At 60.1% G+C, this 56,893-nt stretch carries 54 protein-coding genes (1 of these 54 running past the window's edge); 25 read left to right on the forward strand and 29 right to left on the reverse strand.

The features are described 5' to 3' along the window. The first annotated feature begins 68 nt into the window (after positions 1-68). Complete coding sequence (speF, locus tag ACUTQY_RS18485; protein ID WP_033644924.1) at positions 69-2,234, forward strand: ornithine decarboxylase SpeF; 2,166 nt, start codon at positions 69-71, stop codon at positions 2,232-2,234. Positions 2,235-2,282: 48 nt separating this feature from the next. Here speF and mltC read toward each other — a convergent pair whose 3' ends face one another. From mltC to mutY, 3 genes are all read right to left on the reverse strand, one after another. Continuing rightward, positions 2,283-3,359, reverse strand: a complete 1,077-nt coding sequence (gene mltC, locus ACUTQY_RS18490) for a membrane-bound lytic murein transglycosylase MltC (protein WP_033644661.1) — start codon at positions 3,357-3,359, stop codon at positions 2,283-2,285. A 63-nt stretch (positions 3,360-3,422) separates the two neighbouring features. After that, entirely contained in the window at positions 3,423-3,695 is a 273-nt protein-coding gene (locus ACUTQY_RS18495) for an oxidative damage protection protein (protein WP_004937404.1), read from the reverse strand. Beyond that, positions 3,692-4,792: an A/G-specific adenine glycosylase gene (gene mutY, locus ACUTQY_RS18500; RefSeq protein ID WP_004937408.1), complete on the reverse strand. Its 1,101-nt coding sequence runs from the start codon at positions 4,790-4,792 to the stop codon at positions 3,692-3,694. The genes ACUTQY_RS18495 and mutY overlap by 4 nt, the downstream gene beginning before the upstream one ends. Before the next feature lie 175 nt (positions 4,793-4,967). On the opposite strand from mutY, the gene trmB reads away from it, so the two are divergent. From trmB to ACUTQY_RS18525, 5 genes are all read left to right on the forward strand, one after another. Beyond that, a complete protein-coding gene (gene trmB, locus ACUTQY_RS18505; protein ID WP_280631214.1) occupies positions 4,968-5,687 on the forward strand; it encodes a tRNA (guanosine(46)-N7)-methyltransferase TrmB in 720 nt (239 codons plus the stop codon). Beyond that, positions 5,687-6,013, forward strand: coding sequence for a YggL family protein (locus ACUTQY_RS18510; RefSeq protein ID WP_004937412.1), 327 nt, complete (start codon positions 5,687-5,689; stop codon positions 6,011-6,013). Before trmB ends, ACUTQY_RS18510 begins: the two co-directional genes overlap by 1 nt. 215 nt (positions 6,014-6,228) lie before the next feature. Continuing rightward, the gene (gene glsB / locus ACUTQY_RS18515) at positions 6,229-7,152 is read left to right on the forward strand and encodes a glutaminase B (RefSeq protein WP_046688541.1); all 924 of its coding nucleotides are present in this window, start codon (positions 6,229-6,231) and stop codon (positions 7,150-7,152) included. Between the two features lie 30 nt (positions 7,153-7,182). Next, positions 7,183-7,905: a YggN family protein gene (locus ACUTQY_RS18520; protein WP_046687803.1), complete on the forward strand. Its 723-nt coding sequence runs from the start codon at positions 7,183-7,185 to the stop codon at positions 7,903-7,905. 100 nt (positions 7,906-8,005) lie between these two features. Next, positions 8,006-8,440, forward strand: a complete 435-nt coding sequence (locus ACUTQY_RS18525) for a DUF29 domain-containing protein (RefSeq protein ID WP_016930094.1) — start codon at positions 8,006-8,008, stop codon at positions 8,438-8,440. A 37-nt stretch (positions 8,441-8,477) separates the two neighbouring features. Here ACUTQY_RS18525 and hemW read toward each other — a convergent pair whose 3' ends face one another. The 6 genes from hemW to ACUTQY_RS18555 are packed head-to-tail and all read right to left on the reverse strand — an operon-like array spanning position 8,478 to position 12,645. Beyond that, positions 8,478-9,620 carry a radical SAM family heme chaperone HemW gene (gene hemW / locus ACUTQY_RS18530; protein ID WP_033644669.1) on the reverse strand — a complete coding sequence of 381 codons (1,143 nt, stop codon included), beginning with the start codon at positions 9,618-9,620 and terminating at the stop codon, positions 8,478-8,480. Next, complete coding sequence (locus tag ACUTQY_RS18535) at positions 9,613-10,206, reverse strand: XTP/dITP diphosphatase (protein WP_042785371.1); 594 nt, start codon at positions 10,204-10,206, stop codon at positions 9,613-9,615. The genes hemW and ACUTQY_RS18535 overlap by 8 nt, the downstream gene beginning before the upstream one ends. A 17-nt stretch (positions 10,207-10,223) precedes the next feature. Next, positions 10,224-10,514: a DUF167 family protein YggU gene (yggU, locus tag ACUTQY_RS18540; protein WP_004948014.1), complete on the reverse strand. Its 291-nt coding sequence runs from the start codon at positions 10,512-10,514 to the stop codon at positions 10,224-10,226. After that, the gene (locus ACUTQY_RS18545) at positions 10,511-11,065 is read right to left on the reverse strand and encodes a YggT family protein (protein WP_042785370.1); all 555 of its coding nucleotides are present in this window, start codon (positions 11,063-11,065) and stop codon (positions 10,511-10,513) included. The genes yggU and ACUTQY_RS18545 overlap by 4 nt, the downstream gene beginning before the upstream one ends. 31 nt (positions 11,066-11,096) lie before the next feature. After that, positions 11,097-11,918, reverse strand: coding sequence for a pyrroline-5-carboxylate reductase (gene proC, locus ACUTQY_RS18550; protein WP_046687802.1), 822 nt, complete (start codon positions 11,916-11,918; stop codon positions 11,097-11,099). A gap of 19 nt (positions 11,919-11,937) precedes the next feature. Continuing rightward, positions 11,938-12,645 carry a YggS family pyridoxal phosphate-dependent enzyme gene (locus ACUTQY_RS18555; RefSeq protein ID WP_033644673.1) on the reverse strand — a complete coding sequence of 236 codons (708 nt, stop codon included), beginning with the start codon at positions 12,643-12,645 and terminating at the stop codon, positions 11,938-11,940. A gap of 20 nt (positions 12,646-12,665) precedes the next feature. Between ACUTQY_RS18555 and ACUTQY_RS18560 the strand changes: the two genes are divergently transcribed. After that, entirely contained in the window at positions 12,666-13,688 is a 1,023-nt protein-coding gene (locus ACUTQY_RS18560) for a type IV pilus twitching motility protein PilT (RefSeq protein ID WP_046687801.1), read from the forward strand. Here the strand turns inward: ACUTQY_RS18560 and ruvX are convergent. The 6 genes from ruvX to ACUTQY_RS18590 all read right to left on the reverse strand — a co-directional run bounded on the left by ruvX (position 13,685) and on the right by ACUTQY_RS18590 (position 17,889). Beyond that, the gene (gene ruvX, locus ACUTQY_RS18565; RefSeq protein WP_015379046.1) at positions 13,685-14,107 is read right to left on the reverse strand and encodes a Holliday junction resolvase RuvX; all 423 of its coding nucleotides are present in this window, start codon (positions 14,105-14,107) and stop codon (positions 13,685-13,687) included. The two genes, ACUTQY_RS18560 and ruvX, sit on opposite strands and share 4 nt — an antisense overlap. After that, positions 14,107-14,670, reverse strand: a complete 564-nt coding sequence (locus ACUTQY_RS18570; protein ID WP_004937452.1) for a YqgE/AlgH family protein — start codon at positions 14,668-14,670, stop codon at positions 14,107-14,109. Before ACUTQY_RS18570 ends, ruvX begins: the two co-directional genes overlap by 1 nt. A 147-nt stretch (positions 14,671-14,817) precedes the next feature. Beyond that, positions 14,818-15,768 (reverse strand): glutathione synthase, encoded by a 951-nt coding sequence (gshB, locus tag ACUTQY_RS18575; protein WP_033651325.1) that lies wholly within the window; start codon positions 15,766-15,768, stop codon positions 14,818-14,820. Positions 15,769-15,778: 10 nt separating this feature from the next. Further along, positions 15,779-16,510, reverse strand: a complete 732-nt coding sequence (gene rsmE, locus ACUTQY_RS18580; protein ID WP_046687800.1) for a 16S rRNA (uracil(1498)-N(3))-methyltransferase — start codon at positions 16,508-16,510, stop codon at positions 15,779-15,781. A 69-nt stretch (positions 16,511-16,579) separates the two neighbouring features. After that, positions 16,580-17,275, reverse strand: coding sequence for a deoxyribonuclease I (gene endA, locus ACUTQY_RS18585; RefSeq protein WP_033644681.1), 696 nt, complete (start codon positions 17,273-17,275; stop codon positions 16,580-16,582). 101 nt (positions 17,276-17,376) lie between these two features. Further along, positions 17,377-17,889, reverse strand: coding sequence for a SprT family zinc-dependent metalloprotease (locus ACUTQY_RS18590; RefSeq protein WP_033644682.1), 513 nt, complete (start codon positions 17,887-17,889; stop codon positions 17,377-17,379). Between the two features lie 349 nt (positions 17,890-18,238). On the opposite strand from ACUTQY_RS18590, the gene fumA reads away from it, so the two are divergent. Next, entirely contained in the window at positions 18,239-19,885 is a 1,647-nt protein-coding gene (fumA, locus tag ACUTQY_RS18595; protein ID WP_033644683.1) for a class I fumarate hydratase FumA, read from the forward strand. A 151-nt stretch (positions 19,886-20,036) separates the two neighbouring features. Then, complete coding sequence (locus ACUTQY_RS18600) at positions 20,037-20,903, forward strand: helix-turn-helix domain-containing protein (RefSeq protein WP_060660249.1); 867 nt, start codon at positions 20,037-20,039, stop codon at positions 20,901-20,903. Here ACUTQY_RS18600 and ACUTQY_RS18605 read toward each other — a convergent pair. Both ACUTQY_RS18605 and ACUTQY_RS18610 read right to left on the reverse strand, forming a co-directional pair. After that, positions 20,827-21,879 carry an XdhC family protein gene (locus ACUTQY_RS18605; RefSeq protein WP_046687799.1) on the reverse strand — a complete coding sequence of 351 codons (1,053 nt, stop codon included), beginning with the start codon at positions 21,877-21,879 and terminating at the stop codon, positions 20,827-20,829. The genes ACUTQY_RS18600 and ACUTQY_RS18605 overlap by 77 nt on opposite strands. 8 nt (positions 21,880-21,887) lie before the next feature. Beyond that, complete coding sequence (locus ACUTQY_RS18610; protein WP_046687798.1) at positions 21,888-22,472, reverse strand: nucleotidyltransferase family protein; 585 nt, start codon at positions 22,470-22,472, stop codon at positions 21,888-21,890. Between the two features lie 208 nt (positions 22,473-22,680). On the opposite strand from ACUTQY_RS18610, the gene ACUTQY_RS18615 reads away from it, so the two are divergent. The 3 genes from ACUTQY_RS18615 to ACUTQY_RS18625 are packed head-to-tail and all read left to right on the forward strand — an operon-like array spanning position 22,681 to position 27,253. Next, positions 22,681-25,470, forward strand: a complete 2,790-nt coding sequence (locus ACUTQY_RS18615) for a xanthine dehydrogenase family protein molybdopterin-binding subunit (protein ID WP_342186870.1) — start codon at positions 22,681-22,683, stop codon at positions 25,468-25,470. Further along, a complete protein-coding gene (locus tag ACUTQY_RS18620) occupies positions 25,467-26,021 on the forward strand; it encodes a (2Fe-2S)-binding protein (RefSeq protein WP_015379038.1) in 555 nt (184 codons plus the stop codon). Before ACUTQY_RS18615 ends, ACUTQY_RS18620 begins: the two co-directional genes overlap by 4 nt. Further along, a complete protein-coding gene (locus tag ACUTQY_RS18625) occupies positions 26,018-27,253 on the forward strand; it encodes a cytochrome c (RefSeq protein ID WP_046687796.1) in 1,236 nt (411 codons plus the stop codon). Before ACUTQY_RS18620 ends, ACUTQY_RS18625 begins: the two co-directional genes overlap by 4 nt. A 63-nt stretch (positions 27,254-27,316) precedes the next feature. On the opposite strand, the gene ACUTQY_RS18630 is transcribed toward ACUTQY_RS18625, so the two are convergent. Next, entirely contained in the window at positions 27,317-28,693 is a 1,377-nt protein-coding gene (locus tag ACUTQY_RS18630) for an amino acid permease (protein ID WP_042785360.1), read from the reverse strand. A 631-nt stretch (positions 28,694-29,324) separates the two neighbouring features. On the opposite strand from ACUTQY_RS18630, the gene pdhR reads away from it, so the two are divergent. The 6 genes from pdhR to yacL all read left to right on the forward strand — a co-directional run bounded on the left by pdhR (position 29,325) and on the right by yacL (position 40,085). After that, the gene (gene pdhR / locus ACUTQY_RS18635; RefSeq protein WP_004937490.1) at positions 29,325-30,089 is read left to right on the forward strand and encodes a pyruvate dehydrogenase complex transcriptional repressor PdhR; all 765 of its coding nucleotides are present in this window, start codon (positions 29,325-29,327) and stop codon (positions 30,087-30,089) included. A gap of 165 nt (positions 30,090-30,254) precedes the next feature. Next, on the forward strand, positions 30,255-32,918 hold the full coding sequence (gene aceE / locus ACUTQY_RS18640; protein ID WP_046687795.1) for a pyruvate dehydrogenase (acetyl-transferring), homodimeric type: 2,664 nt from the start codon (positions 30,255-30,257) through the stop codon (positions 32,916-32,918). A 13-nt stretch (positions 32,919-32,931) separates the two neighbouring features. Further along, positions 32,932-34,812 carry a pyruvate dehydrogenase complex dihydrolipoyllysine-residue acetyltransferase gene (aceF, locus tag ACUTQY_RS18645; protein ID WP_033644691.1) on the forward strand — a complete coding sequence of 627 codons (1,881 nt, stop codon included), beginning with the start codon at positions 32,932-32,934 and terminating at the stop codon, positions 34,810-34,812. A gap of 233 nt (positions 34,813-35,045) precedes the next feature. Beyond that, the gene (gene lpdA / locus ACUTQY_RS18650) at positions 35,046-36,470 is read left to right on the forward strand and encodes a dihydrolipoyl dehydrogenase (RefSeq protein ID WP_033644926.1); all 1,425 of its coding nucleotides are present in this window, start codon (positions 35,046-35,048) and stop codon (positions 36,468-36,470) included. A 515-nt stretch (positions 36,471-36,985) separates the two neighbouring features. Continuing rightward, entirely contained in the window at positions 36,986-39,583 is a 2,598-nt protein-coding gene (acnB, locus tag ACUTQY_RS18655; protein WP_033644692.1) for a bifunctional aconitate hydratase 2/2-methylisocitrate dehydratase, read from the forward strand. A gap of 139 nt (positions 39,584-39,722) precedes the next feature. After that, a complete protein-coding gene (gene yacL / locus ACUTQY_RS18660; protein WP_004937507.1) occupies positions 39,723-40,085 on the forward strand; it encodes a protein YacL in 363 nt (120 codons plus the stop codon). 32 nt (positions 40,086-40,117) lie between these two features. Here yacL and speD read toward each other — a convergent pair whose 3' ends face one another. The 3 genes from speD to ACUTQY_RS18675 all read right to left on the reverse strand — a co-directional run bounded on the left by speD (position 40,118) and on the right by ACUTQY_RS18675 (position 42,274). Next, positions 40,118-40,912, reverse strand: coding sequence for an adenosylmethionine decarboxylase (gene speD / locus ACUTQY_RS18665; protein WP_004937510.1), 795 nt, complete (start codon positions 40,910-40,912; stop codon positions 40,118-40,120). A 27-nt stretch (positions 40,913-40,939) separates the two neighbouring features. Further along, entirely contained in the window at positions 40,940-41,803 is an 864-nt protein-coding gene (gene speE, locus ACUTQY_RS18670; protein WP_046687793.1) for a polyamine aminopropyltransferase, read from the reverse strand. 123 nt (positions 41,804-41,926) lie between these two features. Next, a complete protein-coding gene (locus ACUTQY_RS18675) occupies positions 41,927-42,274 on the reverse strand; it encodes a YacC family pilotin-like protein (RefSeq protein ID WP_033644927.1) in 348 nt (115 codons plus the stop codon). A 219-nt stretch (positions 42,275-42,493) separates the two neighbouring features. Here ACUTQY_RS18675 and cueO point away from each other — a divergent pair, with 219 nt between their 5' ends. Then, a complete protein-coding gene (cueO, locus tag ACUTQY_RS18680) occupies positions 42,494-44,170 on the forward strand; it encodes a multicopper oxidase CueO (protein ID WP_046687792.1) in 1,677 nt (558 codons plus the stop codon). A gap of 98 nt (positions 44,171-44,268) precedes the next feature. Then, positions 44,269-44,805 (forward strand): hypoxanthine phosphoribosyltransferase, encoded by a 537-nt coding sequence (gene hpt / locus ACUTQY_RS18685; RefSeq protein ID WP_048234659.1) that lies wholly within the window; start codon positions 44,269-44,271, stop codon positions 44,803-44,805. Positions 44,806-44,842: 37 nt separating this feature from the next. On the opposite strand, the gene can is transcribed toward hpt, so the two are convergent. Continuing rightward, positions 44,843-45,499, reverse strand: coding sequence for a carbonate dehydratase (gene can, locus ACUTQY_RS18690; RefSeq protein WP_015379031.1), 657 nt, complete (start codon positions 45,497-45,499; stop codon positions 44,843-44,845). A gap of 211 nt (positions 45,500-45,710) precedes the next feature. Between can and ACUTQY_RS18695 the strand changes: the two genes are divergently transcribed. The 3 genes from ACUTQY_RS18695 to ACUTQY_RS18705 all read left to right on the forward strand — a co-directional run bounded on the left by ACUTQY_RS18695 (position 45,711) and on the right by ACUTQY_RS18705 (position 48,856). Continuing rightward, positions 45,711-46,634 (forward strand): ABC transporter ATP-binding protein, encoded by a 924-nt coding sequence (locus ACUTQY_RS18695; RefSeq protein WP_033644695.1) that lies wholly within the window; start codon positions 45,711-45,713, stop codon positions 46,632-46,634. Beyond that, positions 46,631-47,401, forward strand: a complete 771-nt coding sequence (locus tag ACUTQY_RS18700) for an ABC transporter permease (RefSeq protein ID WP_004937535.1) — start codon at positions 46,631-46,633, stop codon at positions 47,399-47,401. The genes ACUTQY_RS18695 and ACUTQY_RS18700 overlap by 4 nt, the downstream gene beginning before the upstream one ends. Positions 47,402-47,578: 177 nt before the next feature. After that, complete coding sequence (locus ACUTQY_RS18705) at positions 47,579-48,856, forward strand: polysaccharide deacetylase family protein (RefSeq protein ID WP_046687791.1); 1,278 nt, start codon at positions 47,579-47,581, stop codon at positions 48,854-48,856. A 36-nt stretch (positions 48,857-48,892) separates the two neighbouring features. On the opposite strand, the gene panD is transcribed toward ACUTQY_RS18705, so the two are convergent. From panD to panB, 3 genes are all read right to left on the reverse strand, one after another. Next, the gene (panD, locus tag ACUTQY_RS18710) at positions 48,893-49,273 is read right to left on the reverse strand and encodes an aspartate 1-decarboxylase (protein ID WP_004937544.1); all 381 of its coding nucleotides are present in this window, start codon (positions 49,271-49,273) and stop codon (positions 48,893-48,895) included. Between the two features lie 145 nt (positions 49,274-49,418). Further along, the gene (gene panC, locus ACUTQY_RS18715; protein WP_046687790.1) at positions 49,419-50,273 is read right to left on the reverse strand and encodes a pantoate--beta-alanine ligase; all 855 of its coding nucleotides are present in this window, start codon (positions 50,271-50,273) and stop codon (positions 49,419-49,421) included. Positions 50,274-50,296: 23 nt separating this feature from the next. Continuing rightward, positions 50,297-51,091, reverse strand: coding sequence for a 3-methyl-2-oxobutanoate hydroxymethyltransferase (panB, locus tag ACUTQY_RS18720; RefSeq protein WP_004937548.1), 795 nt, complete (start codon positions 51,089-51,091; stop codon positions 50,297-50,299). Positions 51,092-51,257: 166 nt separating this feature from the next. Here panB and qseB point away from each other — a divergent pair, with 166 nt between their 5' ends. Next, on the forward strand, positions 51,258-51,920 hold the full coding sequence (gene qseB, locus ACUTQY_RS18725) for a quorum sensing response regulator transcription factor QseB (RefSeq protein ID WP_033651337.1): 663 nt from the start codon (positions 51,258-51,260) through the stop codon (positions 51,918-51,920). Then, positions 51,917-53,275 carry a quorum sensing histidine kinase QseC gene (gene qseC / locus ACUTQY_RS18730; RefSeq protein ID WP_046687789.1) on the forward strand — a complete coding sequence of 453 codons (1,359 nt, stop codon included), beginning with the start codon at positions 51,917-51,919 and terminating at the stop codon, positions 53,273-53,275. Before qseB ends, qseC begins: the two co-directional genes overlap by 4 nt. Before the next feature lie 5 nt (positions 53,276-53,280). Here qseC and folK read toward each other — a convergent pair whose 3' ends face one another. The 4 genes from folK to dksA form a co-directional block, all read right to left on the reverse strand. Continuing rightward, entirely contained in the window at positions 53,281-53,781 is a 501-nt protein-coding gene (folK, locus tag ACUTQY_RS18735) for a 2-amino-4-hydroxy-6-hydroxymethyldihydropteridine diphosphokinase (RefSeq protein ID WP_004937558.1), read from the reverse strand. Next, positions 53,781-55,328: a polynucleotide adenylyltransferase PcnB gene (gene pcnB, locus ACUTQY_RS18740; protein WP_071883579.1), complete on the reverse strand. Its 1,548-nt coding sequence runs from the start codon at positions 55,326-55,328 to the stop codon at positions 53,781-53,783. The genes folK and pcnB overlap by 1 nt, the downstream gene beginning before the upstream one ends. Before the next feature lie 61 nt (positions 55,329-55,389). After that, positions 55,390-56,301 carry a tRNA glutamyl-Q(34) synthetase GluQRS gene (gene gluQRS / locus ACUTQY_RS18745; protein WP_033644703.1) on the reverse strand — a complete coding sequence of 304 codons (912 nt, stop codon included), beginning with the start codon at positions 56,299-56,301 and terminating at the stop codon, positions 55,390-55,392. 195 nt (positions 56,302-56,496) lie between these two features. Beyond that, positions 56,497-56,893, reverse strand: the 3' portion of a protein-coding gene (gene dksA, locus ACUTQY_RS18750; RefSeq protein ID WP_004937569.1) for an RNA polymerase-binding protein DksA. Its footprint extends 59 nt past the window's final position; only the last 397 of its 456 coding nucleotides appear in the window; the start codon falls outside the window, past its right edge — the gene reads right to left on this strand; the stop codon is at positions 56,497-56,499.

Raw genomic sequence — 56,893 nt, forward strand, 5'->3', positions numbered from 1 at the left:
ATAACCGCGTTATCTCATTACCGTGCCGGTGGCACACCCTCATCCTTCACCGTTTGAGAGTCAGCATGATGAAAGAATTGAAAATCGCAACCAGCGCCAGCCTGGTCGCCACCATTGAGACGCTGCGCCAGATCGTGCGCGTAGAGCAGACGGACTACACCGACGTGGCGGCAGTGGTGGTGTCGGTCGCCGACGTGGATGCCGGCATTCTGGCGCGCTTGCAGGCGACGGGGTTCGATATTCCGACCTTCGTGGCGGTGGAAGGGGACGAGCATCTTTCCCCGGATTATCTGCCGTTTGTCAGCGGGGTCTTTGCGCTGCTGGCCGGCGCCAGCAAGCCATTCTACATGGCGCAGCTGGAGGCCGCTGCCGACGCCTACGAGCAGGCGCTGCTGCCGCCGTTCTTCAAAACGCTGAAGACCTACGTCGAGATGGAGAATTCGACCTTTGCGTGTCCAGGACATCAGGGCGGCGAGTTCTTCCGCAAGCACCCGGCCGGCCGGCAGTTTTTCGATTTCTACGGTGAAACCCTTTTCCGTTCCGACATGTGCAACGCCGACGTTAAGCTGGGCGATCTGCTGATCCACGAAGGCTCGGCCAAGGATGCGCAAAAGCATGCGGCGCGGGTGTTCAACGCTGATAAAACCTACTTCGTGCTCAACGGCACCTCGGCGGCCAACAAGGTGGTGACCAACGCGCTGCTGACCCGTGGCGATCTGGTGCTGTTCGATCGCAACAACCACAAATCCAATCACCACGGGGCGCTGATCCAGGCCGGCGCCACGCCGGTGTATCTGGAAACCGCCCGCAACCCGTTCGGCTTTATCGGCGGCATCGATGCGCGCTGCTTCGACGAGCGCTACCTGCGCGAGCAGATCCGCGAGGTGGCGCCGGAGAAGGCCACGGCGGCGCGGCCGTTCCGGCTGGCGATCATTCAGCTTGGCACCTACGACGGCACGATTTACAACGCTCGCCAGGTGATCGACACCATCGGCCACCTGTGCGATTACATCCTGTTCGACTCCGCCTGGGTGGGCTACGAAGGTTTTATCCCGATGCTGAAAGAGTGTTCGCCGTTGCTGCTGGAGCTGGACGAACACGATCCGGGCATTTTCGTCACCCAGTCGGTGCATAAACAGCAGGCGGGGTTCTCGCAGACGTCGCAGATCCATAAGAAAGACGACCATATCAAAGGGCAAAAGCGCCACTGCAACCATAAGCATCTGAACAACGCATTCATGCTGCATGCGTCGACCAGCCCGTTCTATCCGCTGTTCGCCGCGCTGGACGTCAACGCCAAGATGCACGCCGGCCCCGCCGGGCGCCGCATGTGGATGGACTGCGTCAAGCTGGGCATCGAGACGCGCAAACAGCTGCTCACGCGCTGCTCGCAGCTGAAGCCGTTTATTCCGCTGCAGGTGGCGGGCAAGGACTGGCAGGATTACGATACCGATCTGATCGCCAACGACGCGCGCTTCTTCACCTTCGTACCGGGGGAGACGTGGCACGGCTTCGAAGGTTACGCCCAGGATCAGTATTTGGTCGATCCGTGCAAGCTGCTGCTGACCACGCCGGGGATTGACGCCGCGACCGGCCAATACACCGAGTTCGGCGTGCCGGCCACCATTCTGGCCAACTTTCTGCGCGAGAACGGCATCGTGCCGGAGAAGTGCGATCTCAACTCGATCCTGTTCCTGCTTACCCCGGCGGAGAACCCGGCCAAGATGGAACAGCTGGTGGAGATGCTGGCGCAGTTCGAACGCTATGTCGAAGAGGATGCGCCGCTGAGCGTGGTGCTGCCGACGGTGTACCGCAAGAACGAGCAGCGTTACCGCGGCTACAGCATTCGCCGGCTGTGCCAGGAGATGCACGATCTGTACGTCAGCTTTGACGTTAAGCAGCTGCAAAAGGAGATGTTCCGTCAGGATCATTTCCCGCCGGTGGTGATGAACCCGCAGGACGCCAACGTGGAGTTTATCCGCGACAACGTCGAGCTGGTGCCGATCGGCCAGGCGGAAGGGCGCATCGCGGCGGAAGGGGCCCTGCCGTATCCGCCGGGCGTGCTGTGCGTGGTGCCGGGCGAAGTGTGGGGCGGCGCGGTGCAGCGCTACTTCCTGGCGCTCGAGGAGGGCATCAACCGCCTGCCGGGCTTCTCGCCGGAGCTGCAGGGGGTCTACATCGAGAAAAAAGATCACGGCTGGAAGCGCATCTTCGGCTATATGATCAAGCCATGAAAAAAGGGCCGGTTCGCACCGGCCCTTCTTCTATCCACGCGGGAAGCGCTACTTTCTGCGGTAGCTCTTCTGCGCGGTATTCACTTTCACCAGATAGCGGCGCGACTCGGCTGCCGGGTGCTTGGTGGTCAGCGTTTGGTACACGTCGCCCGGCTGCATGCCGTTGATGATGCCCACCGCGCGCGTTCTGTCGCTGGAGAACACCCGCAGCACGCTGCCGGCGCCGCCGTTGTAAGCGGTGATCACCGCATAGCGGCGCGAGGTCGGGTTCTGAATGCCGCCCAGGTAGTTGTTCTGCAGGATCGCCAGGTAGGCGGTGCCGGTATCGATGTTGTTCTCCGGATCGAACAGGTAGCTGCGGCTCGGGGTGCCCCATTTACCGCGCATCTGGAACACATCCTTACCGGCGGTGTGCTGCACCACCTGCATCAGGCCCAGCGCGTCCGAACCGCTCACCGCATACGGGTTGAAGCTCGATTCGGTCTGCATGATAGCCAGGATCAGCGACTCGTCCACGCCATATTTTTCCGACGCCTTGCGCACCATCGGCAGATATTTATGCGCACGTTTGTCCAGGTGGTTCGGCACCAGTTGGATGGTGACCGAGTAGATGACGTGCAGGCCGGAGGTGCGTTTTTGCAGCTTGGTCTGCAGCAGGTAATCGGCGAAGTGCGCCGCGCGCCATTCCCAGCGGATCGGCGCCCCTTTGTTATCCAGCACCTGGCCGTACAGGAACGGCTCTTTGCTGATCTGGATATCGTTGGCGTCGGAATAGAGGTCGATCGAACCCGGATCGTCACCCATCAGCAGCGTGCTGATGATCGCCTGGCGCAGGTGCGCGGCCGGATCGGTGGTGGCGATGGTCTCGACGGTGATGGCGCCGGTGTCGAAGTTGATGTGGCTGCGGGTTTGGTATTGGTCGGTGTACTTGACGTAGTCTTTCGGCCCGGCGATCAGAACTTCGTTCAGACCCCAGATGTTCTCGATGTTGTGAGCGAATTGGCCCATCAGAATGTCGAAGCCGTTGGTGTCTTTGATCCAGGCTTCGTTGATTTCTTCACTTTTTTTGCCGGAACAGGAGATCAGCAAAGGCGCTATTACGAGCAAAGCTAAAATTTTCTTCATCTTAAAGCCGTTTGGAAGAAGTATAAGAGGATTGAAGCGGGCCAGCGCCTGGCCCCAACAGCGTTATTCGCTCGGCGGCGTATAGCCTTCGATGTGCACGTCGTGCCCTTCGAACAGGAATTTGATCATTTCCTCTTCCAGCAGTTTGCGGTCATCCACGTTCATCATGTTCAGCTTCTTCTCGTTGATCAGCATGGTCTGCTTCTTCATCCACTCGCCCCAGGCTTCCTTGGAGATCTCGTTGTAGATGCGCTTGCCGACGTCGCCGGGATAAAGCTGGAAGTCCTGGCCTTCGGCGTCGCGTTGAAGGAAAGTACAAAAAATGGTGCGGCTCATGCTAATTCCTCATCGATGGCGCTATCGCCATATAAGTTTTGTTGGATCGGGGGCTGCTTCGCCAGCTGTTGCAACAGGCGGTCCACCGGCGCTGCCAGCCCGACCGACGGCGGCTGCGCTAAGTTATACCAGAGACCCGCGCCCTCATCCATGCCGCTGCCCGCCGCGTCGAGCGACAGCCACATCGGCACGATATCGAGATGGAAATGGCTGAACGTGTGGCGAAACGCGGTCAGCTGTTCCAGGCGCTTGCCTTTCAGACCACGCTGCTGCAGCCAGAGTTCCAAATCCACGCGCGCGCTGAACTGCGGGAAGCAGAACAGGCCGCCCCACAGGCCCACCGCCGGGCGCTGCTCCAGCCACACGCGGTCGCCGTGCTGCAGCAATAAGAAGTAGGCGGTTTTTTCCGGCAGGGTCTGCTTGGGCTTCTTGCCGGGGTAGTTGGCCCAGCTGTGGTTGGCGTAAGACAGGCAGCCGACGTTGAGCGGGCAGAGCTCACACTTGGGCTTGGAGCGGGTGCAGACCATGGCGCCCAGATCCATCATCGCCTGGTTGAACTGGCCGACGCCCTGGGCCGGGGTGACTTCTTCGCTGATTTTCCACAGCCGGTTTTCGACCTCTTTTTTGCCCGGCCAGCCTTCCACCGCGTAGCAGCGGGCCAGCACGCGCTTCACGTTGCCGTCGAGGATCGGATAGTGTTGGCCCAGCGCCAACGATAGCACCGCGCCGGCGGTGGAGCGGCCGACGCCCGGTAAATCGGCGATTTCTGCGAAGGTTGTCGGGAACTCGCCGCCGTGCTGTGCGACAATGGTCTGCGCCGCTTTGTGCAGGTTGCGGGCGCGGGCGTAATAGCCGAGGCCGGTCCACAGATGCAGCACTTCGTCCAGCGGGGCCTCCGCCAGCGCGCGCACGTTGGGAAAACGGGCCATAAAGCGCTGAAAATAAGGAATGACGGTGGCAACCTGGGTCTGTTGCAACATCACTTCGGAGAGCCATACTTGATAGGCGGTTTTCTCCAGCTGCCATGGCAGGGTTTTGCGGCCGTAGCGCTGGTACCAGTCAAGCACCACCTGTGCGAATTGTTGTGCTTGCATCATGAAGAGTCGTTATCCGGCAGAAAATGAAGCGAGATTGCAGCATAGAGTCATGATGCTGTAAACCGGAACTTTCCGACGCCGCACGGCGGGTACAGAAGATGAACACTTGCTAAACCAATGTATCTTTGCATAATGCGCGTTTCCCTAATTGGCAGCCAAACAGACAGAAAGCACTATGATTAATGACGTCATCTCCCCGGAATTTGATGAGAACGGCCGCGCGATGCGCCGTATCCGCAGTTTTGTCCGCCGCCAGGGGCGGCTGACCAAAGGCCAGCAGCACGCGCTGGAGAACTATTGGCCGGTGATGGGCGTGGAGTATCAGGCTGACGCTGTCGATCTCGCCGCGCTGTTCGGCCGCGAAGCGCCGACGGTGCTGGAGATCGGTTTTGGCATGGGCGCCTCGCTGGTGACCATGGCGGGCAACAACCCGCAGCAGAACTTTTTAGGGATCGAAGTACACTCGCCGGGCGTGGGCGCCTGCCTGGCCGACGCCCATGAGGCGAAGCTGAGCAACCTGCGCGTAATGTGCCACGATGCGGTTGAAGTGCTGGAAAACATGATCCCGGACGGCTCGCTGGACATGGTGCAGCTGTTCTTCCCCGATCCGTGGCACAAGGCGCGCCACAACAAGCGCCGCATCGTGCAAACGCCGTTTGTCGAACTGGTGCTGTGCAAGCTGAAGACCGGCGGCGTCTTCCACATGGCCACCGATTGGCAACCTTATGCGGAACATATGTTAGAGGTTATGAACGGGGTCGCAGGCTACCGTAATCTTTCCAGCGATAATGATTATGTGCCGCGTCCGGATTCGCGCCCACTGACGAAATTTGAATTACGCGGCCAGCGCCTGGGACATGGCGTTTGGGACTTGATGTTTGAGAGGAAAGAATAATGGCTAAGAACCGCAGTCGTCGTTTACGTAAAAAGTTGCACATTGAAGAATTTCAGGAGTTGGGTTTCTCCGTAGCCTGGCGCTTCGCCGAAGGCACGTCGGTGGAAGATATCGACAGCACGCTGGATACCTTCATCGATGAAGTGATCGAGCCGAACGGTCTGGCGTTTGACGGCAGCGGCTACCTGCAGTGGGAAGGTTTGATCTGCCTGCAGAAGATCGGCCACTGCACCGACGAGCATCGCGAACTGGTGAAAAACTGGCTGGAAGCGCGCAAACTGACCGACGTTAAGGTCAGCGATCTGTTCGATATCTGGTGGGATTGATCGCGCTTGCCCGATGAGCGCGGCTTCGCGCCGCTTATTTCCCCCTAAATAATTGGATTCGCATCACGGCGGCAAGAGGGTGAGTCCCCAGGAGCTTACTTCAGTAAGTGACTGGGGTGAGCGCTCGCAGCCAACACAGATGCGGATTCAAGTATGACGGGGATGGATTTAAGGTGCCTTAACGGCGCCTTTGTTTTGCCCGGAGTGTGACCGAGGTGGTAACAACATTGGATAACGCGTTGCTGGAAGAGATCCTGCAACAGGTGCGCCCGCTGATTGGCCAGGGAAAAGTGGCCGACTACATCCCGGCGTTGGCGGAAGTGCCCGCCGATCGGCTGGCGCTCGCCGTGTGTACGGTGGATGGCGAACTGTTCCAGGCCGGCGACGCCGCGGAGCGCTTCTCCATCCAGTCGATCTCCAAAGTGCTGAGTCTGACGCTGGCGCTGACGCGCTATCAGGAGCATGAGATCTGGCGGCGCGTCGGCAAAGAGCCTTCCGGCCTGCCGTTCAATTCGCTGCTGCAGCTGGAGATGGAGCAGGGCAAACCGCGCAATCCGTTTATCAACCCCGGCGCGCTGGTGGTGTGCGACATGCTGCAAACCCGGCTCAGCGCCCCCAAACAGCGCATGCTGGAGGTGGTGCGCCAGCTGGCCGGCGAAGACGACCTGGCCTATGACCTGCGGGTGGCGCGCTCCGAGTTCGAACACTCCGATCGCAATGCGGCCATCGCCTATCTGATGAAGTCGTTCGGCAACTTCGAGAACGACGTGATCACCGTGCTGCAAACCTATTTCCACTACTGTGCGCTGCGCATGAGCTGCGTGGAGCTGGCGCGCAGCTTCGTCTATCTGGCCAATCACGGCCGCGATCTCAACGGCGAGACGGTGATCAGCCCGCTGCAGGCCCGGCAGATCAACGCCCTGATGATGACCAGCGGCATGTACGACGGCGCCGGCGAATTCGCCTATCGGGTGGGGATGCCGGGCAAGTCCGGCGTGGGCGGCGGCATCGTGGCCATCGTGCCGGGCGAATTGTCGATCGTCGTCTGGTCGCCGGAGCTGGATGCTTCCGGCAACTCGCTGGCGGGAACTGCGGCGCTGGAACTGTTGTCTCAACGTATCGGTCGTTCGATTTTTTAATCCCAATCTGGATGGGAGTCAGGAGAAGCTATGTTGAAGAAAACCGGGTTAGCCTTACTGCTGCTGGCGGCGACTGCCGCGCAGGCCCACGCCGAGTACCAATGCAGCGTTAAACCCCAGGACGATGTGATCATCAGCCCGCAGAGCGTGCAGGTGAAAGGCGCCAGCGGCGACCTGCAAATTTCGCCGGATGGTGACGTGATCCGCAACGGTCAGGCGCTGAGCCTGAGCGACAGCCAGCGGCAGAAAGCCTTCAGTTACCAGAGCGCGCTGCGCAAGCAGCTGCCGTGGATCGACGACGGCGCGCAGAAACACCTGGAGAAAGCCCGCGCAGCGCTGGATAAGGTGATCGTCAAAGAGCTGGGCAGCAACAGCAACGTGCGCAACCGGCTGACCACCCTGAATGGCCAGCTGAAACAGCAGATGAACCGCATCATCGAGCACCGCAGCGACGGCCTGACCTTCCACCACAAGGCGATTGACCAAGTGGAACAGGATGGCCGCAACATCGTGCAGCAGAGCATGGGCGGCGTGCTGCAGGACAGCCTGAACGAGATGGGCGTCAAACAGGCCGCCAACAGCGGCGGCAACCCGCTGCAGGCGATCATGGGCAATTTGGGCGGCTTGCAGAAGGCGATCCAGAACGAATGGAACAACCAGGAACAGGACTTCCAGAACTTCGGTCATGACGTGTGCAACCGCGTCACCGCACTGGAAACCCAGCGCAAGGATCTGCTTAACGCGTTGAAGTGATTTAAGAATCTTCTTGGTAGACCGTTTTTTGACCTTCTGAAGCTTATCTGACAGACTGATCAAACTACGTACAGATTTATGGATGTTTACGGAGGACGCTATGAGCCATACACGTTACGAAACCGATGTTGTTGCCTGGGCAAATGAACAGGCCGCTCTTTTGCGCTCCGGAAAATTGTCTGAGATCGATATTGAAAAGATCGCCGAGGAGATTGAGGACGTGGGGAAGAGCGAGCAAAGGGAACTTGCTAGCCGGATGACGGTGCTGATTGCACATTTGCTTAAATGGAAATATCAGCCGGCCAGGCGCGGAACCAGCTGGGAAAGAACGATTAAAGCGCAGCGCAAAGAGGTGCTTTACAGCTTGAAAGAGTCGCCCAGCCTAAAAGGTAAACTGAGCGATGCCGATTGGCTGGATGTCGTCTGGTCGAAGGCCGTTGCGCTCGCCACGGCCGAAACCGGGCTGGATGTGTATCCGGAAAACGGCATCTGGGAAACTCAGCAGATTCTGTCTCAGACGTTTTACCCGGATTAACACCAATAAAAAAGCGCTGATCATTCAGCGCTTTTTTTTACTCGTCGTCCGCCAGGAACAGTTCCAGCAGCGAGTTGAGGAACAGTTTGCCCTTCTCGGTGATCTGCCAGTGCTCCGCGGTTTCTTCCAGATAGCCTTTGGCCAGCGCTTCGTCCAGCTGCGGGCGAATGACGCTTTCCGTCAGCCCGGTGTAGTTGGCGAAGTCGGCGCGCGGCGCGGCTTCCAGCAAGCGGAAGCGGTTCATGAAGAATTCGAACGGCCGATCCGCCGCCGCCACCTCATGCTGCTTGTCCATGTAGTCGCCGCGCATAAAGCCGCGCGGGTGCTTGGTCTTGGCGGTGCGCAGGATGCGTCCGTCGCTGAAGGTCACCTTGCCGTGCGCGCCGCAGCCGATCCCCAGATAGTCGCCGAAGCGCCAGTAGTTGAGATTGTGCTGGCATTGGTAGCCCGGCTTGGCGTAGGCCGAGGTTTCATACTGCTGATAGCCGGCGGCGCTCAGCAACTGGTGGCCGCGCTCGAAGATGTCCCACAGCGCATCGTCGTCCGGCAAAACCGGCGGGCGCGAGCTGAACAGGGTGTTCGGCTCGATGGTCAGCTGATACCACGACAGGTGCGGCGGATTGAGGGCGATAGCCTGGCGCAGATCGTCCAGCGCCTCTTCCAGCGACTGATCCGGGAGGCCGTGCATCAGATCGAGGTTGAAGCTGCGCAGGCCGAGGCCGGTCGCCAGCGTCGCCGCGCGTTTGGCTTCTTCCGGGCCGTGGATGCGCCCCAGACGGTTCAGCTTCTCGGCGCTGAAGCTTTGCACCCCGATGGAGATGCGGTTGACGCCGGCGCGCTGGTAGCCGCTGAAGCGATCGGCCTCCACGGTGCCGGGATTGGCTTCCATGGTGATTTCGGCGTCGTCGGCGACGCGAATGCGCGCCCGCACGCCGTCCAGCAAGGCTTGCATCGCCTCGGCGCTCAGCAGGCTGGGGGTGCCGCCGCCGATAAAGATAGTGCTGATTTCCCGGCCGCCGGCCAGCGGCAGGTCGGCATCCAGATCCGCCAACAGATGATCGACATACTCCTGATGCGGCACGTCACCCTTCAGCGCATGGGAGTTGAAGTCGCAGTACGGGCATTTCTGCACGCACCACGGGATGTGGATGTAGAGACTCAGCGGGGGCAGCTTAAGCATTGCGCATGGCTTCCAACATCAGCTTCAGCGCCTTGCCGCGGTGCGAAATCGCCCGCTTCTCGTCGCGGCTCAGCTCGGCGGCGGTGCGGCCCAGCTCCGGCACGTAAAAGATAGGATCGTAACCGAAACCGCCTTCACCGGCGGCCTGTTCGGTGATTTCACCGGCCCAGCTGCCGTGAAACACCAGCGGCGTCGGATCTTGCGCATGGCGCAGATAGACCAGCACGCAGTGAAATTGCGCGCCGCGCCGGCCCGGCGCCACGTCTTTCATCGCCGCCAGCAGCTTGTCGAGGTTCTGCCGATCGTCGGCGTCTTCACCGGCGTAGCGCGCGGAGTAGATGCCCGGCGCGCCGCCCAGCGCATCTACCGCCAGACCGGAGTCGTCGGCGATCGCCGGCAGGCCGGTGACCTGTGCTGCATGGCGCGCTTTCAGAATGGCGTTTTCGATAAACGTCAGGCCGGTTTCTTCGGCGGACTCCACGCCCAGATCGGTTTGCGCGACCACGTCCAGGCCGAAATCGGCCAACAGGTCGGCGAGTTCGCGCACTTTGCCCGGGTTACCGGTGGCAAGAACGACTTTTTGCATAATGACTACCTTGAAAATTATTCGATGAGCGCCGCGACCACGGCGGGGATCTGTTGCGGATTCACGATGCGTAACTGTTTATGCCGCCCCAGTTCGCCTTTCTCGATGGTGACGTTGCTTTTCGCCACTTTGAACTGCTTGGCGATAAACTTGATCAAATGGGCGTTGGCTTGGCCGTCGACCGGCGGGGCGGTGATGGCGACTTTCAGCTCGTCGCCATGCAAGCCGATAATTTGGTCGCGGCTGGCTTTCGGCTGAATATATAGCCTGATCGCCAGCCCGTCCAGCACGGGAGTGACTGCACTCACAGCAGGAACCAGATCTCGCCGAACACATCCATGCCCAGGTAGTTGATCAGATAGAGGATCAGGATCACTACCATGGCGGAAAAATCGATGCCGCCCATCGCCGGGATGATGCGACGGATCGGCGCCATCAACGGTTCGGTCAGTTGGTACATCACGTAGTCGATCGGGCTGCGGCCCTGGCTTACCCAGCTCATCAGCGCACGAATGATCATCACCCAGAAGATCAGGTAGCCGGCGGACTTAACCAGCGAGATCAGGCCGAACAGCAGGTTATACGGGCTGAGCGACAGCGCGTGGCTTTGTATCAGCAGCAGCAGCGGGTACTTGATGGTCATCAGCAGGAACGCCAGCAGCAGCGAAGCGCTGTCGATAGGCCCAAGCGATGGGATGATGCGGCGCAGCGGGCCGACCACCGGTTGGGTGATCTTCACCACAAACTGCGAGAACGGGTTGTAAAAATCGGTGCGCGTCCATTGCATCCAAATGCGCAGCAACAGCACCATCACGTACAGATCAATAACGGTCTTGACCAGGAAAGTCAGCGTTAGCATGAAGTGGTCCTTCTCCTTAACTCGGGGTTATTTAAAATAATTTTTCCATTTCTTGCGCACGGGAAACGGCGGCCTGCATCGCTTGCGCCACGGTTTCCGGCAGTTGGCGTTCGTTGAACACCCGCAGCGCTTCGGCGGTGGTGCCGCCTTTGGAGGTCACCTGCTCGCGCAGCGTGCCCAGCGGCGTATCCGGGTTGGCTTCAACCAGCGCGGCGGCGCCGGAAGCGGCTTGCTGCACCAGATCGCGCGCGGTCTGGCTGTCGAAGCCCATGCGTTCGGCCTCTTTTTGCATCGCTTCCATAAACAGGAAGAAATAAGCCGGGGCGCTGCCCGCGGCGGCGATCACGCCGTTGATGCCATTTTCGTCATCTACCCAGCAAACTTTACCGATCGAGGCCATTAAATCGCCGGTGTAGTCGCGATCCTGTTGGCTGACCTGCGCCGGCGCGTACAGCCCGCTCATGCCCTTGCCGACCAGCGACGGGGTGTTGGGCATGATGCGCACGATGTCCAGTTGGTCGCCGAGCAGCTGATAGAAACGGCTGACCTGAATACCGGCGGCGATCGACAGCACCAGTTTGCCGCCGAAATCGACCTGTTCGCGCAGCGGCTGACACACGTCGGCCATCATCTGCGGTTTGACCGCCAGCACCACGACGTCGGCTTCACGCGCGCAGGCGACGTTGTCGCCGCTGCTGACGATGCCGTAGTCCGCCGCCAGCGCGTCACGGTTTTTCGGCGAAGGGGCGCAGACGCTGATGGATTTGGCCGGATAGCCGCCCGCGACCAGGCCGGCGATGATTGCACGCGCCATGTTGCCGGCGCCGATAAAGGTAATCTTGCGATGTTGCATCAAATCCCTCGTCTGTTTGTCAGGCCTGCGAGTAGTCGCGGGCGCCAAAAATTGCGGTGCCGATGCGCACCAGGGTGCTGCCTGCGGCGATCGCCGCCGCCATATCGTCCGTCATGCCCATCGACAGCGTATCGGCCTGCGGATAACGCTGACGCAGGGCGAGAAATGCGTCGTTCATCCGGCTGAATACCGCCAACTGCCGCTGATAATCCGTTTCCGGCGCCGGGATGGCCATCAGGCCGCGCAGCGCCAGATTCGGCAGCGCCGCGATCGCGTCGGCCAACGCCGGCAGTTCGTTCAACGCGATGCCGGATTTGCTCTGCTCATCGCTGATGTTGATTTGAATCAGCACGTTGAGCGGCGGCATGTCGGCCGGGCGCTGATCGCTCAGGCGCTGGGCGATGCGCAGCCGATCCACGGTATGACACCAGGCGAAATGTTCCGCCACCAGCCGACTCTTATTGGATTGCAGCGGGCCGATAAAGTGCCACACCAACTCACCGCCCTGCGACGACTCGGCGAAATGCCGGATCTTGTCAACCCCTTCCTGCACGTAGTTCTCGCCGAAGGCGCGCTGGCCGGCGGCGATGGCTTCTTCGATCGCCGCCACAGGTTTGGTTTTGCTGACTGCAAGCAGAGCAACGTCTTCCGGCGCCCGTGCGCAGTTTTGCGCGGCGGCCGCGATGCGGTTTCTGACATCCTGCAGGTTCTGTTGGATAGTGCTCATTATTGACCCGGGAGAGTGATATGGATATCGATGAATTCGTGGCCCTTAGTGTAAAGCATAATGCTTCCGATCTGCACCTTTGTGCCGGTCATCCGCCGATGTTGCGCATCGACGGTGAACTGCAGCCGCTGGCGGCGGCGCCAACGCTGACGGCGCAAGGCGTGCAGGCCCTCTGCGATGGATTGCTGAATGCGCAGCAGCGCGAGAGCCTGCGGCGGCTGGGGCAGGTCGATCTGGCGTTGCACAGGCCGAGCGGGGAGCGGTTGCGCGCCAACGTTTTTCAACAAAGCGCGGGGATTTCTCTCGCGTTGCGGCGTATCGCCGGGCAATCGCCTTCGCTTGCCGAGCTGGCGGCGCCGGCCATCGTCCCGGCGCTGCTGCGGCGCGCCGACGGATTGATCCTGGTCACCGGCGCCACCGGCAGCGGCAAGTCCACCACGCTGGCGGCGATGATCGACGAGATCAACCGGCACCAGCAGCGGCATATTTTGACGCTGGAAGATCCGATCGAGTTCCTGCACCGCAGCCGGCGATCGCTGATCCAGCAGCGGGAGATCGGCCGCGACAGCCACAGCTTCGATGCGGCGTTGCGCGCCGCGCTGCGCGAAGATCCGGATGTGATCCTGCTGGGCGAGCTGCGCGATACCGCCACCATCCGGCTGGCGCTCACTGCGGCGGAGACCGGCCACCTGGTGCTGGCGACGCTGCATACCCGCAGCGCGCCGCAGGCGGTAGAACGGCTGGTGGACGTGTTTCCGGCGGAAGAGAAACCCTACGTGCGCGCCCAGCTGGCGGGCAGCCTGCAAGCGGTGATCGCGCAAAAGCTGATGAGGCGCCCCGGCGGCGGACGAGTGGCGATCTTTGAAGTGCTGACGGCGACGGCGGCGGTCAGCAACCTGATCCGTGAAGGGAAAACGCATCAGTTGGCGAGCGTGTTGCAAACCGGCGCGCAGTCCGGCATGCAAACCTTTGAGCAAGGTTTGCAGCAGCGGATCGACGCCGGTGTGTTGGGGGACTGCGCGGGGGAGGGAACGGGCGTTTAGCCCAGCTGCCGTTCGAACCAGCTTTCGAGGATAACCACCGCGGAGGCGGAATCCACGCTGCCTTTATCAAGCGCGCGGAAGCCGCCGCGATCGAACAGGTTGGCGCGCGCCTCCACGGTGCTCAGACGCTCGTCATGCAGATCGATCTGGATGCCGAAGCGGCCGTGCAGGCGGTTGGCGAACTTGCGCGCCTGGGCGGTAACGGGCTGTTCGGTGCCGTCCATGTTCAGCGGCAGGCCGACCACCACCAAATCCGGCTGCCACTCCTTCAGCAGTTTTTCGATTTTCAGCCAGTCCGGCGAACCGTCCTGCGCTTTGAAAGCCGGCAGGGCGCGGGCGCTGCCGGTCAACTCCTGGCCGACGGCCGCGCCGATGCTTTTGGTGCCAAAGTCGAAGGCGATAATGGTGCGGTTACTCATCAGGCGTGTCCTGCGTGGTTGGCGATGCTGCGAATGTCGATACCCAAAAGGTTCCCCGCCTCGCGCCAGCGGCTGGCGATCGGCGTGCGGAACAAAATGTCGGTGTTGGCTTCGATGGTCAGCCAGGCGTTTTCCAATACTTCCTGCTCCAACTGGCCCTTTTCCCAACCCGCATAACCCAGCGCCACCAGCACGTCGTCCGGTTGCTCCGGCGTGCCGAGCGTTTCCAGCACGTCTTTCGAGGTGGTGATCATGGTGTTGGGGGAAATTTGAATGCTGGCGCCAAAGCCGTGGCGCGGCGTATGCAGGATAAATCCGCGATCGTCCGCCAGGGGGCCGCCGGCGAACACCGGCTTGTCCAGGCTGATGGCCGGATCGCGCGCAGGCGGCATGATCTTCAGCTTGCTCAGCACCGTGGCTACCGTGAACTGCTCCACCGGTTTATTGATCACCAAACCCATGGCGCCTTCTTCATTGTGCTCGCAAATGTAAATCACCGAGCGCTTGAAGCGAGGATCCTGCAGCGTTGGCATGGCGATCAGAAAATGGTGCTGTAAATTCATGGCGTTAGTATAAGGTAATCAATGGGTGAGAAAATAAACAGCCGCCAGTATGCGGCTATACCCGCCGCCTTTCAAGCCGCTGCCGGAAAGGCGGGCTTTGGCGGGCGCGATACAGGATAGCGGGCGGCATGCCGCCCGCATGACGCATTACTTCGCCGCCAGGCGCTTTTCAATGGCGTCCATCAGCATGCCGGTAATCGAAATCGGGAATGCCGCCTCGATCTCGCGCGCGCAGGTTGGGCTGGTGACGTTGATTTCGGTCAGGCGATCGCCGATCACGTCCAGGCCGACGAAGATCAGCCCTTTCTCTTTCAGCGTCGGGGCGACGGCGCGGGCGATTTTCCAGTCGCTTTCGCTCAGCGGGCGCGCTTCGCCGCGGCCGCCGGCCGCCAGGTTACCGCGGGTCTCACCCTGCGCCGGAATGCGCGCCAGGCAGTAAGGCACCGGCTCGCCGTCCACCACCAGGATGCGCTTGTCGCCGTCCTTGATCGCCGGCAGGAAGTTCTGCGCCATGCAGAAACGGCTGCCGTGTTCGGTCAGGGTTTCGATGATCACCGACAGGTTAGGATCGTCCTGCTTCACGCGGAAGATAGACGCGCCGCCCATGCCGTCCAGCGGTTTCAGGATGATGTCGCCGTGCTGCTGGTGGAATTTGCGGATGTGCGCGGCGCTGCGGCTGACCAGCGTATCCGGCGTCAGTTCCGAGAACCAGGCGGTGAACAGCTTCTCGTTGCAGTCACGCAGGCTTTGCGGCTTGTTGACCACCAGCGTGCCTTTGACTTCGGCGCGTTCCAGAATGTAGGTCGCGTAGATGTATTCGGTATCGAACGGCGGATCCTTGCGCATCAGGATCACGTCCAGATCGTGCAGCGCCAGATCCTGCTCGGCGCCGAAGCTGAACCAGCTCTCCTTGTCTTCCTTCACGCTCAGCAGGCGGGTGCGGGCGCGCCCGTCACCGGCGTGCAGATAGAGATCGTTCATCTCCATGTAGTGCAATTCGTAACCGCGGCGCTGCGCTTCGAGCAGCATGGCGAAGCTGGTGTCTTTCTTGATGTTGATGGAATCGATAGGGTCCATCACGATGCCGAGCTTAATCATCTTTTCTCCTTTAACCCAGGTCGCCGAAGCGGACCTGCAGAGCGGTAATGGCGGTGAGCGCTGTGGTTTCGGTACGCAGAACGCGTGGTCCCAACAGAATATCAGTAAATCCGTGGTCGGTGGTCATGGCGATTTCGTCGACGGACAAACCGCCTTCCGGGCCGATCAGCAGGCGGACGCGGTCTACCGGCTGCGGCAGCGTGTTGATGCTGTGGCTGGCGCGCGGATGCAGGTTGAGCTTCAGGCTGCCGTCCTGCTCGGCGCACCAGGCCTCCAGCGACATCGCCTCGCGGATTTCGGGAATGCGGTTGCGGCCGCACTGTTCGCAGGCGGCGATGGCGATCTTTTGCCATTGCTGGATTTTCTTCGCCAGACGCTCGCCGTCCAGTTTGACGCCGCAGCGCTCGGAAAATAGCGGGGTAATGACGTTGACGCCCAGCTCTATGGATTTCTGAATGGTGAACTCCATCTTCTCGCCGCGCGAGATCACCTGGCCCAGATGCAGGTTGAGCGGCGATTCGATGTCCTCCACGCGGCCGTCGCCGAGGCGCACCAGCACGCTCTTTTTGTCCACCCGGACTATCTCGGCGTCGAACACCTGGTTGCTGCCGTCGAACAGCTGCAGCGCCTGGCCGGCGCTCATGCGCAGCACGCGCCCGACGTGGTTGGCGGCGTCCTCGCTGAGGGCGATCTCTGCCCGGTCGGTCAACGGCTGCGGATGGTAAATGCGGGGTATGCGCATGGGTAGTCTGATCCTGACGAAACGGCGCCGCGGGTTGGCGGCGCCATGAAAGATAAAGGCTATAGTAGGTTAGCTTTTCCGCTGCTGACAAGCCTGTTGAATATAGGGGTTGTGGTTGCCCTGCACCTTGGCGATACGTGCTTCACGCTGACATTCCCATTGGCTCACCGGATATTGCCGGTTCCACACCTCGAACAGTTGGGTTTGCTGGCGTGACAGCCGCAGCTGGTAGCGATCGCGCATGTAGAAGTAGGTGCGGGCAATGGCGCCGCGGGCGCGGGCGGGCGGCTCCGCCTGTTTATTCTTGAAGTCCACCTTCATTGGGCACTGCCCGTATTGGCCTGCGCCGCCGTTCCATTGGCTGTACATGAAGTTGTTGCGGTCGCCGTTCACTTCGCCGATCGCCGGCTGCAGGTTGTGCAGATCGGTTTCTATCTGGCGATAGGTGGCGTCCTTATTGCAGTTTTTGCGTCCGCCGTCTTGCCAGCACTGCAGTTGGTGGCCGAACTGCCAGGCCGGCACCACGTGTTCCCACTCGATGCGCTGCGCGCGCTGGGCGTTTTTACGCACCTGATAGCCGCAGCCGGCGAGATCCGGGATGCCCTTCTTGCCTTGCCAGTCGATGCGGCAGCCGCAGTAAAAGCTGCCCGGCGCATCCCGGTTAATCTTGGCCGCCGCCGCTTTGGCCTGAGAGAAGTTATTGATGCCGTGCGCCTGTACGGCGCCTGCGGCGAAAACCGCCATAAACAAAATTCTGCGAAGCATATTCCAAAACAGCTCAAAATTGGAAAAGCAGGCAGGGTAACGGAACTTGCCGGTAGTGGCAAATGGCGATATTTGCTTGTTTTAACGTATAAATCGTTTAACTAAAGGTTCTCGCTAGCAAGAAATTTCAGTTTTTCGCCGCACCGGCGGCAGCGGTATTCGCTTTCGCCGCGCAGCACGCGGTTATGGCGGCGAATGGTGAGCTGGTGCTGCCCACAGGCGCAGCGGTAGGGGAAGGTCTTGCTTTGCACCGAGGCGGTTTCGAAACGGTGAGTGCGGCTGGCGGGCGTCAGCAGCACGCTTTCCATCATCCAGCGCCATTCGCGGCCGTGCGGCGCCACCCGGCCGAATTGGCGAAACACCAGCAGGTGCGCCAGTTCGTGCGGCACCACTTCATCGATAAACGGCTGTTGGTTTTCCAGCAGCAGCACCGGGTTCAGGCGGATTTCCCAGCTTTGCAGCCAGGCGGTGCCCGCGCTGGTGCCGCGTTGCTGATAGACGATGCTGGGTTCGGGGAACTCGACGGCAAAATGCCGGCGGGCCAACTGCAGCTTTTCTCGCAGGCAGCGCATCACCGCTTGTTGCAGCGCGATGGGGATTCTCGGTTTGTTCATTGCGGCTAGCTTAAGCAATGGCGCGGCGGCTGACAATACGCACCGGCGCAAATCGCATCCGGCGCTTTTTCGCCACATTGATAAAGCGATCGCCACCGATGGATTGTAATCAATGTGTTAACTGCGGGATAATAAAGCGTGCATGATGAGCCTGTACCCGCAGTTCTCACCGAGCAAGGTTGAAACGCCGCCTGTGGCAATCCCTTACGCAAAGAGCGGTTATTTTGCGATTTGGCGCAATAACTGACTGATTAAAAATACGTAAGGTGAAGGCAGTTTTTTGACAAGGCGCCGCCTCGCGCGCCGCAAGTGTGAATTTAACGCAGCTGATGTTGCAAGTGAGAGATCAATGTCGAATAAACCGTTCCACTATCAAGATCCGTTCCCGCTGAAGAAAGACGATACCGAATATTACCTGCTGAGCCGCGACCACGTTTCCGTGAGCGAGTTTGAAGGCCAGGAAATACTGAAAGTTGCCCCTGAAGCGTTAACCCTGCTTGCCCAGCATGCGTTCCACGACGCGTCGTTCATGCTGCGCCCGGCGCACCAACAGCAGGTGGCCGATATCCTCAAAGATCCGGACGCCAGCGAAAACGACAAGTACGTTGCGCTGCAATTTCTGCGTAACTCAGAAATCGCCGCCAAGGGTATTTTACCGACCTGCCAGGACACCGGCACGGCGATCATCGTCGGCAAAAAGGGCCAGCGCGTCTGGACCGGCGGCGGCGATGAAGAAGCGTTGTCGCGTGGGGTGTACAACACCTACATCGAAGAGAACCTGCGCTATTCGCAGAACGCCGCGCTGGATATGTACAAAGAGGTCAATACCGGCAGCAACCTGCCGGCGCAGATCGATCTCTACAGCGTGGACGGCGAAGAGTACAAGTTCCTGTGCATCGCCAAGGGCGGCGGTTCAGCCAACAAAACCTATCTGTATCAGGAAACCAAGGCGCTGCTGTCGCCGGGCAAGCTGAAAAACTACCTGGTCGACAAGATGCGCACGCTGGGCACTGCGGCCTGCCCGCCGTACCACGTGGCGTTCGTCATCGGCGGCACCTCGGCGGAAGCGACGCTGAAAACCGTCAAACTGGCCTCGACCAAGTATTACGATGGCCTGCCGACCGAAGGCAACGAGCATGGTCAGGCGTTCCGCGATCTGGAACTCGAAGCTGAACTGCTGCAAGAAGCGCAGAACCTGGGGCTGGGCGCGCAGTTCGGCGGCAAATACTTCGCGCATGATATCCGCGTGGTGCGTCTGCCGCGCCACGGCGCCTCCTGCCCGGTCGGCATGGGCGTTTCCTGTTCGGCGGACCGCAACATCAAAGGCAAGATTAACCGCGACGGCATCTGGCTGGAAAAACTGGAGCACAATCCGGGTAAATTCATTCCTCAGGAGCTGCGCCAGGCCGGGGAAGGCGAGGCGATCAAGGTCGATCTCAACCGTCCGATGGCCGAGATCCTCAAACAGCTGTCGCAGTACCCGGTTTCCACCCGCCTGTCGCTGAGCGGCACCATCATCGTTGGCCGCGATATCGCGCACGCCAAGCTGAAAGAGCGCCTGGATCGCGGTGAGGGCCTGCCGCAGTACGTCAAGGATCACCCGATCTACTACGCCGGCCCGGCTAAAACGCCGGAAGGCTATGCGTCCGGTTCCTTGGGGCCGACCACCGCCGGGCGTATGGATTCCTACGTCGATCTGCTGCAATCTCACGGCGGCAGCATGATCATGCTGGCGAAAGGCAACCGCAGCCAGCAGGTGACGGATGCCTGCCACAAGCACGGCGGCTTCTACCTCGGCAGCATCGGCGGCCCGGCGGCGGTGCTGGCGCAGCAGAGCATCAAGAGCCTGGAGTGCGTGGAGTACCCTGAATTGGGCATGGAAGCGATCTGGAAAATCGAAGTGGAAGATTTCCCGGCGTTTATCCTGGTGGATGACAAAGGCAATGACTTCTTCCAGAAGATCCAGGCCGGCCAATGCGCCAGCTGCCTGAAATAAGCGTTGCCCCCTTCGCCGCTCGCGGGCGGTGAAGGGGGACTGTGTAAAGTCCTGTAGCTTGCTGGACGGCGAGTTTTAACCTGTATACCCTACGCGGATAGCACTAAAATTCGACTAATGGAATATCGGTAACATAAGGTTCGGCAAGCACATGGGTACGCAGGAAAGTCACATCAGGGAATTGCTGGTCTGGATTGAAGATAACCTGACCAATCCGCTGTCGTTGGATATCGTTTCCGCCAAGTCAGGCTATACGAAATGGTACCTGCAGCGCATGTTCAAGAAGCAGACCGGATTATCGTTAGCCTCCTACATCCGCGCTCGTCGCCTCTACCTCGCCGCCTTCGCCTTGCGCTTCACGCAGAAGAGCATTCTGGACATTTCGGTTGAATATCAATTCGATAATCAGCAGACGTTCTCGCGCTGTTTCAAGAAACACTTCGCCGAGTCGCCCAGCGTTTATCGTCATGCCCGCAAACAGGACTTCAGCAATCTGGTGCGTTCACTCGCGGCCAGCCAGCCCGGCGATATTGAGGTTGAACGCGTCAGCATCGCCAGAGGGCAATACGCTTTTCACGGCAAGCAGTACGCTTACCACCTGGACATAGAGAGGTTGGATAAGTCGCATCTGCCGCAGCGCAGCGCGCTGCGGGCGCAGTTTTACACCTTGTTGGGCGAGCGCCCGACGCAAACCTATTCGTTTACCCAACTGGTGCCGGACGGCGAGCGGGTCAGGGTCGACTATACCCTGGGCGTGACGACGGACTATCCGCTGCGTGAAGGCGTGACGCTGGAGCCGCTGCCGGAGATCCACGGTGAGTTTTGCCGTTTTCGCTATTCCGGCAAGCCGGTGGCGCTCAATGATCACATCATTAAAATTTACACGCAGGTGCTGCCCGAAATGGGGCTGGCCCGCGGTGACGGGCCGGACATGACGGTGTTCAGCTATTCGCTGAGCGGGAAAGAGGAGCTGCATCTGGAGCTGCAGCATCTGGTGCCGGTGGTGCCGCTGCACTGATCCCGTCGGCGGCCGGCCGCCGGTTTTTCTGCTGCACGATCGCCGCCATCACCGCCAGGGCGATCTCCGCCGGCGTTTTGCTGCCCAGCGGCAGGCCGATCGGCGCATGGATGCGTTCCAACTCCTGCGGCGTGAATTCGGCAATCTGCTGCAACCGCTGGCGCCGCCGCGAGCTGTTTCTCAGCGATCCCATGGCGCCGATGTAAAACGCCGGAGTGTGGATCGCTTCCATCAGCGTCAGATCGTCCATACGCGGATCGTGGGTCAGCGCCACGACGGCGGTATTGGCGTGGCAACCGCCGTCCTCAATGAACTTGGCCGGAAACTGGCGCAGCAGCGTCACGCCCGGTTTTAACTCGGCGGCGAAGTTATCCAGCGCCTCCGGGCGATTCTCGCAAACCAGCACCTCAAACCCCAGCGCCACGGCGAAATCGGCGCAGTACAGCGCCACGCTGGACAGCCCGGCGATCAGCAGGCGCGGCGCGGCCGCGATATGCAGGGTAATCTGTTCGAGCCGGCGTTCAACCTGAGTGGCGCTGGTGAAATGGCTCTGCTCAAGGCTGTGGCAGGCGTGGGGCAGCGTTAGGCGTTTGATCAACGCGTGATGCCCTTCCAGCGCGCCGGCGATGCGTCGCAGGTAAGCGACGCTGGCTTCTCCCGCCGGCAGATACTCGATCAGCACGTCCAGCACGCCGCCGCACGGCAGCGCCACGTTGGGCGTCATACCGCCTTCGCCGTAACGGATCACCTGGCTGGCCGCCTGATACTCCCCGGCGGCTACGCGGCGCAGAAAGTCCTCCTCCACGCACCCGCCCGACAACGAACCGCTGTAGCGGCCGTCGCGGGTCGCCGCCATCAGCGCGCCCGGCGAGCGCGGCGAAGAACCATAGGTGCTGAGGACGGTGCATAACCAGACCGGCTGGTGTTGCAGCCAGCTTATCGCCTGGCTGACTACGGTGACATCAAGATGTTGCATAGGTGAATTTACTCGCTGGCCGGAAGTTGCGATGGAAGATCAATATCCTGCACGACGCCGGGGTGCTCAAGTGGCAACAGGTGCACCGCTGCGCCTTGCAGCAGCCCACGGGCGCCATTATCGCCGCGCAGTTGGCAAAGTTGTTTGCGCAATAGGGCGGAAAAGCCGACCGGGTGACCGGGCTGTTGCGCATAGCTGGGGCGTACGATCGCGTGTTGCCGTAAGGCGCTCGCCACCTGCCGGAAGACATCGGCGCTGACGAACGGCATATCGGCCAGATGGATCAGCCAGCCTTGCCAGTGCGGCGTGGCCGCAACGCCTGCGGCGATCGAGTCGCCTAGGCCCGCGCTGGCGAGCAGGGTAACCGGCACCTGATTGGCGGCGCAGGCTGCCAGCACCGGCAGATTATCCGGACGGGTCACCACCTGCACCGGCAGCTCGGAAGCCAGCGCCTGGCGCAGGGTGTGTTCGAACAGCGAACGCCGCTCGCCCGCCGCATCGGCAAACCCGGCGTTCAGTTTGTTGCCCTGGCCGCCGGCCCGAATAAAGCGCTCCCCGCGTCCGGCGGCGGTAATAATGATGCCCGTGATCATGGTTCAAGCCCGCGTTTGCGCAAATTATTTATTAGCGTACAAACCTTATGTGTTTTGCAAATGTTTTTTTGTTGAAAACAGCCTGTTAATCATCACATAATTTTAGTTATAAGCATATGCTTATGACGTCTACGGCAAGGTCGTCAGCGTTTGCGCAACAACACCGCGAACAAAAACCAATTACAAGAAAGACGTGAAGGACTTATTTATGAGCAATTTCAACCCGTCGCGGCGTCGCTTTATCAAAAGCGCCGTGATTGCGGGGGTATCCGTGTACCTCGCGCCCCTGTACAGCCGCGCCTACGCCGCGCTGTTCGAGCAAAAAATCCTCCAGTCGCCCAATTGGGATCCGCAGGCCAAGCGCGTGCGTTTCCGTATCGACGGCCGCGCCAAGGTCATGGGGCAGAAGGTGTTCGCGCGCGACATCCGCGCGGTGGACATGCCGCACTGGCCGAAGAAACAGGCGCACGCCTTCATTCTGCGCGTGACCAAGGCCGACCGGTTGTTCGAAGGGGTCGATCTGTCGCTGTTGGGGGACGATCTGCAGCCGGATCGCCTGGTGACGGCGGAAGATCTGGCGCGCGACGGCCTGGCCTTTCCGGCGTTCTACGGTGACGACATGCTGCTGCCGAGCGGCAAAACCCCGGCCTACCTCGGCCAGGCGGTGGCGATCCTGATCTATCACGACTTCGCCCGTTTCCGCTTCGCCAAGGACAAGCTGAAATTCCGCGAAGAAACCATCAAATACGGCGCGGTGACCGGCCCGCTCGAGCGCGATCCCTGGGGCAGTTTCCGCTATGTGCGGGTGGGGGGAGAACAACCGTTCGACGACGATCGCTTCTCCAGCCTGAAGGACACGCCGATCTTCCCGGTGTCGATGAAAAAACACCTGCCGGTGTGGCCGGAAGGGCGCGAGGGCGGCAAGCTGGATCAGGAAGGCATGCGCTATGCAGGGATGATCGCCGACGAGTTGGCGAATCCGCCGGCCGACTGGCTGGTAATGTCGCGCCGCTACACCACGCAGTCGATAGACACCTCGGCGCTGGAGCCGGACAACGCCAACGGCTGGTTCGACGCGCAGACGCAAACCCTGCATCTGGTGGTGCCGACTCAGTCGCCGCAGGAAGTGGCCGACGAGATGCCGCGCATGCTGGCCAAGCGCAATCCGCCGGTGAAACAGCTGATCCTGCACCCGTGCTACACCGTGGGCTATGGCTCGAAAGACCACTACAACTTCCCGTATTACGGCGCGGTGGCGGCGATGTATGGCGATGGCCACCCGGTGCGCCTGGCCAACGATCGCTTCGAACAGTTCCAGACGGCGTTGAAGCGCCACGCGTTCGACATGAACTACCGCATCGCGGTGAATAAGCAGACCGGCGTCATGCAGTCGTTCCTCGGTGACATGACCGCGGACGGCGGCGGCCGCAGCAACTTTACCCCTTCAGTGGTGATGGTCGGCGCAACCGCCGCCCAGTCGATTTACTACTTCCCGAAAAGCGATCTGTCGTCGGTCGGGCTGGCTTCACGCGCCATCGACGCCGGTTCGGCGCGCGGTTACGGCACGCTGCAGAGCATGGCCGCCACCGAGATGATGGTGGATGAGTTGGCCGCCGAGCTGAAGATTGACCCGATCGAGTTCCGCCTGCGCAACGTGCTGAAATCCGGCATGAAAAACACCCAGGGGGCGATCCCGGCCGGTGCGATCCGCGCCGATGAAGTGCTGGAAAAGGCGGCGAAGCATGAGATATGGCTCAAGCGCGCCGAACGCAAGGCCGAGTTTGAGAGCCGCCATCCCGGCAAGCGCTATGGCGTCGGCTTCGGCTGCGTGCAGAAAGACTTCGGCACCGGGGCGGAAACCTCGTTCGCCCGGGTGGAGCTGAGCGAAGACGGCCGCATCACCCTGCATCACAGCGGCGCGGAGATGGGCACCGGCATGTCGACCTCGCAGTCGGTATTGTGCGCGCAGTGGCTGGGCAAACCGGCCGACGAAGCGCACTTCTCGGTCACCGACTGGTCGGTATTGCCGATGGTCACCAGCGGCGATCCTTACCTGATGTCGCAGGAAGAGCAGGATAAGCTGCAAACCAACCCCAACTGGACGCCGAGCTACTGTTCGCCGTCGAGCGCCAGCAACTCGGCCTATTACTTCTCGCACAGCACCCGCGAAGCGGCGCGCCTGATCTTCGATCACGGCCTGTGGCCGGCGGCGATGGCGCTGTGGCAGGCCGGTATCGGCGGCGGCCAGGCGGCGCCGCTGGTGGTGCGGCGCGAAGATGCGCGTTGGGTCGAAGGCGGCCTGACGGCGGCGGGCATGTCGGTGCTGAGCCTCGAGCTGCTGGCCAAGACGGCCTATCAGATGGGCGGCGTCACCGGCGCGGCGGTGCACGTTTTCAACCGCTGGCAGTGGGCGGAGGCCGATTTCACGCTGAACGGCAAAAGCGAACGCCTGCCGATCGACGGCATGGCGCTGCGCAACGCCGGCGGCGAATTCAAACCGCTGGCGCGCGGGCAGGTCTACTACCCGCCAACCCAGCGCAACAATGCGGCGGTGACCTACTACAGCGCCGTTGGCACGCTGGCGGAAGTGGCGGTGGATATCGCCACCGGCCAGGTGGAATTGCTGAATCACCACTCAATCATGGAGTGCGGCAACCTGATCGTGCCGGAACTGGTTTCCGGCCAGCTGCAGGGCGGGCTGGCGATGGGGATCGGCCATGCGCTGCACGAATATTTACCGCTGTACGAAGACGGCCCGGGCAACGGCACCTGGAACTTCAACCGTTACCACCTGCCGCGCGCCAGCGACGTGGCGGTGTGGAAACAGAGCGGCGACATCCTGCCGGCGCTTTCGGAAACCGATCCGCCGAAAGGCATGGCGGAGGTGGTGATGATCCCGATCGTGGCCGCGCTGGTCAACGCCATTGCCGACGCCACCGGCCACCGTTTCCGTGATTTGCCCGTTCGTGCAGAAAATATTCGTGAGGTATTACAATGAGCATTAAAACCCAGCCGATTTCCCTGACCATCAACGAGAAACAGTACGGCCCGATCGAGGTGCCGGAAGGCTTGATGATGATCGATTTCCTGCACGAGTATCTCGATTTGACCGGTTCGCGCCTCGGCTGCGGGCAGGGCATTTGCCACGCCTGCGTGGCTATTGTCGATCACCCGAGCGGCACCAGCGAAGAGGTGCGCACCTGCATCACCGGCGCGCATTTCTTCAACGGCAAGAAAGTGCGCACCGTCGAAGGCCACGCCAGGGTGGACGAACAGGGGGAGGTGGTTGAGCTGTCGCCGATCCAGCAGGCGTTTCTGGAGCACTACAGCTTCCAGTGCGGCTACTGCACGCCAGGCTTCGTCAACGCCGCCACCATCTTCGTGGAAAAGCTCAAGCGTGAGCCGATCGCCCGCGATCAGCTGGAGAACGCCATCGAGCAGGCGCTGGACAGCCACATCTGCCGCTGCACCGGCTACGTGCGCTACTACGAAGCGGTGCGCGACGTGGTGCTGAAAACGCCGGGCCTGCTGAAGGAGACGGCGCAATGAAAAAACGTCTCGCAATGTTGATTGTGCTGGTGGCGATCGTGGTGATTGCGCTGTTGTGGTGGCGGGAAAACCGCCGTTACGACGGCCCGGTGCAGCAGGTGACCGCCAGCGCCGAACAGATCGCGCGCGGCCGCTATCTGGCGCAGGCCGCCGACTGCGCCGCCTGCCATACCGCCAGCGGCGGGGCGCCGTTGGCCGGCGGCTATCCGCTGGACACGCCGTTCGGCACGATTTACGGCAGCAACCTGACGCCGTCGGCCGACCACGGCATCGGGCGCTGGAGCAAGGACGACTTCTTCCTGGCGCTGACGCAGGGCGTGGCGCCGGGCGGACGGCACCTGTACCCGGCGATGCCTTACACCTCGTACAAGGGCATTTCGCGTCAGGACGCCGATGACATCTACGCTTACCTGATGACGCGCCCGGCGGTGGACGTGGCCATTCCGGCCAACGACATGCCGTTCCCGTTCAACCAGCGCATGGCGCTGATCGGCTGGAATCTGCTGTTCCGCAGCCAGGATCCGCTGCCGGCCAGTTCGCAGGGCAGCTCGCCGCAATGGCAGCGCGGCCGCTATCTGGCCGACGTGCTGGGCCACTGTGGCGAATGCCACACGCCGCGCGGCGCGCTGGGACAGATGGATCTCGGCAAGCCAATGCAGGGCGGCGATCTCGGCCGCTTCATGGCGCCGGACATTACGCCGCACGGCTTGGCGCAGCGCGGCTGGACGCCGCAGGACGTCAGCCGCTTCCTCGGCACCGGCCTCGCGCCGCAGGGTTCGGCCTTCAGTGAGATGCATATGGTGGTGGATCTCAGCACCCGTCATTTGACGCCGGAAGACCATCAGGCGCTGGCGCTGTATCTGATGGGCGAGCAGCCGCCGGCGGCAGTGCCGGTGAAAATGGGGCAGGGCAGCGATGCCGGGCGCATGACCTATCTGGATCAGTGCGCCGGCTGCCATGCGCGCGAAGGCGAAGGTAAACCGCACGTCGCACCGGCGATGCGCGATAACGCCACGCTGCGCCAGGCGGACGGCAAGAACCTGATCGTGTCGGTGCTGGACGGCCTGCCGGCCCAGCAGTTCCCGAACGGTGAAAGCATGCAGAGCATGCCGGGCTTCGGCGAGCGTCTGAGCGATGCCGACGTGGCGGAACTGGTAAACTACCTGCGGGTGACCTGGGGCGGTTTGCCGGCGGACGTCACCGCCGAGCAGGTGAAAGCGCTGCGCAAGTAAGCGGCGTTCAGACGAAAAAAATGGCCCGCATCTGCGGGCCATTTTATTGCGCGGTCACGCGATTCAACGGCTGGTGACGCCGGCGACACGTTGGCTGCGCTGTTTGATGGCGTAACCGACGGCCAGGATCGCCACCCATACCGGGATCAGCAGCACCGAGATTTGAATGCCCGGCGTCAGGTACATGATCACCAGGATGCCGGCCATGAACAGCAGGCACAGGTAGTTGCTGAACGGGTACCAGAACGCTTTGAACTTCGGCACCACGCCTTCGCGGTTTTTGGCGGCGCGGAATTTCAGGTGCGCCAGGCTGATCATCGCCCAGTTGATCACCAGCGCCGATACCACTAACGCCATCAGCAGTTCGAAGGCGCGGCCCGGGATCAGGTAGTTAATCAGCACGCACAGCGCGGTGGCGAGGGCGGAAATGCCGATGGCTACCACCGGCACGCCGCGGCCGTCGACCTTCAGCAGGCTTTTCGGGCCGTTGCCCTGCTGCGCCAAGCCGTACAGCATGCGGCTGTTGCAGTAGACGCAGCTGTTGTAGACCGACAGCGCGGCGGTGAGCACCACGATGTTCAGCACGGTCGCCACCAGGTTGCTGTTCAGCGCGTGGAAGATCAGCACGAACGGGCTGCCGCCTTCAACCACTTTGCCCCACGGGTACAGCGACAGCAGAATGGCCAGCGAACCGATATAGAAGATCAGGATGCGGTAGATCACCTGATTGGTGGCTTTCGGAATGCTTTTTTGCGGGTTGTCGGCTTCGGCGGCGGTGATGCCGACCAGCTCGAGGCCGCCGAAGGAGAACATGATCACCGCCATCGCCATCACCAGGCCCATGACGCCGTTCGGGAAGAACCCGCCCTGCGCCCACAGGTTGGTGACGGTGGCTTCCGGGCCGCCCATGCCGCTGAACAGCAGGTAGGCGCCGAACACGATCATGCCGATAATCGCCACCACTTTGATGATGGCGAACCAGAACTCCATCTCGCCGTAAACTTTGACGTTGGCCAGGTTGATGGCGTTGATCGCCAGGAAGAATACCGCGGCGGAAACCCAGGTGGGGATCTCCGGCCACCAGTACTGCACGTAGATGCCGACCGCGGTCAGCTCCGCCATCGCCACCAGGACATACAGCACCCAGTAGTTCCAGCCGGAGGCGAAGCCGGCGAAGTTGCCCCAGTATTTGTAGGCGAAGTGGCTGAAGGAGCCGGCGACCGGCTCTTCCACCACCATTTCCCCCAGCTGGCGCATGATCAGAAACGCGATGAAGCCGCCGATGGCGTAGCCGAGGAGCACTGACGGGCCGGCCATTTTTATTGTTTGAGCGATACCGAGAAATAACCCGGTGCCGATTGCGCCACCTAAGGCGATGAGCTGAATATGGCGGTTTTTCAGGCCGCGCTTCAGCTGGTCACCATGCTGTTGACCATCCATCAATCTAACCCTCTGTCGTTGTGAATGCCCACCTGCCTGTAAAGCAGTGGTTACGATGTGTGTTTTGTTTTATTTACGGCGTTATAGCTATTAATTCCACGGCGCCGCTACCGTTTGGCAGAGAATAATGTTATGCGCGTCGGTTTGCACCTGCTTTGTCGTGTGAGTGATTAAGATTGCAGCAGTTTAGGAAACAAAATGCGGGTTGTGTGACGGCAGGGGGGATTCAGTGCATGAAATAAGCAACAAATCACATAATGCGCAAAAATAACGTAGATCTGAACGGTGGGCCGCGTTCAAATAATGCACGAACCGCCGTTGCGCTGTTCGCCAAATAGCCATTCATTAAAGCGTAATAACCATGCAATAAAACTCGGGCAAAAAGTTTGCACTCTGCCTTGCGTAAGGTTTGGTAAAAGTTAAATCCCCAACCCGCCGCGTAAATGGTAATACCATCACGGCGTTACCGGTTTGCAGCGGGGTTTTCAGCGGGGTGTTAAAATGTGCGGGTAACCTGATTTCGATCAAGGCCCGTATGGACAGGAGGTGAATACTTTGTTACTTTACCGTCACGTTTTTGAAATTGGTATTACCAATTGACTCCGCGCCATTCGCAGAGAAGAATTCACTCATGGCCTACAGCAAAATCCGCCAACCCAAGTTGTCAGATGTTATCGAGCAACAGCTCGAATACCTGATCCTCGAGGGGACACTGCGCCCAGGCGAAAAACTGCCTCCGGAGCGCGAGCTGGCGAAACAATTTGATGTCTCCCGTCCTTCTCTGAGAGAGGCCATTCAGCGCCTTGAAGCGAAAGGGCTGCTCCTGCGCCGTCAGGGCGGCGGCACCTTCGTGCAAACTAATCTGTGGCAGAGCTTCAGCGATCCGCTGGCCGAGCTGCTGGCCGACCATCCCGAATCACAGTTCGATCTGCTGGAAACCCGTCACGCGCTGGAAGGCATTGCCGCCTATTACGCGGCGCTGCGCGGCACCGATGAAGATCTGGCGCGCATCCGCGATTGCCACATCGTGATTCAACAGGCTCAAGACAGCGGCGATCTCGACGCCGAAGCCGATGCGGTCATGCAGTATCAAATCGCCGTGACTGAAGCCGCTCACAACGTTGTGTTACTTCACCTGCTACGCTGCATGGGGCCGATGCTGGAACAGAACGTGCGTCAGAACTTTGAATTGCTCTACTCGCGCCGTGAGATGTTGGCAAAAGTGAGCAGCCACCGCGCCGGAATTTTTGAGGCGATTGTGGCACGCGAGCCGGAAAAGGCCCGTGAAGCCTCGCATCGCCACTTGGCGTTTATCGAGGAAATCTTGCTGGATCTCAGCCGGGAGCATACTCGGCGCGAGAGATCGCTGCGGCGTCTCCAGCAACGCAAGGATTAAGAGCTGTCCTCTTCAGGGTACACCAGCCTGCGGGGGTTAAGTTCGAGGTACTTAGTTAAGTACTTAAGCGGCAACTAAACTGATGGGCCTGTCTTCGTGTGTTTTTTCACAGAGCACAGGAAGACAGGCTCCAAACAAACCATTAGACAGATAAGGAATACCACCATGTCAGAACGTTTAAACAATGACGTGGATCCGATCGAAACCCGCGACTGGCTGCAGGCGATCGAATCGGTCATCCGTGAAGAGGGTGTTGAGCGAGCTCAGTTTCTGATTGATCAGGTATTGGGAGAAGCCCGCAAAGGCGGCGTTAACGTTGCGGCCGGTGCTGCAGCGCACAACTACGTCAACACCATCGCGGTAGAAGACGAACCGGCTTACCCAGGCAACCTGGATCTGGAACGCCGCATTCGCTCTGCGATCCGTTGGAACGCGATCATGACCGTTCTGCGCGCATCCAAGAAAGACCTGGAGCTGGGCGGCCACATGGCTTCCTTCCAGTCTTCCGCGACCTTCTATGAAGTCTGCTTTAACCACTTCTTCCGCGCACGCAACGAGAAAGACGGCGGCGACCTGGTCTACTTCCAGGGCCACATCTCTCCGGGCGTTTACGCGCGCGCCTTCCTTGAAGGCCGCCTGACCGAAGAACAGATGAACAACTTCCGTCAGGAAGTGCACGGCAACGGCCTGTCCTCTTACCCGCATCCTAAGTTGATGCCGGAATTCTGGCAGTTCCCGACCGTATCCATGGGCCTGGGCCCAATCAGCGCCATCTATCAGGCGAAGTTCCTGAAATACCTGGAACACCGCGGCCTGAAAGACACCTCTGAGCAGACCGTTTACGCCTTCCTGGGCGACGGTGAGATGGATGAGCCGGAATCCAAAGGCGCCATCACCATCGCCACCCGCGAGAAGCTGGACAACCTGGTGTTCGTCATCAACTGCAACCTGCAGCGCCTGGACGGCCCGGTCACCGGTAACGGCAAGATCATCAACGAACTGGAAGGCATCTTCTCCGGCGCAGGCTGGCAGGTGCTGAAAGTGATCTGGGGCGGCCGTTGGGACGAGCTGCTGCGCAAAGACACCAGCGGTAAACTGGTTCAGCTGATGAACGAGACCCTGGACGGCGACTACCAGACCTTCAAATCCAAAGACGGCGCTTACGTGCGCGAGCACTTCTTCGGCCGTTACCCGGAAACCGCGGCGCTGGTCAAAGACATGACCGACGACGAAATCTGGGCGCTGAACCGTGGTGGTCACGATCCGAAGAAAATCTTCGCTGCACTGAAAAAAGCGCAGGACACCAAAGGCAAACCGACCGTTATCCTGGCTCACACCATCAAAGGTTACGGCATGGGTGAAACCGCGGAAGGTAAAAACATCGCTCACCAGGTGAAAAAAATGAACATGGAAGGGGTTCACCACTTCCGCGATCGTTTCAACGTGCCGGTTGCCGATGCTGACATCGAAAAACTGCCGTACATCACCTTCGAGAAAGATTCCGAAGAGTACAAATACCTGCACGAACGTCGCCAGGCTCTGAAAGGCTATGTGCCTACCCGTCTGCCGGAGTTCACCCAGAAGCTGGAAATGCCGGCGCTGGAAGATTTCAGCTCGCTGCTGGAAGAGCAGAACAAAGAGATCTCCACCACTATCGCCTTCGTGCGTGCCCTGAACGTGATGCTGAAGAACAAGTCGATCAAAGATCGCCTGGTGCCAATCATCGCCGACGAAGCGCGTACCTTCGGTATGGAAGGTCTGTTCCGTCAGATCGGTATCTACAGCCCGAACGGCCAGCAGTACACCCCGCAGGACCGTGAGCAGGTTGCTTACTACAAAGAAGACGAGAAAGGCCAAATCCTGCAGGAAGGCATCAACGAACTGGGCGCAGCCTCTTCCTGGCTTGCCGCAGCGACCTCCTACAGCACCAACGATCTGCCGATGATTCCGTTCTACATCTACTACTCGATGTTCGGTTTCCAACGTATCGGCGACCTGTGCTGGGCAGCGGGCGACCAACAGGCGCGCGGCTTCCTGATCGGTGGGACCTCGGGCCGTACTACCCTGAACGGCGAAGGTCTGCAGCACGAAGATGGCCACAGCCACATCCAGTCTCTGACCATCCCTAACTGCATCTCTTACGATCCGGCTTACGCGTACGAAGTGGCGGTCATCATGCACGATGGTCTGGTGCGCATGTATGGCGACAACCCGGAAAACGTGTACTACTACCTGACCACGCTGAACGAAAACTACCACATGCCTGCGATGCCGCAGGGTGCGGAAGAAGGTATCCGCAAGGGTATCTACAAGCTGGAAACGCTGGAAGGCAGCAAAGGCAAGGTGCAGCTGCTGGGCTCCGGCGCCATCCTGCGCCACGTGCGCGAAGCTGCGCAGATCCTGGCGAAGGACTACGGCGTGGGTTCCGACACCTACAGCGTGACCTCGTTCACCGAACTGGCGCGCGACGGCCAGGATTGCGAGCGCTGGAACATGCTGCACCCAACCGAAGCGCCACGCGTGCCTTACATCGCTCAGGTGATGAGCGATGCGCCGGCGGTAGCCTCTACCGACTACATGAAACTGTTCGCCGAACAGGTTCGTACTTATGTGCCGGCCAGCGATTATCGCGTACTGGGCACCGACGGCTTCGGTCGTTCGGACAGCCGCGAAAACCTGCGTCATCACTTCGAAGTCGATGCATCTTACGTGGTGGTTGCTGCTCTGGGTGAACTGGCTAAACGCGGTGAGATCGAAGCTTCTGTGGTTGCTGATGCAATCAAGAAATTCGACATCAACCCGGAAAAAGTTAACCCGCGTCTGGCCTAAGAGGTACTGAATAATGTCTATCGAAATCAACGTACCGGACATCGGTGCAGATGAAGTCGAAATCACCGAGATTCTGGTGAAGGTCGGCGATAAAGTTGAAGCGGAACAATCGCTGATCACCGTGGAAGGCGACAAGGCTTCCATGGAAGTGCCCTCCCCGCAGGCGGGCGTGGTGAAAGAGATCAAAGTGGCGGTCGGCGATAAAACCGAAACCGGCAAACTGATCATGATCTTCGAAGCGGCAGGCGCAGCGGAAGCTGCACCGGCGGCGAAAGCGGAAGAAAAACCGGCGGCAGCAGCTGCCCCGGCTGCCGCTGCGGCCAAAGACGTTGCTGTGCCGGATATCGGCGCCGACGAAGTCGAAGTGACCGAGATCCTGGTGAAAGTGGGCGACAAGGTGGAAGCCGAGCAGTCCCTGATCACTGTGGAAGGCGACAAGGCTTCCATGGAAGTCCCTGCGCCGTTCGCGGGCACCGTGAAAGAGATCAAGATCGCGACCGGCGACAAAGTGAAAACCGGTTCCCTGATCATGGTGTTCGAAGTGGCCGGCGCCGCTTCCGCTGCGGCCCCGGCTGCGGCGCAAGCACCGGCTGCCGCCGCAGCGCCTGCGGCCTCTGCGGCTAAAGACGTCGCCGTGCCGGATATCGGCGGTGACGAAGTCGAAGTGACCGAGGTGATGGTCAAGGTGGGCGACAAGGTTGCCGCCGAGCAGTCTCTGATCACCGTGGAAGGCGACAAGGCCTCCATGGAAGTGCCAGCGCCGTTCGCGGGCACCGTGAAAGAGATCAAGATCGCGACCGGCGACAAAGTGAAAACCGGCTCCCTGATCATGGTGTTCGAAGTGGAAGGCGCTGCGCCTGCCGCTGCCGCCGCTCCAGCCGCTAAAGCGGACGCTGCGCCGGCGCCGGCCGCCGCTAAAGCCGCCGCTCCGGCTGCGAAAGCTGAAGACAAAGGCGAGTTCGCCGAGAACGCGGCCTACGTGCACGCGACTCCGGTCATTCGTCGTCTGGCGCGTGAATTCGGCGTTAACCTGGCGAAAGTGAAAGGCACCGGTCGTAAAGGCCGCATCCTGCGCGAAGACGTTCAGGCTTACGTGAAAGACGCGGTGAAACGCGCTGAAGCGGCCCCGGCTGCTGCCGGCGGCGGTCTGCCAGGCATGCTGCCATGGCCGAAAGTGGACTTCAGCAAGTTCGGCGAGATCGAAGAAGTCGAAATGGGCCGCATCCAGAAGATCTCTGGCGCGAACCTGAGCCGCAACTGGGTGATGATCCCGCACGTGACTCACTTCGACAAAACCGACATCACCGATCTGGAAGCGTTCCGCAAGCAGCAGAACGAAGAAGCGGCCAAGCGCAAGCTGGACGTGAAGTTCACGCCTGTCGTGTTCATCATGAAAGCCGTCGCTGCCGCTCTGGAGCAGATGCCGCGCTTCAACAGCTCGCTGTCCGAAGACGGTCAGAAGCTGACGCTGAAGAAATACATCAACATCGGCGTGGCGGTAGATACCCCGAACGGCCTGGTGGTTCCGGTGTTCAAGGACGTGAACAAGAAGAGCATCACCGAGCTGTCTCGCGAGCTGATGACCATCTCCAAGAAAGCGCGCGACGGCAAGCTGACCGCGGGCGAGATGCAGGGCGGCTGCTTCACCATCTCCAGCCTGGGCGGCATCGGGACAACTCACTTCGCGCCGATCGTCAACGCGCCGGAAGTGGCTATCCTGGGTGTCTCCAAGTCTGCGATGGAGCCGGTCTGGAACGGTAAAGAGTTCATGCCGCGCCTGATGATGCCGATGTCGCTGTCCTTCGACCACCGCGTTATCGACGGTGCCGATGGTGCGCGCTTCATCACCATCATCAACAACATGTTGTCCGACATTCGCCGTCTGGTGATGTAATGCAAAAGGGGCGCAGCATGCTGCGCCCCTGACGATTCTGTAGCAGTTTTGTCGGATTTTGCATAACTCGACAAAATTGTTGAGACACGGGTCACTCGAACACGCTTTGCAGATTATTAACAATTCTGTAAACTGCTCGCGGTGTAAGCGTCCCGGTGGATGAAGGGCGTTATGAGATCGATTAGCAATAAAAATGACGTCTGACCCGCCGGACAATCAATTAAGAGGTCATGATGAGTACTGAAATTAAAACTCAGGTCGTGGTACTTGGGGCGGGCCCGGCAGGTTACTCTGCAGCCTTTCGTTGCGCTGACTTAGGTCTTGAAACCGTTCTGGTTGAACGTTATTCCACTCTGGGCGGGGTTTGCCTGAACGTGGGATGTATCCCTTCCAAAGCACTGCTGCACGTTGCCAAAGTGATCGAAGAAGCCAAAGCGTTGGCCGAACACGGCATCGTTTTCGGCGAGCCGAAAACCGACATCGACAAAGTGCGCGTCTGGAAAGAAAAAGTCATCACTCAGCTGACCGGCGGTCTGGCTGGCATGGCGAAAGGCCGTAAAGTGAAAGTGGTCAACGGCCTGGGCAAGTTCACCGGCGCTAACACCCTGGTTGTTGAAGGCGAAAACGGCCCAACCACCATCAACTTCGACAACGCCATCATCGCTGCAGGTTCTCGTCCGATCCAACTGCCATTCATTCCTCATGAAGATCCACGCGTGTGGGATTCTACCGATGCGCTGGCGCTGAAAACCGTCCCAGAGCGTCTGCTGGTTATGGGCGGCGGCATCATCGGCCTGGAAATGGGCACCGTATACCATGCGCTGGGTTCACAGATCGACGTCGTTGAAATGTTCGATCAGGTTATCCCGGCGGCAGATAAAGACGTGGTGAAAGTCTTCACCAAACGTATCAGCAAGCAGTTCAACCTGATGCTGGAAACCAAAGTGACCGCGGTAGAAGCCAAAGAAGACGGCATCTACGTCACGATGGAAGGTAAAAAAGCGCCGGCAGAGCCACAGCGTTACGACGCGGTGCTGGTGGCGATCGGCCGCGTGCCGAACGGCAAACTGCTGGATGCCGGCAAAGCCGGTGTTGAAGTTGACGAGCGTGGCTTCATCAACGTCGACAAACAGCTGCGCACCAACGTGCCGCACATCTTCGCCATCGGCGACATCGTCGGTCAGCCGATGCTGGCGCACAAAGGCGTGCACGAAGGTCACGTCGCCGCAGAAGTTATCGCCGGCATGAAGCACTACTTCGATCCGAAAGTGATCCCATCCATCGCTTATACCGAGCCGGAAGTGGCGTGGGTGGGTCTGACCGAGAAAGAAGCGAAAGAGAAAGGCATCAGCTACGAAACCTCCACCTTCCCGTGGGCGGCTTCCGGCCGTGCGATCGCTTCCGACTGTGCAGACGGCATGACCAAACTGATCTTCGACAAAGAAACTCACCGCATCATCGGTGGCGCGATTGTCGGCACCAACGGCGGCGAGCTGCTGGGTGAAATCGGTCTGGCTATCGAGATGGGCTGCGACGCGGAAGACATCGCGCTGACCATCCACGCTCACCCGACCCTGCACGAATCCGTGGGCCTGGCGGCGGAAATCTACGAAGGCAGCATCACCGACCTGCCTAACCCGAAAGCCAAGAAGAAGTAATTCTGCTGGTTTGACCGGTTAACAAGCGGCTCCTGAGAAGGGGCCGTTTTTTTTTTGCTCAGATGCAGAACGCGGTTTTTTGTGGCCGCTGCGCCAAATTCCGATCCTCATGCTTATATCCATTTCAATTATGTGGATATAATGCCCTGTTTGTCCGGCAGCCGATTACGCTGCGCTCAACGATTCAGCAAAGATTTAATGTTGCTTTTATGTGAACGAATTAACAACCGTTTCAAATCCTGATATGCTGGCTGAGCGGAACCGGGCACTGTACCTTACAGTCCAGGACATCGACAGCAGTGCCCCGTCAGGATAGATGGCATCAATATCGCCGTGCGCTCTACCCATCAGTCTTTCATGCTGTAACGCTGTTTGACCGTGCTTGTTTGCCCCAATCACCGTTTCGGGGCCTTTACGGGCCGATCGCCTAGCCACAGAGTGAAACCCAAAGGGTATAAACCCGGTTTGCATATACGCCAGGCACAATAAATGACAATGAGAGCGAGGAGAACGTCGTGCTAGAAGAATACCGTAAGCACGTAGCCGAGCGTGCTGCTGAGGGCATCGCCCCTAAGCCGCTAGACGCCACCCAAATGGCCGCGCTGGTCGAACTACTGAAGAATCCGCCAAAAGGCGAAGAAGAATTCCTGTTAGACCTGCTGATTAACCGTGTTCCACCGGGCGTCGACGAAGCCGCCTACGTCAAAGCAGGTTTCCTGGCGGCCATCGCCAAAGGTGAAGCGACATCCCCCCTGGTTACCCCCGAGAAAGCCATTGAACTGTTAGGCACCATGCAGGGCGGCTATAACATTCATCCGCTGATCGAAGCCCTGGACAACGAAAAGCTGGCGCCGATCGCCGCCAAAGCGCTGTCCCACACGCTGCTGATGTTCGACAACTTCTACGATGTAGAAGAGAAGGCGAAAGCCGGCAACGCGCACGCCAAGCAGATCATGCAGTCCTGGGCCGATGCCGAATGGTACCTGTCGCGCCCGGAGCTGGCGGAAAAGATCACCGTCACCGTGTTCAAAGTGACCGGCGAAACCAACACCGATGACCTGTCTCCGGCGCCGGACGCCTGGTCGCGCCCGGATATCCCGCTGCACGCGCTGGCGATGCTGAAAAACGAACGTGAAGGCATCGTGCCGGATCAGCCGGGCAGCGTCGGCCCGATCAAACAGATCGAGCTGCTGAACAAGAAAGGCTTCCCGCTGGCCTACGTCGGCGACGTGGTCGGCACCGGTTCCTCCCGTAAATCCGCCACCAACTCGGTGCTGTGGTTCATGGGCGACGACATCCCGCACGTGCCGAACAAGCGCGGCGGCGGCGTGGTGCTGGGCGGCAAGATTGCGCCTATCTTCTTCAACACCATGGAAGATGCCGGCGCCTTGCCGATCGAAGTGGACGTGTCCGAGCTGAACATGGGCGACGTGATCGACGTTTACCCGTACAAAGGTGAAGTGCGCAACCACGAAACCGGCGCGCTGATCGCCAACTTCGAGCTGAAAACCGACGTGCTGCTGGATGAAGTGCGCGCCGGCGGCCGTATCCCGCTGATCATCGGCCGTGGCCTGACCACCAAGGCGCGTGAAGCGCTGGGTCTGCCGCACAGCGACGTGTTCCGCATCGCCAAACCGGTGGCCGCCAGCAACAAAGGCTTCTCGCTGGCGCAGAAAATGGTCGGCCGCGCCTGCGGCGTCGCCGGCATTCGCCCTGGCGAATACTGCGAGCCGAAGATGACCTCCGTCGGCTCTCAGGACACCACCGGCCCGATGACCCGCGATGAGCTGAAAGACCTGGCCTGCCTCGGCTTCTCCGCCGATCTGGTCATGCAGTCGTTCTGCCACACCGCCGCGTACCCGAAACCGGTCGACGTGACCACGCACCACACGCTGCCTGACTTCATCATGAACCGCGGCGGCGTCTCGCTGCGCCCGGGCGACGGCGTGATCCACTCCTGGCTGAACCGCATGCTGCTGCCTGACACCGTCGGCACCGGCGGCGATTCCCACACCCGCTTCCCGATCGGCATCTCCTTCCCGGCCGGTTCCGGCCTGGTGGCGTTTGCCGCCGCGACCGGCGTGATGCCGCTGGATATGCCTGAGTCGGTGCTGGTGCGCTTCAAAGGCAAAATGCAGCCGGGCATCACCCTGCGCGATCTGGTGCACGCCATCCCTTACTACGCGATCCAGCAAGGGCTGCTGACCGTCGAGAAGAAGGGCAAGAAAAACATCTTCTCCGGCCGCATTCTGGAGATCGAAGGCCTGCCGGATCTGAAGGTCGAGCAGGCGTTTGAGCTGACCGATGCGTCCGCCGAACGTTCCGCCGCCGGTTGTACCATCAAGCTGGACAAGGCGCCGATTGAAGAGTACCTGAACTCCAACATCGTGCTGCTGAAGTGGATGATCTCCGAAGGCTACGGCGATCGCCGTACGCTGGAGCGCCGTATTCAGGGCATGGAAAAATGGCTGGCGGATCCGCAACTGCTGGAAGGCGATGCGGATGCGGAATACGCAGCGGTGATCGACATCGATCTGAACGAGATCAAAGAGCCGATCCTGTGTGCGCCGAACGATCCTGACGATGCGCGCCTGCTGTCTGACGTGGCCAACAGCAAAATCGATGAAGTGTTCATCGGTTCTTGCATGACTAACATCGGCCACTTCCGCGCGGCGGGCAAGCTGCTGGATCAGCACAAGGGCCAGCTGCCGACCCGTCTGTGGGTGGCGCCGCCAACCAAGATGGATGCGGCTCAGCTGACCGAAGAAGGCTACTACAGCGTCTTCGGCAAGAGCGGCGCGCGTATCGAGATCCCGGGCTGCTCACTGTGCATGGGCAACCAGGCGCGCGTGGCGGACGGCGCGACGGTGGTTTCCACCTCAACCCGTAACTTCCCGAACCGTCTGGGCACCGGCGCCAACGTCTATCTGGCGTCTGCCGAACTGGCCGCGGTAGCGTCCCTGCTGGGCCGCCTGCCGACGCCGGACGAGTACCAGACCTATATGGCGCAGGTCGATAAGACGGCGGCGGATACCTACCGCTACCTGAACTTTGACCAGCTGGGTCAGTACACCGAAAAAGCCGACGGCGTGATCTTCCAAACCGCCGTGTAAGCCGCTATATTGCGCAACTGTTTAACGGGAGGCCTTGGCCTCCCGTTTTATTTTGCTCAGTTGCCAACTTTGCGAGCGCTCACTGAGTTAGTCCGCCATTTATGTTTACACTAAGAAAAAGGGCTCAGGAGGGCATGCTATGGATTACGAATTTCTGCGTGACGTCACCGGTCAGGTGATCGTCAGATTTTCGATGGGGCATGAAGCGATTGGCCATTGGATCAACGAAGAAGTCAAAGGCGATTTCAACCTGCTGGACCGCATTGAAGCCGGCGCGGCCGAGGTCAAAGGCAGCGAGCGCCAATGGCAGCTGGAAGGCCATGAATATACGCTGCTGATGGATGGTGAAGAAGTGATGATCCGCGCCAATCAGCTGGAGTTCGAGGGCGATGAAATGGAAGAGGGGATGAACTATTACGACGAAGAAAGCCTCTCATTCTGCGGCGTTGAGGATTTCCTGCTGGTGTTGAAGGCCTATCGTTCTTTCATGCTGAAGTACTAAGCATCAGGGCGCGGCGTGCCGCGCCCTTTCCATCACAGATGCGGAATATTGCGGCCGTAATAGATTTCCTGCATCTCTTTCCATAACAGATCGGTGATCTGCTTGCGTTCGGCTGCGCTCAACGCCTCCGGCTCCGCGTTAAACAGGTAGTGCTTCAGATCGAAATCTTTCAGCAACATCTTGGTATGGAAGATATTTTCCTGGTAAACGTTCACGTCCATCATGTGGTACAGCGCCTTGATGTCTTCCGACATAAAGTTCTGGATCGAATTGATCTCATGATCGATGTAATGTTTCACGCCGTTCACGTCGCGGGTAAAACCGCGCACGCGATAGTCCATGGTGACGATGTCGGATTCCAGCTGGTGAATTAAGTAGTTCAGCGCCTTGAGGGGCGAAATGACGCCGCAGGTCGAGACCTCGATATCGGCGCGGAAGGTGCACAGCCCGCCTTCCGGATGGCTTTCCGGGTAGGTGTGCACGCAGATATGGCTCTTGTCCAGGTGCGCGACGACCGTATTCGGCAGCGGACCGGGGTGTTCCGACGTATCGACGTCTTTCGGATCGATCGGCTCTTCGCTGACCAGGATGGTGACGCTGGCGCCCTGCGGCTCGTAGTCCTGACGCGCGATGTTCAGAATATTGGCGCCGATGATCGAGCAGGTTTCGCTCAGGATCTCGGTCAGCCGGTTGGCGTTATATTGTTCGTCTATGTAGGCGATATAGCCGTCGCGATCGTCCGCGGTTTTGGCGTAACAAATATCGTAAATACAAAAACTCAGGCTCTTGGTCAGGTTGTTGAAGCCGTGCAGTTTTAGCTTATGCAATTTGGGCCACCTCCTTTATCTTCTCGCTTAACGTGTTACGTTCAGGGCATTGAGCAAATATTGCGGCAGGGCAAAGCTGCCGACGTGAATTGCCGGGTTGTAATAACGGCAGTGTAGGCCGCTTTGGTTAAAGCGCTGTTGCAGGGTTGGCAGATCGCGCTGGCGCTGCGCCGGGTTCTGGCTCGCCCAGGCGAAGGTCATGATGCCGCCGTAATAGGTCGGGATCGCCGCCTGATAGAAGCTGACGTCGCTAAAGTAGCGGCTCAGTTTGGCGTGGCTGTTGACCGCCTCGTCCTGCTGCAGGAAACAGACGCCGTTTTGCGCGACGAAAATGCCGCCCTCATTCAGGCAGCGGGCGCAGCCTTCATAAAACGCCGAGGTGAACAGGCTTTCGCCGGGGCCGATCGGATCGGTGCAGTCGGAGATGATCACATCGAACGTTTCGTCGGTTTGATTCACGAAGTTGACGCCGTCGTCAATCACCAGCTTGAAGCGCGGATCGTCATAGGCGCCGGCGCTGTGGTTGGGTAGGTACTGGCGGCAGAACTCGACGACGCCGGCGTCGATTTCGACCATGGTGATCTGCTCAACGCCAGGATGCCGGCTGACTTCGCGCAGCATACCGCCGTCGCCGCCGCCGATGATCAGCACTTTCTTCGCCTGGCCGTGCGCCAACAGCGGCACGTGGGTCAGCATTTCGTGATAGATGAACTCGTCACGCTCGGTGGTTTGCACCACGCCGTCGAGCGCCATCACGCGCCCCAGCACCGGGTTCTCGAAGATCACCAGATCCTGATGATCGGTCTTCTCGCGGTATAGCACCTTCTCTACCGAAAAGTACTGGCCGAAGCCCGTATGCAGCGTTTCGTACCAAATTTCTTTCTGGGTCATGTGCGGGAAACTCCGTAATAACAGCCATGAAAAATCGGCGCAACATCATAGCTAACTCTGCCTGGCGATGCACGGTTGAATTTCAGACAGAGAGAGCGGAGGGCGGACGGGCGAGGGGGAAGATTAATTGGCGTAGGCCAGCAGGCTCAGGGAGTCGCGCGCCAGCGATTTGCACTTCTTGGGCGTTGGAATGGCGATGCCGCTCAGATCGCGATAGCTGTCTTCGCCCAGCGCCTTCATGTTAAAGCTGTTGTAGTTGCTCAAATCCCAGCGGTTTTGTTGCGCGAAATAGACGATGGCGCGCTTGATTTGCGCATTTGGCAAATCGTTGTAGCCGCAATCATTTTTCAAATAAATAAATACCGCCGTCAGATCGGCCAGATCTTCCGCCTCGGATTCATTCAGCGCCAGACTGGCGTTGGAGAAGCCCAGCATCGCCAGCAACAGCATCGTTAACGTTGTTTTTTTCATCATGAAATAGGCCTGTTTGTCGTCTGCAGACGTTACCACACTTGCCTGTAAAGGCACCAAATTTTATTGCTGACGGGCGCTGCCATAGCGCTCACCCACGGCGCGCTCTTGATTGTGAGGCATAGCTTAAAATACCGCCAGAAAAGGCTTGACCTTCCGCCTGGGGGAAGGTTTAGGCTGGCCGCGTTGAGTTATGTCACTGAGAAAAGGGAGTCAGCGATGTTACGCCGTGATTTTATTAAATTGACCGCTGCATTGGGCGCCGCGAGCGCATTGCCGTTATGGAGCCGGGCCGCCTTAGCGGCCGAGCGGCCGGCCCTGCCGGTGCCCCCGTTGTTAACGCCCGACGCGCAGGGAAAGATTGCGCTGGCGCTGCAGGCGGGGGAAACCCGCTGGTTGCCCGGCGCCGCCACCAAAACCTGGGGATTCAACGGCGCGCTGCTCGGGCCGGCGGTGAAGCTGCAGCGGGGTCAGCCGGTGACGGTCGATATCAAAAACCGCCTGGCGGAAGCCAGTACCGTCCACTGGCACGGCCTGGAAATCCCCGGCGACGTCGATGGCGGCCCGCAGGCGTTGATCCATCCCGGCGCAACGCGCACGGTGAATTTCACCGTCGATCAACCGGCGGCCACCTGCTGGTTCCACCCGCATACCCACGGTAAAACCGGCAGCCAGGTGATGATGGGGCTGGCGGGGCTGGTGCTGCTGGAAGACGATGAAAGCGCCAAACTGCCGCTGCCGAAAACCTGGGGGCAGGATGATATTCCGGTGATCCTGCAGGATAAGCGGCTGGGCAAAGACGCGCAGATCGAATACCGCCTGGACGTGATGAGCGCGGCGGTGGGCTGGTTTGGCGATCGCATGTTCACCAACGGCGCGCAGTATCCGCAACATCTGGCGCCGCGCGGCTGGCTGCGCCTGCGTTTCCTCAACGGTTGCAACGCCCGCTCGCTGAATCTGGCGGCCAGTGACAACCGTCCGCTGTATGTTATTGCCAGCGACGGCGGTTTTCTGGCGGAGCCGGTGAAGCTGACCGAGCTGCCGATGCTGATGGGCGAGCGCTTTGAAGTGCTGGTCGATGCCTCCGACGGGAAAGCGTTCGACATCGTGACGTTGCCGGTGAAACAGATGGGCATGACGCTGGCGCCGTTCGATCGGCCGCTGCCGGTGTTGCGCATTCAGCCGTCGTTGGCGCAGGGCATCAAAACCATGCCGGACAGCCTGGTGAAGCTGCCGACATTGCCTGCCACCGCCGGCATCCAGGAGCGTTGGCTGCAGCTGATGATGGATCCGCAGCTGGATATGCTCGGCATGCAGGCGCTGATGGATCGTTATGGTCATCAGGCGATGGCCGGCATGAGCATGAATCATGGCGCGACGGGCGCTGGAGACATGAAAGGCATGGACCACGGTAACATGAAGGGCATGGAGAAGGGCGGCATGCAGGGCATGGACCACGGCGACATGAGCAGCATGAAAGGCATGGATCATGGCAAGATGGCCGGGATGGATCATGGCGGCGCGCAGGGCAACGCTAAACCGTTCGACTTCAGCCACGGCAACATGATCAACGGCAAGGCCTTCGACATGAACAAACCGATGTTTGCCGCCAAACGGGGCCAGTATGAAAAATGGACCATTTCCGGCGAGGGCGACATGATGCTGCACCCGTTCCACATTCACGGCACCCAGTTCCGTATCCTGTCGGAAAACGGCAAACCGCCGGCGGCGCATCGCAGCGGCTGGAAGGACACGGTGCGCGTCGAAGGTTGGCGCAGCGAAGTGCTGGTGCGTTTCGATCATCCGGCAAGCAGCGAACATGCGTATATGGCCCACTGCCACCTGTTGGAACACGAAGATACCGGCATGATGATGGGCTTTACCGTCGCCGATTGATCGCGGCCTATCGCTCAGGTGGCGGTGCGCTCGCGTCGCCACCGGCGAAAGGCTATGCTAAACTCTGCGCCTTTCTTCCGGCAACTGACCTGAATACTATGAAACACACTGTAGACGTAATGATTTCCGAGCAGGAAGTTAAGACCCGTATCGCCGAACTTGGCCGCCAGATCACCGAACATTACCGCGACAGCGGCAGCGACATGGTGCTGGTTGGGCTGCTGCGCGGCTCCTTCATGTTCATGGCCGATCTGTGCCGCGCGATTGACGTGCCGCATGAAGTCGACTTCATGACGGCTTCCAGCTACGGCAGCGGCATGTCCACCACTCGCGACGTGAAGATCCTCAAGGATCTGGACGAAGACATTCGCGGCAAAGACGTGCTGATCGTGGAAGACATCATCGATTCCGGCAACACGCTGAACAAAGTGCGCGAGATTTTGGCGCTGCGTGGGCCGAAATCGCTGGCGATTTGCACCTTGCTGGACAAGCCTGAGCGCCGTGAAGTGCAGGTGCCGGTCGAATACGTCGGCTTCTCGATCCCGGATGAGTTCGTGGTGGGGTATGGCATCGACTACGCCCAGCGCTACCGTCACCTGCCGTACGTCGGCAAAGTGGTGCTGCTGGACGAGTAATTGATGTGGGGCGCGGCCTGCCGCGCCTGCGGCGGGATTATACGCCTTTATCCTGCTTCAGTTTGGCTATCGCTTTGCGGTAGCCCATCTCCAGGCTCTCGCGGCTGGTCGCCAGCACTTCCATATCGCGCAGACGGCCGTCCTGAATGCCGTACACCCAGCCGTGGATCATCACCTTCTGGCCGCGTTTCCAGGCCGATTGCATGATGGTGGAGTGGCCCAGGTTGTATACCTGCTCAATGACGTTGATCTCGCACAGCATGTCGAAACGCTGTTCCGGTGGCAGCTCGCCCAGCAGCGAACTGTGCTTGTACCACAGATCGCGAATGTGCAGCAGCCAGTTGTCGATCAGCCCCAGCTCCGGGTTTTCCACCGCGGCCTGCACGCCGCCGCAGCCCAGGTGGCCGCAGATGATGATGTGTTCGACCTCCAGCACATCTACCGCATACTGCACCACCGACAGGCAGTTAAGATCGGTGTGGATAACGAGGTTCGCCACGTTGCGATGGACGAACAGTTCACCCGGCTCGAGGCCGGTCAGGCGTTCTGCGGGAACGCGGCTGTCAGAGCAACCAATCCATAAGAAGCGGGGCTTTTGCGCCTGGGCTAAACGTTCAAAAAAATCCGGGTCTTCCTGACTGATATTGGCCGACCAGGCCTGGTTGTTGGCGATAAGCTCTTCGATTTCTTTCATGGAGGTGATTGACCCGTAACGAACAGATTGCGTTGGGGTAATATAGGGTAAGCGTCACAATTTGGAAATCGGAACAGTGGTGCAACCTCATTTACCGCACGGATTCGACGCAGTGAAAACGCCGTCGATGCTAGGATTATTGTTATTGTTTCAAGCCTCGCAAACAGGGGGCGCGGCGGCATACTCATCGTTATAAGGTACTATTTTACATATGAATTATGCACTGGAATTAGCGCAGCTGACCAAGACTTACGCCGGTGGCGTCAAGGCGCTGCGCGGCATCGACCTGAGCGTCGAGGCGGGGGATTTTTATGCCCTGCTGGGGCCAAACGGCGCCGGAAAGTCCACCACCATCGGCATCATCAGCTCGCTGGTGAATAAAACCGCCGGCAGCGTGCGGGTGTTCGGTTACGACATCGATAAAGACATCGTCAACGCCAAGCGCCAGCTTGGCCTGGTGCCGCAGGAGTTCAACTTCAACCCGTTTGAGACCGTATTGCAGATCGTGGTGAACCAGGCGGGTTACTATGGCGTCACGCGGCGTGAAGCGATGGCGCGCGCCGAAAAGTACCTCAATCAGCTGGACCTGTGGGGCAAGCGCAATGAGCGTGCTCGCATGCTGTCCGGCGGCATGAAGCGCCGTCTGATGATCGCCCGCGCGTTGATGCACCAACCAAAGCTGCTGATCCTCGATGAACCGACCGCCGGGGTGGATATCGAGCTGCGCCGCTCGATGTGGGGCTTCCTGAAAGAGCTGAACGCCCAGGGCACCACCATCATCCTCACCACCCACTATTTGGAAGAGGCGGAGATGCTGTGCCGCAACATCGGCATCATCCAGAACGGGGAGCTGGTGGAAAACACCTCGATGAAGGGGCTGCTGGCCAAGCTCAAGTCGGAAACCTTTATCCTCGATCTGGCGGCGAAAAGCCCGCTGCCGAAGCTGGACGGTTACCGCAGCCGCCTGACGGATACCTCGACGCTGGAAGTGGAGGTGATGCGTGAACAGGGGCTGAACGGCCTGTTCGCCCAGCTGAGCGCGCAGGGCGTGCAGGTGCTGAGCATGCGCAACAAGGCGAACCGCCTGGAAGAGCTGTTTGTCACCCTGGTTAACGGCAATGGAGAGAAAGCATGACGCGTTTGTATTGGGTGGCCTTACAGAGCATCTGGGCTAAAGAGGTGAACCGCTTCGCGCGCATCTGGATCCAGACCCTGGTGCCGCCGGTGATCACCATGACGCTGTACTTCATCATCTTCGGCAACCTGATCGGTTCGCGCATCGGCGATATGCACGGCTTCAGCTACATGCAGTTCATCGTGCCCGGCCTTATCATGATGGCGGTGATCACCAACTCTTACGCCAACGTCGCGTCGTCGTTCTTCAGCGCCAAATTCCAGCGCAACATTGAGGAACTGCTGGTGGCGCCGGTGCCGACCCACGTGGTGATCGCCGGCTATGTCGGCGGCGGCGTGGCGCGCGGCATCTGCGTCGGCGTGCTGGTGACCATTATCTCGCTGTTCTTCGTGCCGCTGCAGGTGCACGCCTGGTGGGTGATTGCGCTGACGCTGTTGCTGACGGCGATCCTGTTCTCGCTGGCGGGGCTGATCAACGCGGTGTTCGCCACCACCTTCGATGACATCAGCCTGATCCCGACCTTCGTGCTGACGCCGCTGACTTACCTGGGTGGGGTGTTCTACTCGCTGTCGCTGTTGCCGCCATTCTGGCAGGCGGTGTCCAAGCTGAATCCGATCGTCTATATGATCAGCGGCTTCCGCTACGGCTTCCTCGGCATCAACGACGTGCCGCTGGCGTTCACCATGGCGGTGCTGGTGGCATTTATCGCGGTGTTCTATCTGCTGTCCTGGTATCTGATCGAGCGCGGCCGCGGCCTGCGCAGCTGATCGTATCGCGCTCCTGCTTTCCCGGCGGGGGCGCCTTTCTTGATTTGGCGCAGGCGGCGCGTAAATCAATAGAATCGCTCAAATAACCGCTAGTTCCCCGCTGTTCAAATCGTGCTATGCTGGCGCTCCACATTTCCTTCATTTTTGTCATTACGCACTCGTAAGCAGAACATCATCATGCGGTCTCAATACACGTTAACGGCTGGGTTACTCGGCATTCTGATGTCGTTGGTTTCCCCTTTGAGCCTGGCTAATCTGCTGTCGGAAGACGGCGCGGTTAAATCTGAATACATGGAAGCGCAGCGCGATAGCGAAGTCTATGCGTTGGTGGGCGAGCATGTGATCCCGGTAGGGGAAGTGAAGCGCGGGCAGCTGATTCAGGTGTTCCCGGCAGATGCGGAATACTACGAATTCAAATTCGGGCACGGAACCGGCTTTATCGATAAAGACGACGTGCGCGAGCTGAAGAAGTCGCGCAAGGTGCAAGACGATCTGGGCGAGCTGAACAAACCGCTGACCAACCAGAATCTGATCACCCAAAAAACGATCGACGTATACACCGCAGCGGACAAGGACAGTGAGGTCTTGGGCACGCTGGAAGGCAACCTGCGCTATCCGATCATCGGCAAGTTGAAGGATCGCCTGAACAACACCTGGTTCGAGGTCAACATCGGCGATCGGCTGGGGTTCGTCAATGAGCTGGACTGCGAGATCGATAACGGCATACCGGTGCTGACTTACCATCACCTGCTGAAAAACGAAGAGAACAAGCGCTTCCGCCATACTTCGACCACCACCTCAGACGTGGCGTTCAGCAACCAGATGACCTACCTCAAGCAGGCGGGCTACGACACCATTTCGCTGTATCAGCTGGAAGCCTACCTGAAGAATCAGATCAACCTGCCGGGCAAGGCGATCGTGCTGACCTTCGACGACGGGCTGAAATCGGTTTATCGCTACGCTTACCCGGTATTGAAGGATTACGGTTTCCGCGCGACGGCGTTCATCATCTCTTCGCGCATCAAGCGTCATCCGCAGAAATGGAACCCGGACTCGCTGCAGTTTATGAGCGTCTCGGAGCTCAAGCAGATTCAGGACGTGTTCGACGTGCAGTCGCACACCCACTTCCTGCATCGCACCGACGGCAATCGCCAGCCGATTTTGCTGAGCCGTTCGCTGCACAATATCGAGTTCGATTTTGAGCGTTCGCGCCGCGCGCTGTCGCAGTTCAACCCGCACGTGCTGTATCTGTCCTACCCGTTCGGCGGCTATAACCAGCGGGCTATCCAGGCGGCGCAGGACGCCGGTTTCCATCTGGCGGTGACCACGGTGCAGGGCAAGGTGAAGCCGGGGGATAATCCCTATACGCTGAAGCGGCTGTATATTCTGCGCACCGACTCGATCCAGACCATGGCGGATCGGATAGCCAACAAGCCGGGTACGGTGGTGCAGTAAGGAAAAGAACGGGCGCGCGAGGCGCCCGTTTTACCGTCAGGCGACCTGAACCGGCACGGCTTTCGCCTTGCGCTGCAGGTTGTTGTCACCCTCGAAATAGGCGACCTTCGGGTGATGTTGGCGGGCGTCAGCGTCGGTCATTTGCACATAGGAGCAGATGATCAGTTTGTCACCCACGCAGGCGCAGCGCGCGGCGGCGCCGTTGACCGAAATGATGCGCGAACCGCGCTCGGCGGCGATGGCGTAGGTGGAGAAGCGCTGGCCGTTATCCACGTTGTAGATATCGATCGCTTCATATTCCAGAATGCCGGCCGCTTCCAGGAAATCCTGATCGATGGCGCAGGATCCTTCATAGTGCAAGTCAGCCTGAGTGACTTTGACGCGATGCAGCTTGCCTTGCAGCATAGTACGTATCATAGCTTTACCTAACTGAATATCGGCCTTCACAGGCGTTGGGGTTGAACATCTCTCCTGCATCCCTGCAATCTCTATCGTCACCGATCGTTCCGCCATTGTCTACCTATGGTCAGGGCGGCAGGATGACGACAGTATAAAAAATGACTTACAGCGTCAGGTCAACCTGCTGGTTGTCGATAAGCCGCGCTTTGCCCAGCCAGGCGGCCATCAGCACCACCGCCCGTTGGCTGTCCACCGTCAGCGGCTGCAGGCTGTCGGCATCGCGAATAAACAGCTCATCCGGCGTAAAGCCGGCGGCGCGCAGTTGCTCGGCGGTCTGTTCCAACAGCGTTTCGACATGGCGCTCGCCATTGGCCAGCTGCTGCGCCAGCGCGTTCATGATTTTGCTCAGCTGCGGCGCAACCTTGCGTTCCTCGGCGGTCAGGTAACCGTTGCGTGAACTGAGGGCCAGGCCGTCTTTGGCGCGCACGGTCGGCACGCCGACGATGTCGATGTCGTAACCCATGTCCGCCACCATTTTGCGGATCAGCGCCAATTGTTGGTAGTCCTTCTCGCCGAAACAGGCCAAATCAGGCTGCACCAGGTTGAACAGCTTGCTGACGATGGTGGAAACGCCGCGGAAGTGGCCCGGCCGGCTTGCGCCTTCCAGAATGGTGGAGATGCCCGGCACGTCGACATAGGTTTGCTGCTCCAGCCCCTGCGGATAGACCGCGGCCGGGGCCGGCGCGAACACCAGATCGACGCCGCGGCGGGTCAGCTTCTCGCTGTCTTCCTGCAGCGTGCGCGGGTAGCGCGCCAGATCGTCCGGGCGATCGAACTGCATCGGGTTGACGAAGACGCTCACCACCACCACGTCGGCGCGGGCGCGCGCTTCATCGACCAGCGTCATATGGCCGTCGTGCAGGTTGCCCATGGTCGGCACCAGTGCGATGCGCTTGCCGTCCTGGCGCCAGCGGCGGATCTGCTGACGCAGCAGCGGCAGGGTTTCGATAATAATCATTGGGTGACTCCTGGAACCATCGCTTAGTTAAAAGAGTGTTCAGCCGCCGGATAGAGGCCTTGCTCCACTTCCTGAATGTAGTGTTGCACCGCCGTGCGGATATCGCCGCTTTGCGCCAGGAAGTTCTTGGCGAATTTCGGCGTGTGGCCGCCGGTGATGCCGAAGGCGTCGTGCATCACCAGGATTTGGCCGTCGGTGCCGTTGCCGGCGCCGATGCCGATGACCGGAATGGAGAGCGCTTCGGTGATCTGGCGTGCCAGCTCGGTCGGCACGCACTCCAGCACCAGCAGCTGAATGCCGGCCAGCTCCAGATTCTGCGCGTCCTGCAGCAGCTGTTTGGCGGCCAGTTCGTCGCGCCCTTGCACCTTATAACCGCCGAACACGTTGACCGACTGCGGCGTCAGCCCCAGGTGGCCGCATACCGGCACCGCGCGTTCGGCGAGCATTTTCACCGTGTCGCACAGCCAGCTGCCGCCTTCCAGTTTCACCATGTTGGCGCCGGCGCGCATCAGCTCGGCGGCGTTGGCGAAGGTCTGTTCCGGGGTGGCGTAACTCATGAACGGCAAATCGGCCAGCAACAGGCAGGCCGGCGCGCCGCGGCGCACGGCGCGCGTGTGATAGGCGACGTCGGCGACGGTGACCGGCAGCGTGGAGTCGTGGCCCTGCAGCGTCATGCCCAGCGAATCGCCCACCAACAGGACTTTAATGCCTTGCTCTTCAAACAGCTTGGCAAAGCTGGCATCGTAGGCGGTAAGGGTAGCAAACTTGCGTTGCTCCTGTTTCCACTGGCGCAAATGGGTCACGGTGGTGGGTTTCATCACAACGTCTCCTGAAACGGGCCGTGCGGCTTACGCAGGCCCAGACTGCAAAAAAGTGCAGCCATTCTACTGTAACCCGATCGGGGTGGGTAGCGCGGATCGCCATGCTTAAGCGGTTCTTAAGAACCTTGTGGTGCAATGGCGTCATGACTCAAAAGGGATACTCATGCGAATTCTGCTGATCGAAGATGACAAACTGATCGGGGACGGCATCAAGGCCGGGCTGACCAAACTCGGCTTCAATCTGGACTGGTTCACCGACGGCGCGGTTGGTAAAAACGCCCTGGGCAGCGCGCCGTATGACGCGGTGATCCTCGATCTCAGCCTGCCGGGCCTCGATGGACTGGATCTCCTGCGCCAGTGGCGCCAGGCCGGGCAGGATGTGCCGGTGCTGATCCTTACCGCCCGCGATGCGTTGGAGCAACGGGTCAGCGGGTTGCAAAGCGGCGCCGACGACTATCTGTGCAAACCGTTCGCGCTGGCCGAAGTGGCGGCGCGCCTGCAGGCGCTGATCCGCCGTCGTCACGGCCAACTGATGCCACAGCTGACGCACGGCAACGTGGTGTTCGACAGCGCCACCCGCAGCGTGAGTTGCAACGGCGAACCGGTGACGCTGACGCCGCGCGAATTGGCGGTGCTGGAGCTGTTTCTGCACAACAAAGGGCGCGTGTTGGCGCGGCCGTTGATCCAGGAGAAGCTGTACAACTGGGACGACGAGGTGAGCAGCAACGCGGTGGAGGTGCATATTCACCACCTGCGGCGCAAGCTGGGCAACGGCTTCATTCGCACCATCCATGGCGTGGGCTATACGCTGGGGGATGCCCCGTGAAGCGCCTCAGCCTGCGGCTGCGTCTGATCCTGATTTTCAGCCTGTTGGCGCTGCTGACCTGGTGCACTGCCAGCGTGGTGGCCTGGGTGATGTCGCGCAATACCATCAACGAAGTGTTCGACACCCAGCAGATGCTGTTCGCCAAGCGGCTGGCGACCGCCAACCTCGGCGATCTGCTGGCCGATGAAAGCGCGCGCAGCCTGCCGAAAACCAAGAAGCTGGTGCATCATGGCAAACGGGGCGAGCAAGATGATGACGCGCTGGCGTTCGCCATCTTCGATCGCCAAGGCAAGATGCTGCTCAACGACGGCGAGAACGGTACCGACTTCCTGTTTGACGGGGAGCGTGAAGGTTTTACCGACGGCGAACGCAAAGGCGATGACGACAGTTGGCGCCTGGTATGGTTGACCAGCCCGGACGGGCGCTACCGCATCGTGGTCGGCCAGGAGTGGGATTACCGGCGCGATATGGCGCTGGGCATGGTGACCGGCCAATTGGTGCCCTGGCTGGCGACGCTGCCGGTGCTGATGTTGCTGATTGCGCTGATGGTCGGGCGCGAGCTGCGGCCGCTGCGTGCGGTGGCCGCCGGTTTGCGTCGGCGCGCACCCGATGACGCCACGCCGCTGGATGCGCGCCAGGTGCCAACCGAGGTGCGCCCGCTGGTGGATGCGCTCAACGCGCTGTTCGCCCGCATCAATGCGTTGCTGGTGCGGGAGCGGCGTTTCACCTCCGATGCCGCGCACGAATTGCGCAGCCCGCTGGCGGCATTGCGGGTGCAGACCGAAGTGGTACAGTTGGCGGGGGAGGATGCGCCGATGCGCGAGCACGCGCTGGACAATCTGACGGTCGGCATCGATCGCGCCACCCGGCTGGTGGATCAGCTGTTGACGTTGTCGCGGCTGGATTCGCTGTCGGATCTGGCCGAGCTGGCGACCATTGACTGGAACGAACTGGTGATGATGACCCTGGCGGAACAGGATCGGCTGGCTCATGCGGCGGGCGTGACGCTGCGTTATGAACAGCAGGGAACGCCGCCGGTGCGTCAGGGGCAGACTCTGCTGCTGTCACTGTTATTGCGCAACTTGCTGGACAACGCGGTGCGTTACACCCCGCAGGGCGGCGCGGTCACCGTGACGTTGAGCGAGCGCTCGCTGACGGTAGAGGATGAGGGGCCGGGGGTGACGACAGAGCATCTGGCGCGGTTGGGGGAACGCTTCTATCGCCCGCCGGGACAGGAGCAAACCGGCAGCGGGCTGGGGTTATCGATCGTGCAGCGTATCGCCGGCTTGCATGGTTTACAGGTCAGTTTCGCCAATCGCCCGACAGGCGGGTTCGTCGCGCGGCTGGCGCTGTAGGCGGGTCAGGATTTCGGTTTTGGCGAGTGCCACAGCGCCATGCCGTTTTCCGGCACGCGCTTGAGGCAGCTGGCGAGCGGTTCGCCATCGGGGAAAATCAGATCGGGGGCGATTTCCGCCAGCGGGTAGAGCATGAATTCGCGCTCTTTCAGGCCATAATGCGGTACGGTCAGGCGATCGGTATGGATCACTTTGTCGCCGTACAGCATGATATCCAGATCGAGCGTGCGCGGCCCCCAGCGTTCATCCTTGCGCACGCGCCCCTGATTGCGTTCTATCGCCTGGGTATGGTCGAGCAGCTGTTCGGGCGGCAACAGGGTATCCAGCGCCACCACCGCGTTGAGAAAGTCCGGCTGGTTTTGCGGCCCCAGCGGCTTGGTGCGGTAAAACGAAGAACAGGTGACCAGCCGGGTGCGCGGGAGATGCTCCAGCGCCTCCAGCGCGGCGTTAACCTGTTGCAGCGGCTGCGCCAGGTTGCTGCCCAGCGCGATATAAACGCGGATCATTATGCCCCTTCTTTACGCGGTGCCCGGCGACGAGGACGGCGTTGACGCGCGCGACGCGGCGCCGGATCGTCACCCAGGGTGCTCAGCATGGCTTTCTGCCGCGCCGGCGTGGCGTCCTGGAACTCACCCCACCACTCGGCCAGACGCAGCATCTCCTGATTGTCTTCCACTTCCGCACGCAGCGCCAGCAAATCATAGGCGGCACGGAATTTCGGATGTTCCATCAGTTTGTGCGCGCGTTTGCCCTGACGACGAGACAGGCGCAGCTGAAGCTGCCAGATATCGCGCACCAGCGTGGTAATGCGTTTCGGGATCGCCAGCGAGCGGCACTGCTCGTCGAGCACATCGTTCATCGCCAGCGCGAAGGCGTCGTAGTACGCCAGGCCGCTTTCCTGCGCCAGTTTCTGCGCGTGCTCCAGCAGTGGGTACCACAGCATGGCGGCAAACAGGAAGGCCGGGTTGACGCGCATGTCGTTCTGCAGGCGATGATCGGTGTTCTTCAGCACCTGCACCAGAATGCGCTCCATCGGCGTATCGTGGTTCGGCGTGAAGTTGCGGGCGATCAGCGGGAACAGCGGTTGGAACAGCTGATATTCGCACAGCTTCAGATAGGTCTGGAAACCGTAACCAGCCTGCAGCAGCTTGAGGGATTCTTCGAACAGACGCGCCGGTGGGATCTCATGCAGCAGCGAAGCCAGACGCGGGATCGGCTCGGCGGTCTCTTCACTGATGCGCATATCCAGCTTGGCGGCGAAGCGCACCGCGCGCAGCATGCGCACCGGATCTTCGCGGTAACGGGTTTCCGGATCGCCGATCAGGCGGATCACGCCTTGTTTCAGATCGTTCAGGCCGCCGACGTAATCGCGCAGGGTGAAATCCGCCACGCCGTAGTACAGGCTGTTGATGGTGAAATCACGGCGCTGGGCGTCTTCCTCGATCGAACCGAAGATGTTGTCGCGCAGCAGCATGCCGTTTTGCGCCTGCTGGGAGGAATTCTTGTCGGATTCCTGATTCTGTTCGTGGTGACCGCGGAAGGTGGCCACTTCGATGATCTCTGGCCCGAACATCACGTGCGCCAGACGGAAGCGGCGGCCGACCAGGCGGCAGTTGCGGAACAGCTTGCGCACTTGCTCCGGGGTGGCGTTAGTGGTGATGTCGAAGTCTTTCGGCTTTTTGCCGAGCAACAGATCGCGCACCCCGCCGCCGACCAGATAAGCCTCGTAGCCGGACTTGTTCAGGCGATAAAGCACTTTCAGCGCATTCTCGCTGATGTCTTTACGGGAGATCGAGTGCTGTTCGCGCGGGATCACGGTCATCGAGTCGTTGCTCTCGGCGAGGGGGAAAGGCGGACGCTTGCGCGGCGTTGAGCGGCGGGCAGGGGCGTTGCTGCCGTTATCGGCGGCGCGCGGCTGCGGCGCAGGGCGGCTTGGCGCCGCGGCACGCTCTTCGCGGACTACGTTTTTATCGCCGGCCGCCGCGTCGTCGCGGGGCAGCTTGTCATCGCGGGTCAGTACCTTACGACAGAAGTTGGCTACTCGGGTAAAAATGGTACACCTCGATAGTGACTGATAAAAATGGAGCTAACAAAAAATAGCGGCTAATCATAGCTCACCATGGCTCCTTTGAGAATGCCGGCGTGTTTTCATCCAGAGGGATAGCCTCCTGACGCGGCACGTTTTCCAACCGCCAGTGTTCGATCGCCCAGCTCAATAATAATGGCAGGTCAAGATCTTGCCAGCTTTCCGGCAGCGGTTGGCGCAGAAATTTCAGCGCGGCGATCAGCACCGGGCGCGGATCGCCAGCGGGCAACGCCGGCGCATGGTTTTGCTTCGACAGCTTGATGCCGTTGGCACCCAGCGCCAGCGGCAGATGCACATAGGCGGGCACCGGCGCCTGCAGCTGGCGGTAAAGGGCAATTTGGCGCACCGTCGGTTCGATCAGATCGGCGCCGCGGACAATCTCGGTCACGCCCTGAAAATGGTCGTCGATCACCACCGCCAGGTTGTAAGCGAACAGCCCGTCGCGGCGGCGAATGATAAAGTCTTCACCCGCCAGCGCCGGATCGGCGTGCAATTCTCCCTGCAGGCGATCGTGAAACCGGTAAACGGGCGCGGTCTGACGCAAGCGGATGGCGGCGCCCTGTGGGCCGAGCTGCAAATCGCGGCAGTGGCCGTCGTACAATCCGCCGATTTGCTGGATGCGGCTGCGGGTGCAGGTGCAGTAATAGCTGAGCCCCTGGCGCTGCAACAGATCCAGCGCGGCGCGATAGGCGTCGTGACGTTGGGATTGATAGATGACCTGGCCGTCCCAGTGGAGACCATAATGTTCCAGCGCGGACAGGATGCGAGCGGCGGCGCCGGGGACTTCGCGCGGCGGGTCGATATCTTCGATGCGAACCAGCCACTGCCCGCGTTGGGCGCGAGCCTGAAGGTAGCTTCCCAGAGCGGCAATCAGCGAGCCGAAATGCAGATCCCCGGAAGGCGATGGGGCAAAGCGCCCCACATAATGACTTTCTTGCATATCAGAGGGGAGGGGTTCCCTTTTCTCTGTGCGGCGCACGCGGATGCGCACGCCGCAGCGGTAACATACTCGTTATGCTTGAAACTGCATCTGTGTTAGCTGCGCCTGCTTACCCGAATCACTTACTTGAGTAAGCTCATCGGCATGCGCATTCTTGCCGCCTTGATGCAGCTCCAATCATGTAGAGTAGCGGTATTAGCCGGCCATCTGCTTTTCGCGGATCTCAGCCAGCGTCTTGCAGTCGATGCACAGATCGGCGGTCGGACGCGCTTCGAGGCGACGAATACCGATCTCCACGCCACAAGATTCGCAGTAGCCGAAATCATCGTCTTCCACTTTCTTCAGCGTTTTCTCGATCTTTTTGATCAGTTTGCGTTCACGGTCACGGTTACGCAGTTCAAGGCTGAACTCTTCTTCCTGAGTAGCGCGGTCGGCCGGATCAGGGAAGTTGGCTGCCTCTTCTTGCATATGCGATACAGTACGGTCCACTTCGTCCCTGAGCTGGTTGCGCCACGCTTCAAGAATGCGCTTGAAATGCGACAACTGGGCGTCGTTCATGTACTCTTCGCCCGGCTTCTCTTGGTACGGCTCC

Source organism: Serratia sp. TSA_130.1 (assembly GCF_052691795.1).

Coding starts and splice junctions, on each gene's coding strand:
- ACUTQY_RS18545 (WP_042785370.1), bottom strand. CDS start 11,065: ATGCTAACGCTGACTTTCCTGGTCAAGACCGTTATTGATCTGTACGTG.
- ACUTQY_RS18570 (WP_004937452.1), bottom strand. CDS start 14,670: ATGAATTTACAGCACCATTTTCTGATCGCCATGCCAACGCTGCAGGAT.
- speF (WP_033644924.1), top strand. CDS start 69: ATGAAAGAATTGAAAATCGCAACCAGCGCCAGCCTGGTCGCCACCATT.
- yacL (WP_004937507.1), top strand. CDS start 39,723: ATGGATTACGAATTTCTGCGTGACGTCACCGGTCAGGTGATCGTCAGA.
- proC (WP_046687802.1), bottom strand. CDS start 11,918: ATGCAACATCGCAAGATTACCTTTATCGGCGCCGGCAACATGGCGCGT.
- ACUTQY_RS18675 (WP_033644927.1), bottom strand. CDS start 42,274: ATGAAAAAAACAACGTTAACGATGCTGTTGCTGGCGATGCTGGGCTTC.
- cueO (WP_046687792.1), top strand. CDS start 42,494: ATGTTACGCCGTGATTTTATTAAATTGACCGCTGCATTGGGCGCCGCG.
- lpdA (WP_033644926.1), top strand. CDS start 35,046: ATGAGTACTGAAATTAAAACTCAGGTCGTGGTACTTGGGGCGGGCCCG.
- pdhR (WP_004937490.1), top strand. CDS start 29,325: ATGGCCTACAGCAAAATCCGCCAACCCAAGTTGTCAGATGTTATCGAG.
- aceE (WP_046687795.1), top strand. CDS start 30,255: ATGTCAGAACGTTTAAACAATGACGTGGATCCGATCGAAACCCGCGAC.
- ACUTQY_RS18695 (WP_033644695.1), top strand. CDS start 45,711: ATGAATTATGCACTGGAATTAGCGCAGCTGACCAAGACTTACGCCGGT.
- ACUTQY_RS18590 (WP_033644682.1), bottom strand. CDS start 17,889: ATGAACAAACCGAGAATCCCCATCGCGCTGCAACAAGCGGTGATGCGC.
- ACUTQY_RS18525 (WP_016930094.1), top strand. CDS start 8,006: ATGAGCCATACACGTTACGAAACCGATGTTGTTGCCTGGGCAAATGAA.
- ACUTQY_RS18630 (WP_042785360.1), bottom strand. CDS start 28,693: ATGGATGGTCAACAGCATGGTGACCAGCTGAAGCGCGGCCTGAAAAAC.
- mutY (WP_004937408.1), bottom strand. CDS start 4,792: ATGATGCAAGCACAACAATTCGCACAGGTGGTGCTTGACTGGTACCAG.
- ACUTQY_RS18560 (WP_046687801.1), top strand. CDS start 12,666: ATGGATATCGATGAATTCGTGGCCCTTAGTGTAAAGCATAATGCTTCC.
- aceF (WP_033644691.1), top strand. CDS start 32,932: ATGTCTATCGAAATCAACGTACCGGACATCGGTGCAGATGAAGTCGAA.
- ACUTQY_RS18615 (WP_342186870.1), top strand. CDS start 22,681: ATGAGCAATTTCAACCCGTCGCGGCGTCGCTTTATCAAAAGCGCCGTG.
- gluQRS (WP_033644703.1), bottom strand. CDS start 56,301: ATGCAAGAAAGTCATTATGTGGGGCGCTTTGCCCCATCGCCTTCCGGG.
- panC (WP_046687790.1), bottom strand. CDS start 50,273: ATGATTATTATCGAAACCCTGCCGCTGCTGCGTCAGCAGATCCGCCGC.
- ACUTQY_RS18535 (WP_042785371.1), bottom strand. CDS start 10,206: ATGCAAAAAGTCGTTCTTGCCACCGGTAACCCGGGCAAAGTGCGCGAA.
- speE (WP_046687793.1), bottom strand. CDS start 41,803: ATGACCCAGAAAGAAATTTGGTACGAAACGCTGCATACGGGCTTCGGC.
- ACUTQY_RS18620 (WP_015379038.1), top strand. CDS start 25,467: ATGAGCATTAAAACCCAGCCGATTTCCCTGACCATCAACGAGAAACAG.
- mltC (WP_033644661.1), bottom strand. CDS start 3,359: ATGAAGAAAATTTTAGCTTTGCTCGTAATAGCGCCTTTGCTGATCTCC.
- ACUTQY_RS18610 (WP_046687798.1), bottom strand. CDS start 22,472: ATGATCACGGGCATCATTATTACCGCCGCCGGACGCGGGGAGCGCTTT.
- ruvX (WP_015379046.1), bottom strand. CDS start 14,107: ATGAGTAACCGCACCATTATCGCCTTCGACTTTGGCACCAAAAGCATC.
- rsmE (WP_046687800.1), bottom strand. CDS start 16,510: ATGCGCATACCCCGCATTTACCATCCGCAGCCGTTGACCGACCGGGCA.
- can (WP_015379031.1), bottom strand. CDS start 45,499: ATGAAAGAAATCGAAGAGCTTATCGCCAACAACCAGGCCTGGTCGGCC.
- ACUTQY_RS18625 (WP_046687796.1), top strand. CDS start 26,018: ATGAAAAAACGTCTCGCAATGTTGATTGTGCTGGTGGCGATCGTGGTG.
- gshB (WP_033651325.1), bottom strand. CDS start 15,768: ATGATTAAGCTCGGCATCGTGATGGACCCTATCGATTCCATCAACATC.
- trmB (WP_280631214.1), top strand. CDS start 4,968: ATGATTAATGACGTCATCTCCCCGGAATTTGATGAGAACGGCCGCGCG.
- ACUTQY_RS18705 (WP_046687791.1), top strand. CDS start 47,579: ATGCGGTCTCAATACACGTTAACGGCTGGGTTACTCGGCATTCTGATG.
- ACUTQY_RS18520 (WP_046687803.1), top strand. CDS start 7,183: ATGTTGAAGAAAACCGGGTTAGCCTTACTGCTGCTGGCGGCGACTGCC.
- hpt (WP_048234659.1), top strand. CDS start 44,269: ATGAAACACACTGTAGACGTAATGATTTCCGAGCAGGAAGTTAAGACC.
- folK (WP_004937558.1), bottom strand. CDS start 53,781: ATGATCCGCGTTTATATCGCGCTGGGCAGCAACCTGGCGCAGCCGCTG.
- ACUTQY_RS18495 (WP_004937404.1), bottom strand. CDS start 3,695: ATGAGCCGCACCATTTTTTGTACTTTCCTTCAACGCGACGCCGAAGGC.
- fumA (WP_033644683.1), top strand. CDS start 18,239: ATGTCGAATAAACCGTTCCACTATCAAGATCCGTTCCCGCTGAAGAAA.
- ACUTQY_RS18510 (WP_004937412.1), top strand. CDS start 5,687: ATGGCTAAGAACCGCAGTCGTCGTTTACGTAAAAAGTTGCACATTGAA.
- ACUTQY_RS18555 (WP_033644673.1), bottom strand. CDS start 12,645: ATGAGCACTATCCAACAGAACCTGCAGGATGTCAGAAACCGCATCGCG.
- hemW (WP_033644669.1), bottom strand. CDS start 9,620: ATGCTTAAGCTGCCCCCGCTGAGTCTCTACATCCACATCCCGTGGTGC.
- ACUTQY_RS18600 (WP_060660249.1), top strand. CDS start 20,037: ATGGGTACGCAGGAAAGTCACATCAGGGAATTGCTGGTCTGGATTGAA.
- ACUTQY_RS18700 (WP_004937535.1), top strand. CDS start 46,631: ATGACGCGTTTGTATTGGGTGGCCTTACAGAGCATCTGGGCTAAAGAG.
- panB (WP_004937548.1), bottom strand. CDS start 51,091: ATGAAACCCACCACCGTGACCCATTTGCGCCAGTGGAAACAGGAGCAA.
- ACUTQY_RS18605 (WP_046687799.1), bottom strand. CDS start 21,879: ATGCAACATCTTGATGTCACCGTAGTCAGCCAGGCGATAAGCTGGCTG.
- panD (WP_004937544.1), bottom strand. CDS start 49,273: ATGATACGTACTATGCTGCAAGGCAAGCTGCATCGCGTCAAAGTCACT.
- qseB (WP_033651337.1), top strand. CDS start 51,258: ATGCGAATTCTGCTGATCGAAGATGACAAACTGATCGGGGACGGCATC.
- endA (WP_033644681.1), bottom strand. CDS start 17,275: ATGCTTCGCAGAATTTTGTTTATGGCGGTTTTCGCCGCAGGCGCCGTA.